Source organism: Pseudomonas sp. WP18, assembly GCF_036689585.1.
Lineage (GTDB): Bacteria > Pseudomonadota > Gammaproteobacteria > Pseudomonadales > Pseudomonadaceae > Aquipseudomonas > Aquipseudomonas chlororaphis_E.
Map to the genome: position 1 here is coordinate 3,704,532 of NZ_CP144758.1, position 56,606 is coordinate 3,761,137.

Consider the following 56,606-nt stretch of genomic DNA (forward strand, 5'->3'; position numbering starts at 1 on the left):
AACAAGGTGCAGCCCGGTGCCGAGATGGGTGCGCGGGTGATCACCAATACCGTGCTGGGAGTGCTCGGGGTGTTCGACGTGGCCACCTTGATGGGCCTTGCGCGCCAACCGGAAGATTTCGGGCAGACGCTGGGCGTCTGGGGCCTGGCGAGTGGTCCCTACCTGGTCCTTCCGCTGCTAGGCCCCTCCTCCGTGCGCGATGGAGTGGGCGTGGCGACGGAACTCTCACTGGCGTCGCCCAGCCAATTGGCGAGCGCGACTGCCGGCCAGGTCGCGATCACCGGGCTGCAGGCGGTGCAGGCACGGGCGAACCTGCTCGATACCACGGCACTGCTCGACGACGTTGCGTTGGATCGCTACAGCTTCACTCGCGACGCCTATCTGCAACGGCGCCAGAGCCTGGTCCACGACGGATCGCCACCGGTGGACTTCGAAGACTTCGAGGACGGGCCGGCGGCCGACGCCCCGCTTCGCCCTCAATGAAACCCCGCAGCGTCAGCCCCACCAGCTGATGCCCCAAGAACACCAGAGGAACAGCAGATGCCTTCCAGGATTTTCTTCACAACCCTCGCGGGCGGTGCCCTGTGGGCGCTCGCCTGCCTGCTTGCACTGGACTCGGCGTACGCTCAGACGCCACCGCAGGCGTGGGTACGCCAACTTTCGAGCGAAGTCATCAACGCCACCCAGCGCGATCGATCCTCGCCGGGTGACGCCACCGCCCTCATCGAACGGGTGAAAGCGACGCTCATTCCGGCGATCGATTTCCAACGGGTCACCCGTTCGGCCGTCGGCCCGCGCTGGCGCGATGCGACGCTTGCCCAACGGCAGCGCCTGCAAGAGGAATTCAAGACCTTGCTGATTCACTTCTATGCGGGCGGCATCCGGCAGATCAGCGATTACTCGGTGGAGGTCACCGACACCCTTCCCGTCCCCAACCAACCGTCCCAGGTCATCGTGCGGTCCCGGGCATCGGGCCGCGGGGAAACGCACCAACTCGATTACCGATTGGACAAGGTGGGGGACGACTGGAAAATAGTCGACGTGAGCCTGGATGGCATCTGGGTCACGCTCAGCTATCGCTCGCAGTTTGCCGAGCTCCTGGCCAAAGGCGGAATAGACAGCCTCATCGAGGCCCTGGCCGAACAGAATCGCAAAGGCAACCCATCGTGAACGCTCCCTCGACATGGCGGTTGCCCGCCCACGCCACTGCAACGCAGTTCAACACGCTGCTCAGCCAACTGGGCGACGCAAGCTGTATCGACGCCAGTGCCCTGGCGCGCTTCGACACGTCAACCCTGGCCCTGCTGCTGGAGGCGCGGCGACGTGCCAGGCATCGCGCCGAGCCCTTCAGGGTGACGAATGCGCCGCCGCGGCTGCTGGCCTTGGCACGGCTGCACGGCGTCGAAGCCCTACTGTTTGCCGAGCCCCCGATCTAGCTCATCGCAACGAAACGTTTCGGCACTCAACCCATACCGACTCATCTTGTTGTACAGCCCGCCCCGGGACACATTCAGTTGCCGGGCGGCGAGGCGGATGTTGCCTCGGGTTTCCTTGAGGGCCGCGACGATCGCGTTCATTTCGTGGGCATCGAGCCCCATCGCCGGCGAGCGCTCAGCCGCGCTGCCGGGCAGTGACGGCCGGCCACGCTGCTGGAGTTCCAGGGGCAGGTCATCCGCCTGGATCAACTCGCCGACCGCCAGGTTGGTGGCTCGCTCGATGATGTTTTCCAGCTCCCGCACATTGCCTGGCCAGTGATAGGCAGACAGCACATCCAGCGCCTGCGGCGAGATGCCTCGCACCGCCTTGCGCAGTGAACGGGCGCAGCGGCCGAGGAAATGCTGCGCCAGCAACGGCACATCCTCGCGACGCATGCGCAGCGGCGGCACCGTCAGGTTCAGCACATTGAGCCGGTAGTAAAGGTCTTCGCGAAACGCGCCATCGGCCACGGCCTGGCTGAGGTTGCGGTGGGTGGCGGCGATGATGCGTACGTTCACCCGCTGGGATTTCTTCGCCCCCACCCGGGTGACCTCGCCTTCCTGCAAGACCCGCAACAGGCTGACCTGGGCACCGAATGACATGTCACCGATTTCGTCGAGAAAGATCGTGCCGCCATCGGCCAACTCGAACTTGCCGGCCGAGCCGCCGCGCGCCGAACCGGTGAAGGCGCCTTCGACATGCCCGAACAACTCGCTCTGCACCAGGTCCCGCGGGATCGCCCCGCAGTTGACCGCCACGAACGGGCCGCCGCGCCGCTCGCTGGCGTTGTGGATCGCCTGGGCGAACAGTTCCTTGCCGGTGCCGCTTTCACCAAGGATCAACGTGGTCGAGTCGCTGCGACTGGCGATGCGCCCCAGGTGCAGCGCGTCCTGGATCGCCCGGGAACTGCCCTGGATGGTGTCGAAGGTGTAGCTGGCCTGGGTACCGATGAGCCGTCGCGTGATGTCCCGGATGCGCCGGTTCTCGCGCAGCGAAACGATGCGGCCGCCCTGCTCCAGCGCACACACCGACACCAGGCACGCCAGGTGGCTGCGGTCATGCAGTTCGAACGTGCAATCCAGGTCTCGCAGCCCTTCCCCGCCACGCAGCAACATTTTGTCGCTCAGCTCGCTCTGGCCCAGGCGTTGGAACGGCTGGCCCAGCAGGTCGCGTCCGACGCCAAACAGCTGTCGCGCGTAGCCGTTGATGGCCCTGATGCAGCCGCGCTCGTCCAGCACGACCAAGCCTTCGTTGAGCACTTCAAGCACCGTCTGTTGCTCCTCCAGCAACGCCTGGAGTGCCATCTGTCGCGAGACGGCTTCAGCGGCGGCCTGGACGGTGCCCAGCGTATGGAAGTGAAACCAGCCCGGCTCTGCCGTCAGGGTCAGGATGGCCAGTGTCCGGCCCTGCGGGTCACGGATCGGGGCGGCGGCACAATGCATGCGCCGTCGACGCAGGCCAGTGCCGAAGTTCTCTTCGGCCAGCACGTAGACCAGGCGGTCTTCCGCCAGCGCCAGGCCGGTGCAATTGGTGCCTTGCACCGATTCCAGCAGGCGGCTGCCCACCGGCGTGAGGTCGAGGCCGCAGAAGTACAGCGTGGTCCCTTGGGCATCGGTCAGGTTGATGTGCCCCCTGGGGTTGTAGGCCAGCAATCCGCCCATGACCTCGGCGGCCACCGCAATCATCGCCCGGTGGGCGGCCAGCGTCGCGGTCAGCACGGCCGGCTCGACGAAGCGGTACACGCCATCCTCGGGATCGAGACCGGCCTCGACGCTGCGCAGCCAGGAGTTCCAGATCACCTGCCGGACCCCGGCCGGGCGCTCGACGCGTCCCGCCAGGCATGCCAGCCAGGCCCGTTCCAACTCAGGGATCGGCCCGTCACTCAACGACGCCGGACCGAGAGAAGTGATGTAGTCGAGGTCTTGCTCGCTGACAGCGATGGGCGCCGGTAGCACAGGCTTCTCCAATGTTCATTTTTTAGACATGTCCAGTATAGGCATGTCATTAGATTTAACACTTTTTCCATCAACTCAAAAATAAATCGTTATTTATCAATTGCTTATTAACTGGCACAGGGCTTGCTATTTCTCAGCACAGTGCAACCACTGGCTCATAACAACAAGGAAGCCCGTTTCATGAACACATCCAAGATCATCCGCCTCGGCCTCATCGGTGCCGGTCGCATGGGCAGCTTTCACGGCCTGACGGCCGCCCGCCACATTCCCGGTGCCTGCCTGGCGGCCATCGCCGACCCGACGCCGGGCCAAGCCGCCCGCCTGGCTGCACAGCTGGACGTGACGCGGGTCTATACCGACCCCCAGCAGTTGCTCGACGACCCCGAGATCGACGGCGTGTTGATCGCCGCTCCGGCCCGCAGCCACGCCGAGCTGGTCATCAACGCCGCCCGTGCCGGTAAGCATGTGTTCTGCGAAAAACCCATGGCCATCACCCTTGACGAAGCCGACCGCGCCATCGCCGCCGCAGCCGATGCCCGGGTCACCCTGCAAGTGGGTTTCAACCGCCGCTTCGCCAAGAGCTTTCGCACCGCCCACCTGGACGTGGCCGCCGACCGCATCGGCACGCCACAACTGCTGCGCTCGCTGACTCGCGACCCGGCGCTGAACAACCCGGCCAACTCGCCACAGTGGGTCATCTTCCTGGAAACCTTGATCCACGACTTCGACACCTTGCGCTACCTCAATCCCGGCGCCGAAGTGGTCGAGGTCTTCGTGATGGCCGATGCCCTGATCGCCCCAGCATTCAAAAGCAAGGGGTTGCTCGACACCGCCACGGTGACCCTGCGTTTCGACAATGGCGCCATCGCCACCGCCGAGGCGAACTTCCAGGCCGTGTATGGCTACGATGTCCGGGGCGAGGTGTTCGGCAGCGCCGGCATGTTGACCATGGGTGGCGTGCACGATGGCGACCTGGTGCGCTACCTGGCCGATGGTATCCAGGCCGACACACAGCGCCTGGACACCGACCTGCTGCGCGATGCCTACGTGGCCGAGCTCAACCACTTCGTCGACTGCCTGCGCAGCGGTGCCAAACCGCTGGCCAGCGGCGAAGACGCCCGGGCCGCGCTGGCCATCGCCCGCGCGTGCATCGAGTCGTTCCAGCTAGGCCAGCCGGTGCGCGTGCAAGGAGGCCGGCCATGAGCTTTATCCCCTTCAAGCTGGCGGTCAGCGCCGAAATGGTCTTCCTCGACCGGCCCTTCATCGAACGGGTCGAACGGATTCATGCGCTGGGCTTCAGTGCTGAAATCTGGGACTGGACCCAAAAGGACATCGCCGCCCTGGTTGCCACCGGCGCCGACTTCACGTCGATGACCGGCTACATCAAGGGCAACCTGACCGATCCGCAGGGCATCCAGCAATTGCTCGACAGCGCGCGCGAATCCCTGGCCGTCGCCGCCCGATTGAACTGCCCAAGCCTGAACCTGCACGGCACGGGCCTGGGCGACCAAGGCTTGCCCGTCAAACCGGTGGCCCTCACCACCGGTCGCATGTGGCTGAGCGCTTGCAAGACCCTGGAAAAAATCGCCCGCCTGGGCGAAGACGCCGGCCGGGTCTTCCTGCTGGAAAACCTCAACACCGAGGTGGACCACCCCGGCACGCCGTTCGCACGCGCCGACGATACCCTGGCGTTGATCGAGGCCGTGGGCAGCCCTCACCTCAAGATGAACCTGGACCTCTATCATGCGCAGATCGGCGAAGGAAACCTGATCGAGCTGATCCAGCGCGCCGGCAGCGCCATCGGTGAAATCCAGGTCGCGGATGTGCCGGGGCGCAGGGAACCGGGCACGGGTGAAATCCACTACCCGGCCATTGCCAAGGCCTTGTTCGGCATCGGCTATACCGGTGTCGTCGGCCTGGAGGGCTGGGCCAGCGATGACAGTGAAGTGGCCCTTGAACGCTTCCGGCAAGCCTTCACACTGGACTGACGACGACGCGGCGCCCCTGGGCCACGGGTCCAAGCGCCGCCGACCGCCACGCCTGATCGACTCATAACAACAAAAGGAACACCCTCATGCGTCGCTGCACTTTGTTTTTTGCCACGCTGCTACTCGTCTTCAGCCAATGGGCCAACGCCAGCTATCGCATCGGCGTCAGCATCGCCCGGGTTGACGATAACTTCATGACCTATGTGCGCAGCGGCCTCGAAGACGCCGCCCGGAAAGACAATGTCCAGGTCCAGTTCGAGGACGCCCAGGGCGATGTCGTGCGCCAGCTCAATCAGGTCCAGGGCTTCATCAACCAGAAGGTCGATGCGGTCATCGTCCTGCCCGTGGACACCGCCGCCACCACCAACATGACCCGCGCCGCCGTCGAGGCGAAGGTGCCGCTGGTCTACGTCAACCGGCACCCGGACGAGCGCTCCCTGCCCAAGGGCGTGGTCACCGTGGCCTCGAACGACATCGAGGCCGGCCAGTTGCAAATGCGCTATCTGGCGGAAAAACTCAAAGGCAAAGGCACCCTCGCGATCATCATGGGCGACCTCGCGCAGAACGCCACGCACGACCGCACCGAAGGGGTCAAGCAGGTGCTCAAGGACTATCCCGCAATTACCATCGTCGAACAGCAAAGTGCCGAGTGGCAGCGGGCCAAGGGCATGGACCTGACCAGCAACTGGCTGCTGGCCGGTGCCTCTTTCGACGCCATCGTCGCCAACAACGACGAAATGGCCATCGGCGCGGCCATGGCCTTGCAACAGGCCGGCAAGGCCAAGGGCGAAATCGCCATTGTCGGCATCGACGGCCTGCCCGACGGGCTGGCGGCAATCAAGCGCGGGTTGCTCGTCGCCTCGGTGTTCCAGGACCCCAAGGCCCAGGCGAGCATCGCCCTGCAAGCGGCCATCAAGATGATCAAGGGCGAGCCGGTAGAGTCGGAAGTCTGGGTACCCTTCCAACTGATCAAGCCGGAACAGGTGGCGACGTTCGAGCAGCATTACCAGTAGTCGTTGGCGCCTGGCCTCGACGCCGCTGTCCCGACCAAGGGTCAGCGGCGTTTTTCATCAGAGACGAAACGTTGGACAATCCGCGCCAGCCCAAGGGGATCTTCGGCGAGCATCAAGTGGCCACACGGCAACGAGAACAAGGCGCCACGGGGCAACTGGCGATACAGGGCCACGCTCACCGAGGGCGGAATCAAGCGGTCATCCAGGCCAATGATCACGGCCGTCGGGCATTCGAGCCGCGATAGCTGCGAGGAGACATCCAACGTCAGGTTGAGCCGCATCTGGACGGCAACCGCCGGCCAGTGAACCCGCTGGTAAAAATCCTCGATGCACGTGGTCACCTGGGTTGCGGACATCGCCCGCAGGCCAGGGCTGGAAAAACCACGCGTCACGATCTCGGCCGCCAGCTTCATCGGGTGGTCTTCGAGCAGCCGTTGCCAATAGCCGAAGGTTCGCCGCACCTGCGGGTCACGGGCATTGTCGAACGGTGCAATCAGGCTCAGCGACAGCACCTGCGGCCCCAGCACGCTCGCCACTTCAACCGCCACCGCGGCCCCCAGCGAATACCCCACCAGGTGGACACCGCCCACGCCGCCATCGCGAATCCTCCCGGCAATTTGTCGGCCCAGGCCATCAAGGGTTTGCGCGACCGTGCTCTCGCGCTCCAGCCGCGACCAGTCAACGGCCAGGACCCGGTAAGGACCCTCCAGGTGATTGGCGAATGCCTCCCAGGTAGAGCGCGGATGGCCCGCCGTGCCATGTATCACGATCAGGCAAGCCTGCCCCTGTGCCTTCAGCTCAATGAGTTCCACCATCGGCGCACCTTTCAAGGATCGATCCCGACCGGATCTTAAGCGTTGCGCAGGCGTCTTCAGGTCATTTTTTCTAAAGCCAGGGTTCAGCTTTTGTGCGTTGTATCACCTGTGTGATCGACCTAAAAAGGTCAAAAGGAGGAACGCCATGCAGATGAACAATCCGATCTTCAACACGCAATCATTCCATGTCGACTGGAGCTACCCCACGCCTATCTGGTTTGGTGTCGAGCGGGTCGACGACCTCGTCAACGGCTGCGCCTTTCTCGGCAAACATCGGCCGCTGGTGGTCATTGACGAACGGCTGGTCGAGCACCCCTTGATCTTGCGCGCCCTGGAGCGCTGCAAGCAGTCGGGTATCGACCTGCAGCTGTTCTCGAACTTCCGCTCCGACCCCGACACCGACATGCTCGAACAAGGCGTCATCGCCTTCAACGAATATGCCCGCGACATGGTGGTCGGCATCGGCGGCGGAAGCGCCCTGGACCTGGCCAAGGCGATTGCCTTCATGGCCGTGCAGACCAAGCCGATCTGGACCTTCGAGAGCCTGCCCAATCGGTGGCAGGCCGCCAATGCCGACGTGCCGCCGATCATCAGCGTGCCGACCACCGCAGGCACCGGGGCCGAGGTGGGCCGGGCCGCCGTGTTGCTGGACAGCCAGGAAAACCGCAAGCGGCTGATATTCCACCCCAGGATGCTGTCGTCCCTGGTCATCGTCGATCCAGCCCTGACCCTGACCGTGCCGGGGCCGGTGACCGCCGCGGTGGGGATCGATGCCTTCTCCCATGCCTTCGAGGCGTACTGCGCCAACAGTTTCCACCCCATGGGAGACGGCATTGCGCTCCAGGCCATGAACCTCATCAAACAATGGCTGCCCATCGCGGTGCAGGACGGCAGTGATCTCCAGGCCCGCTGCCACCTGAGCGCCGCGGCCCTGATGGGGGCGGTGGCCTTCCACAAGGGGCTGGGTGCCGTGCACGCCATCAGCCACTCCATCGGCGGTGCGTATGGCACCCACCATGGCCTGACCAACGGCGTGCTGCTGCCCTATGTGATCGCCCACAACCGCCCGGTGATCGAAGCCAAGCTGGTGCGCCTGTGCGAGAACCTGGGCCTGGCGCAACCCGGCTACGAATCGTTTGTCGCCTGGCTCAAGGATTTTCTGGCCAGCCTGGGCATCCCCCCGCACCTGCGTGAGCTCATCCAGTCACCTTTCGATGCCGACCTCATGGCCCAACTGGCCGTCGCGGACCCGACCGCCCGGACCAACCCGCAGCCGCTGTCGGTACACGACTACAAAACCATCATCGACAACGCCTGGTCCGGACACTGAACGGGCACTTTCAAGGAGGGCATATGTACAAGGACATCGGTTTGTTCATCAACGGCCAGTGGCGCTACCCCGAGGGGGACAGGCCCAGCCTCGACATCACCAACCCCAGCACCCAGCAAAGGATCGGGCGCCTGGCCTGCGCCGACCAGGACGACCTGGACCAGGCCCTGCAAGCCGCACAGCAGGCGTTCAGGCAGTGGAAGGTCAGCAGCGCCGAAGAGCGCAGCAAGGTGCTCTATGAAGCCTACCGGATCATCTTGAGCGAAGCCGAATCGATCGCGGCATTGATCACCCTCGACCAGGGCAAGCCATTGGCCGAAGCCCTGGCGGAAGTGCGGTTCTGCGCCGAGCACGCCAAGTGGCACGCCGAAGAATGCAAGCGGCTGTACGGCAGGCTGGTTCCCGCCCGAAACCCCAAGGTCCGCCAATCGGTGGTCAAGCGGCCGGTGGGCGTGTGCTGTGCCTTCACCCCCTGGAACTTCCCTTTCAACCAGGCGATTCGCAAGATCTGCGCTGCGCTGGGAGCCGGTTGCACGTTGATCCTCAAGGGCCCGGAAGAAGCCCCCTCGGCCGTCGCGGCGCTCGCCGACATCTTTCAGCGGGCCGGGTTGCCCGACGGTTGCCTGAACCTGGTCTGGGGCAACCCCGAGCAGATTTCCAGCTACCTGATCGACTCCGACGTGATCGCCAAGGTGTCCTTCACCGGTTCCATCGCCGTGGGGAAAAAGCTCGCAGCCCAGGCCGGGGCAAACATGAAAAGGGTCAGCATGGAACTGGGCGGCCACGCCGCGGTGATCGTCTGCGCCAGCAGCGATATCGACAAGGTCAGCACCGTGCTGGTGGACGCGAAATTGCGCAACGCCGGACAGATCTGCATCTCCCCTTCACGCTTCTTCGTCCACGCGTCGGTGATCGATGACTTCATGACGGCCCTGGTGGAAAAAACCCGTCGGTTCCAGGTCGGTGACGGCATGGACCCCGACACCCGCATGGGGCCGCTGTGCAACGCTCGCCAGATCCCGCGCCTGCAAGCCCTGATCGACGACAGCCTGGCCCAGGGTGCAAGCCTGGTAATGGGCGGCACTCGGCTGGACCGCCCGGGCAATTTCTTCCAGCCCACGATCCTCGCCAACGTCCCCCTGACCGCCCGGCTGATGCGCGAAGAACCCTTCGGCCCCATCATTCCAGTGGTTGCCTTCACCGACCTGGACAGCGTCATCGAGCAGGCCAATGCGCTGCCCTATGGCCTGGCCGCGTATGGGTTCAGCGAAGACCGCAGCGAATGCGCCCGGCTCGCCGAGGAACTGGAAGCCGGCATGATCTCGATCAACCATTACGGCCTGGGCATGCCGGAAACACCGTTCGGTGGCATCAAGGACAGTGGCTACGGCAGCGAAGGCGGCAGCGAGACCTACGACAGCTACCTGTCGACGGTCCTGATCAGCGAACTGACCCGCCCCTGACTCGCGAGGCAACGGAGGCATCACCATGAACGTTACCCTCAGACCCTTCCAGGCCAGCGACTTCGACACGGTCATGTCCTGGATCGATGGCCCAGAGACCCTGTCGCTCTGGGCCGGCGCGACCTTCACTTACCCCTTGGACAAGGAGCAGTTGCAGCGCTACCTGGACAAAGCCGGCGAACGCTACCCATGGCGCAGCCTGTTCGGGGTGCTCGACCCGGATGAAAAGCTGATCGGCCACATCGAGTTCTCGGACATCTGGCCGCATTTGTCGCTGCGCTTTGCGCGCATTCTCATCGGCGACCCCGACGCCCGCGGCAAGGGGCACGGCCAGGCCATCCTGCGCCAGGCTCTGGCCCTGGCCTACGAGCGGTTCAACGTCGCCCGGGTCGACCTCGGGGTCAAGAAGGAGAACCTCCTGGCGATCAATTGCTATCGAAAAGCCGGTTTCAAGGACATCGGCCTCTGGCCCGAGGCGATCGACACGCCCATCGGCTGGATCGACGTCCACTGGATGACCCACACCCGCAAGGAGCAAACACCATGACGTCGATCACCCTGTACGGCCACCCGGAGTCCGGACACAGCTACAAGGTCAAGTTGATGCTGGACGTGGCCAAGGTGGACTACACCTACCGGCAAGTGGACATTCTCGTCGATCGGGATGCGCGCCCCGAACCCTTCAGGACGTTGAGCCTGGCGCGTTTTGGCGAGGTGCCGCTGCTGACCCTCGACGGTGCGCACTACGTGCAATCCAATGCCATCCTTATCGAGCTCGCCGATGCCCTGGGGCTGTTCGGTGGCAGCGGGCGACGGGGCACCGTCACGTGCAAGGAATGGCTGCTGTGGGAAGCGAACAAGATCGGGCTGTCGCTGCCGCATTTGCGCCTGGCCCGCAATTACTTCCCGGACGACTACCCGCCGGGCGCCGTGCAGTGGCTGGCCAGCCGCTTCCAGGAAGACGTCGGCCGGCTCGACAAGGAACTGTGCGACGGTCGTCGCTACATCCTCGATGACGAACTGTCGATCGCCGACTTCTCCCTGGCGGGCTACCTGTTCTGGAGCAACCAGGCCCAGGTCGAGCTGCCCGAGACCGTGATCGCCTGGCTGGGCCGGATCGCCAGCCTGGACGGCTGGCAAAGTCCCTACGCCTGCCTGTCGCAACAGCCGGGTTATGAAACCTTCGGCCTGGTCAAGGACGAGTTCGATCCCCGTCGCATCGCCCCTTGAGTCCGAGCCAGCCGCATCGGCGAGAAGACGGTCTTCTCGCCTTTTTTTTCGGCGCCTGGCGCCTAGTGGCCTGTACGGTTAATTCGAGTACTCAAATTCGAGTGCCAGGGCTTGCCAGGCAAGGCGCCATGACGAGTCGTAGCCCCGCTACGGCAAGGAATGGCAACGCAGCCTGGCAAGTCCTGGCGCCGAAGTTGAGTAAACGAATTAGCCACACAGGCCACTAGCTAACCGATTGATCCATTTCCTGGGCGGGCCGTTCATGCCTGGGTTGCCCAACCCCGGCGGCCGGCACACCCACCACCGTGGTCCTGGGTGGCACCGCCTTGAGCACCACGCTGTTGGCCCCGACCTTGGAGCCGGCGCCAATCTCGATATTGCCGAGGATCTTCGCCCCGGCCCCGATCATCACGCCGGTCCTGACCTTGGGGTGACGGTCGCCACTGTCCTTGCCGGTGCCCCCCAACGTGACGCCTTGCAGGATGGACACGTGGTCTTCCACGACCGCCGTCTCGCCAATGACGATGCCGGTGCCATGGTCCAGCAGCACACCCCGACCGATTCGGCACGCCGGGTTGATGTCGATCCCCAGGACCACGTTGCAACGGGCTTGCAGGTACAAGGCCTCCATCCGGCGGCCTTGCTGCAGTAACAGGTGCGCGAAACGATAGGTCTGCAACGCCGCATAGCCCTTGGCAAACAGAAACACCTCCAGCTCGTTCTGGAACGCCGGGTCGCGCTCAACCACCGCCTCCAGGTCAGCCGCCATGCAGTCCTCCAGATCCCGGCGGGGACTGAACTCAAGGAGCATGGCAAGCATCCAGCCACGCTCCCGGGCATCGTGCGGCACCAGCAGGTGCGCAATGCGCGTGGCCATGCCCGCGCCCAGGCCCGTGCACCCAAGCACCGGCTCGCCGACCAGGCAGCCAAGCCCGGGATGCTGCAACACCGCCGTCATCGCCTGCACCCGCAGGGCCTCCCACATCAATGCGCCCGCGCGGGTGTCCTGCTCCGCGGCCCCCGCAAATCCATCATCGTTCAGCAGAAACATTGCATTGACCTCCCAGGTCGTTGGTCGCACTCAAGGCTGCGAAACAGGTCCGCGCGAACGCGGCGAACCAGGCCGCGCCCGAATACAGGATCGCGTCATTGAAATCGTAGTGAGCCGAGTGCAAGGGCGGTTCGTCCGCGTGGCTGGCCGACCCGATAAAGGCGAAAACACTCGGTATGCGCTCGCTGAAAAAAGCAAAATCCTCGGCCGCCATGGTGGGCTCGGCCAGGGCGCTGACCTGCCCCGGGGCGAAAACCTGGCGGGCCGCGTCCACCGCCAACCCTACCATGAACGGATTGTTGACCAGCGCCGGGTAACTGCGACGAAAATCCACCCTGGACTGGCACCCGAACGCCGCGCCGATGCCTTCACTCAGACGCTCGATCGCCCCGGCCAGGCGGTCCACCGTGTGGCTGTCGAAGGCCCGTACGGTGCCGCGGATGGACACCTGATCGGGGATGACATTGAAGCCATTGCCCGCCTGCAATTGGGTCACCGTCAACACGGCGCTGTCGCTGGCCTTGACCTCTCCGGCCACCAGGGTCTGCAACCCGAGGCACAGCTGCGCGGCGGCGATGATCGGGTTCGTGGCGGTATGCGGTTGCGCCGCGTGACCGCCACGGCCTTCGAGGCAGATCTCGAACTTGTTGCTCGACGCCATCATGGCGCCGGGTCGTGTGGCGAAACAGTTGGCAGGCAATGAGGGCCAATTGTGCAGACCGGCCATGGCCTGGATCGAGAAGCGTTCGAGCAGCCCGTCGTCGAGCATGGCCCTGGCGCCGGCATGGCCTTCCTCGGCCGGCTGGAATACCAGGCACACCGTGCCGTTGAAATCCATGTGGCGGCTAATCAATTCGGCGCCGCCCAGCAACATCGCCATGTGCCCATCGTGGCCGCAGGCATGCATACAGCCGGCGTGCTGCGACACATGCTCGAAGCGATTGTGTTCGGTGATGGGCAAGGCATCCATGTCGGCCCGCAGCGCGATGCAAGGCCCGCCCTGGCCCTTGGTGATAAAGCCCACCACGCCGGTCCCGGCCATCCCCCGCAGGAACGGGATGCCCAGTGTCTCCAGGCGCTCACAGATCAGGTCGCTGGTGCGCACCTCCTGGTAGGCTGTCTCGGGAATGCGGTGCAAGCTGCGCCTCAGTGCGATCAGCCTGCTCTCAAGGTCTTGCCGTTGGCTTTCAGTCAGCATCATGATGTCGTCCTCCATCGCCTATGATGACCGCCGTCCCTTTGATGAAAACCGATTTGCGTTAAACCCAGGCGTGAAAAAAACTAAAGCCAGGGCGACATCCATTGTTCGATGCGCCTCGAAGTGAGCACGCCGCCAGGAGCATAATCTTTGAGCCCACATGGAGGAGATGGCGATGACACACACCCGTTTTTTTGGAAAGACCGTACTGACCTGCACGTTCATCCTGGCGATCATCGGCTGGGGGATCGGCTTCTATGGGCCGCCGATCTACATGCAGGCGGTGATGGAGCGCACGGGCTGGCCCATCGCCCAGGTGTCGATGGCCGTCACCCTGCACTTTCTCAGCGGCACCGTCGTGATCGCCAACCTGCCCAGGCTTTACGCGCGCTTCGGCATTCCCGCCATCACCCTGCTGGGCTGCATTGTCCTGGGCATCGGCGTGAATATCTGGGCCCAGGCCAACCAGCTCTGGGTGCTGTATGCCGGGGCGGTGTGCTCGGGCATCGGCTGGGTGACCTTGGGCGCCGCGGCCGTCAACACCCTGATCGCTCCGTGGTACGTCAAGGAGCGGCCCAAGGCCTTGGGCAAGGCCTATAACGGCGCCAGCATGGGCGGCGTGATCTTTTCGCCGCTGTGGGTCTTGCTGATCGAGCGATTTGGCTTCGCCACCGCGGCGCTGGTGATCAGCCTCGCTGCCGTGCTGCTGATCGGCGCCTTCGCCTTGCTGGTCTTCAACAAGAGCCCGCAAAGCCTCGGACAGCATCCCGACAATGCCGACCAGCCGGAACCGGTGACGCCCGGTTCCAGTGCCACGCCATGGACCGCCGCGCAGACCTTGAAGGCGGCCAATTTTCGTACCCTGGCCGCCGGCATGTCCCTGGGACTGTTCGCCCAGATCGGCCTGATCGCGCACCTGTACTCGATCCTGGTGGGACGCATGGGGGCCCACGACGCCTCCTTCGCCATGGGCCTGGCCACCGCCAGTGCCATGGGCGGGCGCTACATCGCCGCGCGCCTGATGACCCAGGGCATGAACCGCAGGCTGCTGGCTTGCCTGGGTTACGTCATCCAGATGCTCGGCACCCTGATGCTCCTGGGCCTGGACCTGCACCCGAGCGTGGCCTGGATGGCGGTGGTGCTGATCGGCTCGGGCATCGGCAACGCCACCTCCCTGCCGCCACTGATCGCGCAGACCGAGTTCAGTCGCGAACAAACCGCGCGGGTCATCGCGCTGATGGTCGCCATCAGCCAGGCCACCTACGCCTTCGCCCCGGCGTCCTTCGGCCTGGTGCGCGCCGCCTTCAGCCAACCGGACCAGGCGATCATCGCCGTCGTGACCGCCGCTGTCGTGGTGCAGGCGCTCGCCATCCTGTCGTTCTACCAAGGGGTCTCCGGCCGCCCTTTCAAGAAAACCGTGTTCTGACCCTTTCCCCTGACCCTTCCCCCCTGGCCAGGCAGCGCGCTGCCTGGCCTCCCGCCGCTTGGATTTAGCCCTCCTTAACCCAGCGTTGAATAAATCTGCGTTGTCAATTATTCCCCCGGCAAACACCATCGAGTGACATCTCCACTCGCAGGGTTAAGCCGATGGGTTTTGAAATTTTCAGGAAAATGGATTGGTCCGCCTTGGTGCATGAGTACGACCTGGACGGAAAACGCCTGTTGCCTTGGGACGGTTATCCCATGCCGTTCGCCGCCGGATGGTGCGTGGTCAGGCCACACACCCGCAGCGAACCCCACGTGCAAATCGACCAGGAAATCTTCATCGCCCTCAAGGGGCAGGGCCGGCTGGTCATCGGCGATACGCATTACCTGTTCGAGACCGGTGATATCGCCGCCATTCCCAAGCACACCAACCACTACGTCATCAACGACAGTGACGAAGACTTTCACTTCTACGTGATCTGGTGGGACAAGTTCATCGCCGGTGACTACATGAAGGCCGATATCGCTCACCTGGAGACCGAGAATGTCTAAATTCATCGTCACTATCACACCACCAACCCCCAACGGCGACTTGCACATCGGGCACCTGGCCGGCCCCTTCCTGAGTGCCGATATCTTCACCCGGACCCAGCGCCAGAAAGGCCACGACTGCGTGCTGGTGTCCTACTCCGACGACTACCAGTCCTACATGTTGCGCCGGGGCCGCGAGCAAGGGCGCGAGCCGGCGCAGATCGGCGAAGAGAACACCCGCAAGATCAACCTCAGCCTGAAAATGGCCGGTATCGAAGTCGATCACTGGATGAGGTCCCTGGACAACACCTGCTTTCGCGACGCCGTGCTGGAGCTTTATCACCAGGGCGTCAACGATCGCAACATCTACCAGAAAACCGTGCTGGCGCCCTTCTGCCGGGCCTGCAACGTCTGGGGCTATGAAGCCTTCGGTCGCGGCCAGTGCAGCAGCTGCGGCCAGGACTCCGACGCCAGCCAGTGCGAAGAATGTGCCTGCGCGCCGAACTACCTGTACATGAAGAACTTCCGCTGCAAGCTCTGTGGTGGCGAACACGAGTGGGTGGAAAAGGACCATGCCTACCTGAACATCGGCAAGAACGTGCACAAGCTGCGCGCCTGGCTGGGCGACAGTGCCGTGCGCCTCAACTCGCGGGCCTTCGTGGAGCGTGAACTGGCCCCCACGCCCGAGGATTGGCAAATCACCCGCCATGGCGATGCGGGCCTGGACATCGGCCAGCCGCACCTGGGCAAGGTGCACACCTGGTTCATGGGCATGGCCGGGTACATCGCGGCGACCCGGGAGCACTTCACGGTCAACCAGCAAACCCCGGAGCTGTTCGACAGTTTCTGGCGCAGCGACGACACGACGCTGGTGGGTTTCCTGGGTTATGACTGCCTCTACAGCCACGGGATCGCCTACCCGATCCTGTTGGCCGGCAGCCCGTACGCGAAGAAAAAACAGCGCCTCTACACCAACATGTTCCTCAAGCTCAACGGCCTGAACCTCTCCACCAGCCGTAACCACGCCATCTGGATCCGCGACCTGGTCAGCGACTACGACACCGATTCGGTCAGGCTGTACATGGCCCTGCTGGCGCCCGAGGAGCAAGAGAGCGACTTCGTCGAAACCCAATTCGTCGAATGGCACCAGACGTTCTACCAAAACACACTGGAGACGCTCACCGTCGCGGCCACGCAAGAGTCGCCGCACTTCTGGCTCGACGGCATGCAACGCAATGAACACAAGCTGTTGTGCGAGGTGTACAACCGCTGGTCCGCGGTCACCAGCGCCGACAGTTTCTCCAGCCGGAACCTGGCCGCGCTGGCGGTGGAGCTCTACGAGATGGCGTACGAACGCCTGCAAGCGGAGCAACCGCTGTACTACCTGGTGGCGTTGGCGTCGTGTATCTGCGCACCGATCACGCCGACCTTGTCCCGGCAGATCCAGAAGCGCTGTTCGATCAACGAGGCGTTGGTCCTGGATAACCTGATGAACGCTAACTTCCTCGATTACTCCATTTAGGACGCCTGCCATGAACAGCGACTTCGAAGTGGCCGTCATCGGTGGCGGAATCATCGGGTTGACGACCGCCGCCCTGTTGTCGGAGCGCGGCATCGACACCTTGCTGGTGGAGCGGACCCGCTGCGGCTATGCCGGCGCGACCGCCCACACCGGCGGCATTTGCCGGACGTTCGAGCCGAACCCGGCGTTGGCGCGGATGGCCCAGGTCGTCGGGCTCAAGCCCGGCGAAACCGAAGTGGAGGCCATTATGCGCCGCCACGAAACGGTCACCGGCGCGCTTTATCGCCTGCCCGCCGACGGCCCGCCACCCTCCAGCGACGCGCCGTTGCGGCGGCTCTCGGCCCACGAGGCACAAGTGCTCGTGGGGCGCCCCATCGCCGACAGCGGCGCGTATTACCACGAGGCCACCGCCGCGGTCAGCGATGTGCACTCGACCATGAACGGCCTGAGAACGGCGTTGCGCCAGCGCGGTTGCCTGATCGAGCGCTGCGATGTCCAGCGCCTGATGGAGCGCAACACCCACGTCGAAATCCACAGCCAGGAAACCCTTTACCGGGCACGCTGGGTGATCAACGCGGCCGGCGCCGGTAGCCCGGCGCTGAGCCTCATCGACGACAGCCAGGTGCGCACCCTCCCGTACTTCAAGTTCCGCGGCCCGTCGGTTCCTACCCTGCCGTGCATCGACTTCGTCGCCGGCACCTATGCGCTGCCGCTGTCCGACACGCTGCTGCAAAGCACCACGGCCATCAGGCCGAGCCTGGAGGAAATCGAAGGCGACCGCAGGCACTTGCGCCTCATGGTCGAAGACTGTCGACAGCGGCTGCGGGGTCTGCTGGGCGAGACCGATGAGTACTCGTTGCTGTCGATGGACCTGGCAACCGACCTGTACACCGCCGACGGCTTGCCCCGGCTGGGCGCGCAGTACCCAGGCTCGCGTATCTGGCTGGCGACCGGCCTCAATGGGGTGGGCTACAAGTACGCCTACCCGATCGCATCGCGCCTCTACGACCAGATCGCCCGATCACGTTAACACCCCCTCGTCGCACACCTTGAATCCACGTCCAGGGAGGGACAGCCATGCCCTTTTGCATCGGTATATCGGCCATTTTCGAGAGCACCAGGACAGTGCACGCACGCACCTTCCTCGCGGCCATCAACCACTTCATCAACACTCACGACACCACCGGATTGACGTTCATCTTCGAAGATGACGACGCCAGCCCCGAAGGCGGGCGCCGCGCGGCCCGGCGACTGATCAGCCGGGGAGCCGACGTGGTGGTCGGGCATTTTTCATCGGACGCGGCGGCCGGCGCCCTTCCCCTCTATGAAGCGGCGGGCATTGCGGTGCTGCTCCCGGCAGCGACCAAGCAGGACCTGGTTGGCACGCTCACCCACGCCTTTCGCCTGTGCCCGTCGGATAACGACCTGATGACGCTGCTGGCCAGGCAGTTGCTCACCCATGGCGCGAGCGCCAGCGTGCTGCTCACGCACGACTCGACCGCGCACGGTGAGTCCCTGGCGCGCAGCCTCACGGCCCTTCTCGAGCGCACCACCCTGCGCCTCACCACGTCGCCCGAGCGCGCCGACGCGGTGGTCTATTGCGGGCGCCTGAACAACAGCATCCGCTACGTCAACGCGCTGCCGGAGCAGCTGCGCGACCGGCCGATCTACCTCACCGACGACGCGCTCTCCAGTTGGTTCATCGAGCAGACCGATGCCCTGGACAGCCTCGGCATCGTTGGCCTGGCAACCGCCGGCGTCGGGCTGTCCGCCAGCGAAACCTATTACCAGGAAAGCCTGGCGGCCTTGCAGATCGCCAGCGCCCTGAGGCATGGCGGGCCGATGCTCGACGCCCTGCACACCACCACCTTCGCCACCGTCATGGGCGATGTGCAATTTCGTGACGGCGAGAACCGCTTTACCCGAGCCGCCCTCTGGAAAGTCCGCAATCAACGTTTCGTCCCATTCACTTTTGCTTGATCACAGGTGCCTCATGCAGGGAACTCCCGACTACTACGAAATGATCAATATCGGCTTCGGCCCCGCTGGCATTGCCCTGGCGTGCGCGCTCGAAGAAGCCCCCCATCGGCCACTGGAAACGGGTCAATGCCTGTTCCTGGAAAAACATTCCAACTGCGCCTGGCACCCGGAATTCCTGCTCGATGGCACCGACATCAATCACCACCTGTTGCGCGATCTGGTGACCCCGCGCAACCCACAGAGCCGGCACTCGTTCGCCATGTACCTGAAGGAGCACGGCCGGCTCTATCAGTTCGGCCTCCTGGGTCGCCCCGCCAGTCGCAACGAGTGGTCCGACTACGTCGCCTGGGTCGGCCAGGCGTTTGCCGCGCACGTGCATTATGAGGAAGAGGTCCGGGAGATCCGACCGGTCATGGAAGACGGCGAGATCACGCTGCTGCGGGTCATGACTTCCAAGGGCCAGTACCTGACGCGCAACCTGGTGCTCTCCAGTGGCAGCACCCCCAACATCCCCCGGCAGTTTGCCCAGCTCGACAGCGCCCGGATCATCCACACCTCGCGCTATCTCAGCAGCCTGGGGCACCTTGACCGCCAGGGCGCCTGGTCCTTTGCCGTGATCGGTTCCGGGCAGAGCGCAGGCGAATCCATCGTCGACTTGTTGAACCGTTTCCCGAACGCCCAGGTCACCTCGATCCACCGCAGCAGCGGGTTCAAGATCGCCCAACTGGGACAGTTCCCGAACCAGGCCTTCCATCCCGAGCGGGTGGCGTACTTCCACAAGCTGGGCCAGGCCGAAAAAGCGATGATCCTCGAAGAGGTCAAGTCCACCAACTACTCGGGCATCGATGTCGACGAAAGCCAGGCGTTGTACTCACTGTTCTACGAAGGCCTGGTCAGCAACAAGCCACGGCTGGCGTTGAAAATCTTCACCCAGGTCGAATCGGCTTCGCCCACCGAAGCCGGAGTCACCCTGGACCTGTGCGACCCCTACACCCAGGAACACAGCAGCCTTGACGCCGACTACGTCATCCTGGGGACAGGCTACCAGCAGGACTACATCCCTTCGCTCCTGTCCCAACTGCAACCCTGGCTGAGCCTGGGCAGCGACAACGGCGTGCGGGTGGAACAGAACTACAAGCTGACGACCACTGCGTCGTTCCAGCCCGCGATTTTCGTCAATGGCCTTTCCGAACGCTCCCACGGCATCGGCGAGGGCCAGTCCTTTTCCCTGCTGGCGATGCGCGCCGGCATCCTGACCCATTCCCTGTTCTGAACGCCCGAAGGTGTCGACATGTATAACGCTTCCTCCGATATCGTGTTTGACAACGTATTCCTGACCATCAAGGGCCTGGGTATCCGTTGCGCCTTGAAACTCGACTACTTCAACGCCGCCGGCTCGATCAAGATGAAGACGGCCCTGGGGCTGGTCTTGAGCCTGGAACAACAGGGGCTGATCAACCGCAATACCACGCTGATCGAATCGTCCTCCGGCAACCTGGGCGTGGCCTTGAGCATGATCTGCGCCGAGCGCAAGTACCGGTTCGTCTGCGTGTGCGACCCGAACATTTCCCAGTCCAACCTGAAGCTGATGATGGCCCTGGGCACGCGGATCGTTAAGGTGGACACCAAGGACTCCAACGGCGGCTACCTGGGCACCCGCATCGCCTACGTCCGGCAGACAATCGCCGCCGACCCGAACTGCCTCTGGCTCAACCAGTACTCGAACCCGGCCAATCCGCAGACCCACGCCCGCACCACCGCCAGCTCGATCTTCAACAGCTTCACCCGGGTCAATTACCTGTTCGTGGGCGCCGGAACCACCGGCACGCTGATGGGGTGCATCGACTTCTTCAAGAAGTACAGCCCCTACACCAAGATCGTCGCGGTGGACAGCCTGGGCTCCGTGACATTTGGCGGGCCGGCGGGGAAACGTCACATCCCCGGCCTGGGGTCCAGCCAGATGCCACCGCTGTTCCGCGCCGACGACCTGTACGCCATGGAGAGCATCAAGGAGGTCGACACCATCCGGATGTGCCGCTACATGGCCAGGGAAAACGGCCTGCTGTTCGGCGGCTCCACCGGCACCGTCCTGGCCGGCGTCATGGCCTGGAAGGACCGCATCCATCCCGACGCCACCGTCGTGGCCATCTCCCCGGATGCCGGCGAGCGCTACCTGGACACGATCTACAACGACGACTGGGTGCGCGCCCGCTTCCCGGACTACGACTTCAACCGCATCCGTCCCGACATCCTTGCCAGCGATAAGGAATACGCCCATGCATGACGCCACGCACTCGACCACACCCCCCTTGCATGTCGTGAAAGGCAGCACCGTTCGCGAAGTCCTCAGGCAGTTTCCCGACCTGGCCCAGGACACGGTACGGGAGACCTACCTGCAGCATCATCGCGGCGCTACCGAGAACCCGGACAGCTATTTCCTGCGGTTCAAGGACAGCCCGGCAGACCGGATCATCGCCCTGCCCGCCGCCTGCATGGACGGTGCGGACAAGGTCGCCGGGATCAAATGGATCGCGAGTTTTCCCGGCAACACACGGCACAACCTACAGCGAGCGTCGGCCACGCTGATTCTCAATGACCTCGCCACCGGCTATCCCATCGCATTGCTGGAAGCGTCGATCATCAGCGCCGTGCGCACGGCCACCTCGGCGGTCTTGGCCACCCATTGCCTGCTGGGCCAACGCAGCGAGATCCCGCGGTTATCGTTCGTCGGTGCCGGGGTCATTTCCCGCACGATCCTGGAGCAATTCCGCGTCTCGCGCTGGGCCATCGGCGAAGTGCTGATCCACGACACCGACGCCGATTCCGCCCAGGCCTTCAGGGCCCACGCCCTCGCGCTGGGGTTCAACTGCCGCGTGCTCGACACGCTTGAGCAGGCGCTGGAAAACGACGTCGTGGTACTCGCCACGAATGCCGCGCAGCCCTATATCGACGAGCGCTATGCCTTCAAGGCCGGGACCGTGCTGCTCAACATCTCCCTGCGCGACCTGGCGCCCAGCCAGATCCTCGGCGCGTTCAACGTGACCGATGACATCGAACACTGCCTCAAGGCCAACACCTCGCTGCACCTGACGGAACAACAGGTCGGCCATCGCGACTTCATCCACGGCACCCTCGCGCAACTGGTGCTCGGCGAGCGCAACCCCGACCCGTCCCGGCCGATGATCTTTTCCCCGTTTGGCCTGGGCGTGCTCGACGTGGCACTGGGCAAGAAAATCTTCGACATCGCACAGGCGCAACAGCAAAGCGTGCCGGTGACCGATTTTTTTGAATCCACCCTCCGCTGGAGTTGAAACCATGCGCATTGCAATCATCGGAATGGGTGCCACCGGCCTGCTGGCCCTGGCCAAGACCTTTTCCATGGCCAAGCGTCACCCCAACATGTCCGTGATCGTCCACGCCTTCGACGCCCAGGCTCCGGGCCAGGGGGTGCATCGCTGCGACCAGGCGGACTACCTGCGCCTCAACACGGTGGCCGGCCAGCTCTCCATGTTCGAGGACGACGACTTTACCCTGTTCCCCCGGCACACCTTCCGGCCCTCGCTCTATGAGTGGGTCGCCCACCTGCACCCGGAGGCCATCAGTGGCGAACAGGATCGCTTCGCCTTCCTGCCCCGCCGGTACCTGGGCCTGTACCTGCAGTGGTACTTCACCCGGCTGCTGGAGCACATTCCCATCAACGTGCGCCTGGAGACGTCGTGCCGCCTGATCCGCGGCGTCGAAGAAGAGCCGGACGGACGCTTCAGGCTGCTCGCATCGCCCATCGTGAGCGGTGCCTACGACACCTTGCTGCTGTGCACCGGGCACGGGGTGCTGCCGAGCGGGACCCACGCCGCCCCCTTTATCCGGCCCTACCCGCTTCCGGCGAGCCTGGAAGACATCGCCAGCGATTCGAGCGTGGCGGTCCAGGGTGTCGGGTTGACCGCCATGGACGTGGTGGCGGCGTTGACCACGGGCCGTGGCGGGGTCTTCGAGCACACCGCCGGCGGCCTGAGCTACCGACCCTCCGGCCAGGAACCGCGCATCAGCCTGTACAGCAACTCCGGCATGCCCTACCGCGCCAGGCCGGAGGTGGACGATGCGGTCATCCGCTATCAGCCGCTGCTGCTGACGCACGCGGCGATCGACCGGCTCAGAGACCAGGCCCCGGGACGAAGACTCGATTTCGAGAAAGACCTGCTCCCGTTGCTCTACCAGGAGATGACGGCCGCGTACTACTGCGCCTGCGCCGGTCAGGACGAGCGCAACGCGTATCGCTACCAGGAACGTTACCAACAGGTCTGGGAGCAGGTGCAAACGGCCCAGGCCACTGGAACCCTATCGGCCACCTTTGATCGCCTGGCCAGCGAATACGGGCCCTACACGCCCCAGGACATCCTGACCTGCACGCCACCTCCCCACCTGACGGCCGACACGTACCCGCAGTGGTTCGTCAGCCAGCTCCAGGAGGACGTGCACGCCAGTGCCTTGGGCTGCCGGCGCAGCCCGCTGAAGAAGTCACTGGAAATCTGGCGCGACCTGCGCAATCAGTTATGCCACGCCATCGATCATCGGGGCCTGACCCCGGCGTCCCACCAGGCCTTTTTCACGCGGTATTGCCCGCTGATCAATCGGCTGGTGGCCGGCCCACAAAAAGAACGGCATGCAGAATTGATTGCCTTGATACAAAGTGGGGTGGTCGAGCTGCTCCCAGGCTATGCAGCGGCCGAGCATTACAATCCCGATACACAGACATTCACTGTCACGCTGGAAAAGCCCGACTACCAGCAGTTTAAGTTCGAGCACCTGATAAAAGCCAACCTCAGTACCCAAGCCACCCAGCGTGAGCTGCACACCCTGCTCAGTGCCATAACCGAGCAACCGTCGAGCTATTCTCCGCTGGCTTATGGCGACTTTTCGTCCGCCCACCACCCGGAATTCGTGCACGCGCATTTGCGTGAGCGGATTTATATATTCGGGCCGGTCCTGGAAGGTTCCAGTTATTACAATCACTACGTACCTTCCAATGCCCCTTCACGCATTTCAGCGGCACTTGACAAGAGCCTGAGCAATGCTGTCAACCATTTCAACCACCGCTTCAGTGAAATATTTTAAATATTCAGTTTCCTCTATCGCAAAACATAGAGGTTTTTAACACGCTTGCAACAGGCCTTCCTTTGAGATTAGCGTACGGAAACTTCGCCACTCTCATCCAGGCCCACCAGACTTTGGCGCCAGATATCTAACAACCGCTACCGGGGGACCCGGCGCACCACAACAGAGCAACGACACGCCATTAGAAAGGGACTCTCAATGCTGACTTCATTCAACACTTCCTGACCCCACGGACGTTCCTTTTCGAGTCATACCTTATCGCCCCGCTAACCCCTCTTGGAAGGTGGAGGGAGAAGTCATGCCTCGACATAACGGTACTTCTGATTAGCAGCACGGAACACGCCCCGGCTAAATTAAAACAAGGACTGAACGATGAGCCGATCAATGCCATTATCATCGCTCCATATATTTGTCGAGGTTTGCAAACACAACAGTATGAAAAAAACAGCTGACATACTCTGCGTTACCCCAGGCGCTATCAGTCAACAAATAAAAAGCCTCGAAGACCGAATGTCCGTCAAGCTGTTTGAACGCTCTCACCGAGAGATTAGCCTGACCAGTGCCGGAAGAAACTTGATGGATCAACTCGCCGTGTCTTTCAACAATATCGAAGCTGTCTGGGAAGACTTCGAATCTTTCAGAACCCGTTCCGCCCGACTGTCAGTCAATACCACCCTGTCCTTTGCCAGCGCCTGGCTGATCCCGCGACTCACCCGGTTTCAACAACGTTGGCCCGACATCGAAATCAACTTGTCGACCTCCCATTACCCGGCGGATTTACGCCGCGATGGCATCGACGTGGCCATTCGTCATGGCCAGGGCGTGCATCCGGGCCATCACAGCGAAAAACTGTGGACACCCAAGACCCTGCCCATCGGCAACCCGGCGTTGCTCAAGACAGGCCGACGAATAGAACAACCGGCCGATTGCCTGCACTACCCGCTACTTCAGGACGCCAGCCGCTCGAACTGGAAGCTCTGGCTCAAGGCCCACGGCATCGAAGACAGCCGCTCGCGGCGCGGTAGCAGCTTCACCGATGAACAACTGTTGATTGACGCGGCCATCGCGGGCCAGGGGCTGGCCCTGGTCAGCGACGTCTATGCCCGGCCGGCGATCAAGGCTGGGCATGTGGTACCGGTCTTTGCGGCGTCAACCCATACCGAAATGGCTTACTACCTGATCAGCACGCTGGAACAGGCAGACGATTGGAAGATCAACATTTTCGCCAACTGGATAAAGGCCGAAGTCAGCCTGTTCCTGAAAGTCAGCGAGTCATCCGCACAATCCCGGCAACCCGATTACGCGTGTGACTGACGCGCCGACACGGGACAATCATTCCGTGGTGGTGAGCTGTCAGGACGACAGCTTCTCGAACGCAGGGACCAGGGTCAGACCAGTCGAGCACCGCCATCGACGTTGAGCACGGCACCGTTCATGAACGTGTTGCCCATCAGGAACACCACCGCCTCGCCGGCTTCCGCCGACGTGCCAATGCGCTTAAGCGGCAGCGCCTGCTCCAGGGACGCCACGTAAGCGTCACGACCTTCGCCCAATGCCTTGCTGAAAATCGGTGTGTCAATCGGACCGGGCGACAGCGTGTTGACGCGAATCGGCGCCAACTCCAGGGCCAGGCCCCGCGCCAGCGACTCCATGGCGGCCGAGGCCGCGCCGATGACGGCAGTGCCATGGGCATTAGGCCGATCGGCGAGTGCGCCCGAGATGAAGGTGATCGATCCCGCCTTGGAAAGCCTGTCACCCAGGGCACGGATAGCGTTGATGGACGCCCAGATACGCTCATCGAACGCCCGGCGCAAATGTTCGACGTCAGCGCTCATGATGCTTCCAGTGACGAACGTACCGGCGAGCAGCACCAGGTGATCCACCACTGCGATATCCGCCAGCGCCGCTTCCAGCGCCTCACGGTGGGTCACATCGGCTGCGCGCCATCCATCCAGGCCATGTGCCTGCGCCGCCTGCTCGGCACGGGCCGCATTCGAGCCGATGACCACAACCTTGGCGCCGGCAGCCTTGGCCTGTATCGCGGCGGCCAGGCCGATGCCCGATGTACCGCCGAAGATGACCACGGTGCGGCCGAGAAGATTGGATGCAAGTGCTGGGGTGAGCGTCATGGGAGTCTCCAGTGGAACGCCTGGATGGCGTTCGATGGAGGGAGCATAAGATCGTGAACGTAGATTGATAATTGGGGCGCAAGTCGCTTTACTAGTGCCATGAAGGCACATATTGGACTGGACCGGCTGACCGGCCTCATCGCATTCGCGCGCGCCGCTTCGCTGGGCAGCTACACCGCTGCGGCCCGGGCGCTCTCGGTATCCCCCTCGGCCGTGAGCAAGAGCGTGCAGCGGCTTGAGGAGCACTTCGGCTTGATGCTCTTCACCCGCACCACGCGCTCCCTGACCCTCACACCCGAAGGGCGGGACCTGTACGAGCGGGCGTTGCGAATCCTGCGAGAGGTCGAAGAGATCGACCAGGCCGCGGTCGCCTCCCGCGCCGAGCCTTCAGGTGTGCTGACAGTCACCGCCCCGCTCCCCATCGGCGTGAACATCCTGGCGCCGGCGTTGCCCAGGTTCCGTGAGCAATACCCCAACCTGGCCATCGACCTGCGGCTTGGCGACCCGTATTGCGACATCATCGAGCAAGGGATCGACGTGGCCATTCGCGTCGGCAACCCCAGCGACTCGCGCCTGGTGTCGCGGCCCCTGGGGCCCCATCGAATTGGTGCGTTTGCCTCACCCCACTACCTGGACCGCAATGGCACGCCGACCACCGTCGAGCAACTGGCGCAACACGAGTGCGTGAATTTTCGCTACCAGAGTACCGGGCAGCCTTTGCGCTGGCCCTACCAGGCCGGCGACAAAGTGCTGGAGTGGAGCCCCGACGCCGCATTCACCGTGGATGTCAGCGACGCGGTAGCAGCCATCATGGCAGCGGGAGGCGGCATCGGCATCACGCCGCACTACGTGGCCGCGCCTTATGTTCGCCGAGGTGAACTGGTTCCGATCCTGCCCCAGTTCACCGTGGAGCGCTTTTCCATCACCGCCCTGTGGCCGGAAAGCCGGCGTGGGAGCCCCAACGTAAAAGCCTTCATCGCCTTTGTGCTTGAGTTGTTCCCTGAAACGCCCGCCTGGGATGAGGCGGTGAATCAGGCGGTCGCCGCGCGGCTGGGTTGATCAGGCGGCGGTTGGCTAACTGACGTTCAGGGCATCAGCCGTAAATTGATCGCACGGCTCGCGGTCGAGCCGGATCTCACCTTCGGCGCCAACGCCCGAATGAACAGGGCGGGCTCATGTCCATCCCTCAAGTCGCAACGTGGCACGGACCAGGCGTTGCTCTTCGCTTTCGATTTCCCTGAGGTTGTCGCAGATGCTCTGGATATGCGCGACAGCGGCTTTGCGCGCCTGCTCGGGAAGCCGCCCGGTGACCGCGTTGTAGAGCCTTGCGTGCTGGCGATCGATCTGCCGTTTCTGCGGCTCGCGGTGGTAGAGGTTGTTGACCGAGGCGAACACCGTGCTGAGCAGCAGGTCCGTCAACGAACGCAAGGTCTGCACCAACACCGGATTGTGCGACGCCTCGCAGATCGCCAGGTGAAACGCGTGGTCGAGCCGGGCGTGTTCGGAGGGCTCCAGTGAACGCGCATGGGCATCGAGCAGCGCCTCGTAACTGCGGGTGATCAGGACAAAATCGGCCTCCGTGCCACGCAAGGCGGCCAGGCGGGCGGATTCGCCTTCGAGCAGGCTGCGGACCTCGAACAGGTCGTACAGCGTGCGTGGTTGTGAGCTGAACAGGTGCATCAGCGGCGACGCGACGCTGTTGCCCGACAGGTCGGCGACGAATGAGCCCTTGCCCTGCTCGGTCTCGATGATCCCGCGGGCGCGCAACAGCTTCAGGCCCTCACGCAGCGCGGTGCGCGAGACACCGAGTTTTTCTGTCAGCCGACGCTCCGATGGCAGCAACTGCCCCGTCTTGAGCACGCCGTCCACGATCAAGCGCTCGATACGCTCGCACACCACATCGGCCACTTGAAGCGCGTGACGGCTCCGGGTGTCGTCCATTCAGCCTCCCACTGGTATGACCAGCTAAGCCAGGGATCTCAAGCATGCAGCCTATTCCATTCAACCGATTGTTTTTAGATGGCTTTTCATCTTTCACAAAAAGATGGCCGGGCAAAAACTGGTTCGACCACTCTCGCAAGCCATAGACAGTAGATCGCCTCGGTCCAATCATGCAAGTCAGCTACACCCGGAATCTGACTGCCCATAACAACAACGAGTGTCGTCAGCCGACTATGAACATTCTCTACGATGAACGCGTGGACGGCGTGCTGCCCGAGGTGGATAAAGCCGCGCTGCTGCAAGCCTTGCAGGCGCGCTTGCCGGCGCTTGAGATCCTGCACCAGCGCGAGGAACTCATGCCTTACGAATGCGATGGGCTGTCGGCCTATCGCACCACGCCCCTGCTGGTGGTGCTGCCCCGTCATGTCGACGAAGTCCAAGGGGTGTTAGCGCTGTGTCACGAAAGACGGGTGCCCGTCGTCGCCCGGGGGGCCGGGACCGGTTTGTCGGGCGGCGCCCTGCCGCTGGAAAAAGGCGTGTTGCTGGTCATGGCGCGCTTCAACCATATCCTGCACGTCGACCCGGCCGCCCGCACCGCACGCGTGCAGCCCGGGGTGCGCAACCTGGCGATTTCCCAGGCCGCCGCGCCGTTTGGCCTGTACTACGCGCCGGACCCGTCCTCGCAGATCGCCTGCTCGATCGGCGGCAACGTCGCCGAAAATGCCGGTGGCGTGCATTGCCTCAAATACGGCCTGACCGTGCACAACCTGCTCAAGGTCGAGATCCTCACTGTCGAGGGCGAACGGCTGACCCTGGGCAGTGATGCGCTCGATTCGCCGGGGCTTGACCTGCTGGCGTTGTTCACCGGTTCCGAGGGCATGCTCGGGGTGATCACCGAGGTCACGGTCAAGTTGCTGCCCAAGCCCCAGACCGCGAAGGTCTTGCTGGCGGCGTTCGACTCGGTCGAAAAAGCCGGGCGCGCGGTGGCGGACATCATTGCCGCGGGCATCATCCCCGGTGGCCTGGAGATGATGGACAACCTGGCGATCCGCGCCGCCGAAGACTTCATCCATGCCGGTTACCCGGTGGAAGCCGACGCCATCCTGTTGTGCGAACTCGACGGTGTCGAAGCGGACGTCCACGAGGACTGCGACCGCGTGCGCCAGGTACTGGAACAGGCCGGCGCCACCGAAGTACGCCAGGCCCGCGACGAGGCCGAACGCGTGCGTTTCTGGGCCGGGCGCAAGAACGCGTTTCCGGCCGTGGGCCGTCTCTCGCCGGACTACTACTGCATGGACGGGACGATCCCGCGCCGGGAACTGCCCGGCGTGTTGCAGGCGATTGCCGCGCTGTCGGCCGAATACGGCCTGCGGGTGGCCAACGTGTTCCATGCCGGTGACGGCAACATGCACCCGCTGATCCTGTTCGATGCCAACCAGGCGGGCGAGCTCGATCGCGCCGAAGCCCTGGGGGGCAAGATCCTCGAGTTGTGCGTGAAGGTCGGCGGCAGCATCACCGGTGAGCACGGGGTGGGCCGCGAGAAAATCAACCAGATGTGCGCGCAGTTCAACAGCGACGAATTGACGGTGTTCCATGCCGTCAAGGCCGCCTTCGACCCCACCGGCCTGCTCAACCCTGGCAAGAACATCCCGACGCTGCACCGCTGCGCCGAGTTTGGCGCCATGCACGTGCACCTGGGGCAGTTGCCCTTCCCTGAACTGGAGCGTTTCTGATGCACAGCGCACTCGACAGGGACGCCAGCGACACGTTGCTCGAACAGGTCAACCACGCGCTGGAAAGCGCCACCGCGTTGCGGATCCAGGGCGGCAACAGCAAGGCCTTCCTGGGACGCCCGGTCACGGGTGAACCCTTGGACACCCGCCTGCACCGAGGCATCGTCAGCTATGACCCGACGGAACTGGTGGTGACCGTTCGTTGCGGCACGCCCTTGCAGGTCTTGTCCGAGGTGCTGGACGCTGCGCAGCAAATGTTGCCTTGTGAACCACCGTCGTTCGGCGACGCCACGGTCGGCGGCATGATTGCCAGCGGGCTCTCCGGACCGCGTCGCCCCTGGGCCGGCTCGGTGCGGGATTTCGTCCTCGGCACCCGGGTCATCACCGGCCAGGGCAAGCTGTTGCGCTTCGGCGGCGAAGTCATGAAGAACGTCGCCGGCTACGACCTGTCGCGCCTGATGGCGGGCAGTTTCGGCACCCTTGGGGTGATCACCGAAGTGTCGCTCAAGGTGCTGCCCAAACCTCGGCAAACCTTGAGCATCAGCCTTGAGATGGACAGCCAGCAGGCCTTGCAGCGGCTGGCGCAATGGGGCCAGCAGCCGCTGCCGATCAGCGCCGCCTGTCATGACGGAACGCGGCTGCACCTGCGCCTTGAAGGTGGCGAAGGCTCGGTCAAAGCCGCCCGCGACCGTTTGGGCGGTGAGCGGCTGGACGGTTCATTCTGGCGAAGCCTGAACGAACAGCGCCTGGACTTCTTCAATGAAGAGCATCCGCTGTGGCGCCTGTCCGTACCCCACAACACGCCGTGGCTGCCCTTGCCTGGCAAGCAATTGATCGACTGGGGCGGTGCCCAGCGCTGGCTCAAGTCCGGCGCCGAAGCCGCGTTCATCCGCCAGATCGTCGAAGGCGCCGGCGGCCACGTGACCTGCTACAGCCAGGGCCTGGTCGACAGTCCGTTCCAGCCGTTGCCAAGCGCCCTGCTGCGTTATCACCGCAACCTCAAGCAACAACTCGACCCCCGGGGCATTTTCAACCCCGCACGCCTGTACGCGGAGCTTTGAACCATGCAGACCACCTTGAGTGAAGCGGCTCGCCAACTGCCTCGCGCCGAAGAGGCCGAAAGCATCTTGCGCACGTGCGTGCACTGCGGCTTCTGCAATGCCACCTGTCCCACCTATCAGCTGCTCGGCGACGAACTGGATGGGCCGAGGGGGCGCATCTACCTGATCAAGCAAGTGCTCGAAGGCAACCCGGTCACGGCGAAGACCCAGCAACACCTGGACCGTTGCCTGTCGTGCCGCAACTGCGAAACCACCTGCCCCTCCGGGGTCGACTACCACAACCTGCTGGACATCGGCCGCGCCGTGGTCGACGCGGCGGTGGCACGGCCGCTCGGCCAACGCCTGTTGCGCGAGGGCTTGCGGGCGGCCGTACCCAACCCCGGTGTGTTCAAGGGGCTGGTGGGCGGCGGCCGGGTGTTTCGTCCATGGCTGCCCGACACCTTGCGCGCCAAGGTGCCTCGCCACGTGCCTGCCGCCAAGCCACGACCGGTCAGCCGCCATGCCCGGCAGGTGCTCATGCTCGAAGGCTGTGTGCAACCGAGCCTGTCACCCAATACCAACGCGGCGGCGGCGCGGGTCCTGGATCGCCTGGGGATCAGTGTGACGGCCGTGGGCGAAGCCGGTTGTTGCGGTGCCGTGGATTATCACCTCGACGCCCAGGCCGCGGGCCTGGATCGTGCCCGGCGCAACATCGACGCGTGGTGGCCGAGCATCGAGAACGGTGCCGAAGCCATCGTGCAAACCGCCAGCGGTTGCGGCGCATTCATCAAGGACTACGGGCATTTGCTCGGCCACGACCCGGTCTACGCCGAAAAGGCGAAGGCTGTCAGCGCCCTGGCCAAGGACCTGGTTGAAGTGCTGCGCGAAGAACCACTGCAAACCCTGCGCGTGCACAGCGACCAGCGCCTGGCATTCCACTGCCCGTGCACCTTGCAGCACGCGCAAAAGCTGGGCGGCGCCGTCGAGGCAGTGCTGACGAAGCTCGGCTTCGAGCTCACAGAGGTCCCCGACAGCCACTTGTGTTGCGGCTCGGCGGGGACCTATTCGATTACCCAACCCGAACTGTCGCGACAACTGCGCGACAACAAACTCAATGCCCTGGAAAGCGGGCGCCCCGACGTGATCGTCACCGCCAACATCGGCTGCCAGTCCCATCTCGACGGTGCCGGCCGAACCCCGGTCCGACACTGGATCGAGTGGGTCGAAGCCGCGTTGCCTTAACCCACCCTGGAGCCGCCCATGAAAAGCAAAGCCATACTCGGCCAGAACGAAGTCAGCCGGATCCTCTCGGCCGCCCGCGATGAAGCCAACCGCAATCAGTGGGCCGTCGCCATCGTGATCGTCGATGACGGCGGTCAGCCGCTGGCCCTGGAACGCCTCGATGGCTGTGCGCCCATAGGCGCCTACATCGCCACTGAAAAGGCCCGCACCTCGGCCCTCGGCCGGCGCGAATCCAAAGGTTATGAAGAGATGGTCAACGGTGGACGCCAGGCCTTTTTGTCCGCACCGTTGCTGACGTCACTGGAGGGCGGCGTCCCGATCATTGTCGACGGCCACGTGATCGGCGCCGTCGGCGTGTCCGGGGTCAAGGCCGAACAGGACGCCCAGGTCGCCAAGGCCGGCGCGCAGTGCCTGGGTTGAAGGGCACGCGACCCGCCTCGAGGGACCATTACCGGGCGTCCACCGGAGCGATCAACCCGCAGTGACGGTCATTCCCCCGTCAACCATGACCACCGAACCCACCATGAAACTCGCGCGGCCGGATGCGAGAAACGCGACGACTTCGGCGATTTCCTCGGGCTGCGCGGCACGCCCGATGGGGGCGGCTTCGCCGTGCCGGGCCAGGAAACCCGGACCGTCGTCGACCACTTCATCAAGGATGTGGGTGACCACGTCACCGACGCCAATGGCATTGACGCGAATGCCATGCTCGATCACTTCCAGCGCCAGTGTGCGGGTCAGTTGGGCCAACGCCCCTTTTGACGCGGTGTAGGCGGCAATGGTGGGAAAGGCAAAATAGGCGGCATAGGACGCGATGTTGACGATGGCCCCGGCGCGGTTGGGCATCATCGCCTTGACCGCTTCGCGGCAATGCAGGAACGCCGCAGTGGCGTTGACGGCCTGGATGCGCTCCCAATCGTCGCGGGTCATGTCGATGACCAATTTGTTGATGATGATGCCGGCGTTGTTGACCAGTATGTCCAGCCGCCCGAACTGCTCGACGGCCAGGCCGACCGCGCGCTCCGCGGCGCCGTCTTCGGTGATGTCGGCCACCAGGGGCACCAGCCCGGGACGGGCGAGGTCTTCGACGGCGGGGTTGCGGTCCTCGGCCACGACCTTGGCACCACGCCCATGCAGCAACAATGCAATCGCCTTGCCGATGCCGCTGGCGGCGCCGGTGACCAGCGCGACTTTGCCTTCGACTTCGTGGGGTAGACCGTGCTTGATATCCGTCATGATGTTCTCCTGCGTTGCGAGCCGGTGAGGTATTCGCCGGCTCGGCGCCCGTGGGGCGCTGTCGTGATCGACGGTTTCACTGTCTCGCAACCGGGCGCGCCGGGCTTTCGCAGGCTTGCCTGCGCTGTCGGGGTTTTGCGCTGGCGTGAATGCCTGGCTCGGCGTCTTCTGCGTTACCCTGTCGACGCCCGCCCTCTCTGAGGGTTTGTCGATGGAGCCTGCCGTGCACCCGCCTGAACATGATGACCTGGCCGCCCGTGATACGCCGCGCATCCCGGCCGAATCGATGCCGCAGCACCTGCCGGGCCCCCCGCAGGCGTTGCCTTCGCACCCGCAACTGCAGGACGTGGTAGTGCAGTTGTTCAGCCATCACAGCGTTGTCGAGCCGATACGGGTGCCGGCCGTGGTAGAGCCGCTGCTGGTGCTGGTCCTGGTCGGCCGGGCCAAGGTCGAGGAACGCGCCCTCGACGGGGCGTGGGAAGCCGCCGAGGTCGAGGCTGGCGACTTCTTCCTCACCCACACCCACGAACCCTACGAGATGCGCTGGCAAACCATCGACTGTGACGCCTTCGAGGTGATGCACCTGTACCTCGGTCTGCCACTGATCGACCAGGCTGCCCGTGACCTGCTGGGCGAGCATTGCGCACCAGTGAGCTTTGCCGACCTCTCCGGAGCACGGGACGAACGCGTGAGCTTCATCCTCGATCAGTTGCGCGTCGAACTCATCGAGGAACGCCAACCCAGCCCGCTGTTCGTGCACGGTCTGGCCCAGGCCCTGGCCGTGCACCTGATCCGTCGCTACAGCGCCGCGCACAGCGGCCAGCGACGCCACAATGGGTTGCAGGCCTACAAGTTGCGCCGCGTCCTCACGGCGATGAACGCGTGCCTGGCCGATGACTTCCACCTTGCACACCTGGCCCGGATCGCCGACTTGAGCGAGTACCACTTCAGCCGGGTGTTCAAGCGGGCCACGGGGTTGTCGCCTTCGCAGTATTTCATCCGGCTGCGGATGAGTCGTGCCCGCCATCTGCTGCTCGAGACCGATCGCAGCATCATCGACATCGGGCTGGAGGTGGGTTATTCCAGCGCCAGCCATTTCTCCCAGGTGTTCCGTCGAGAAGTGGGCATCACGCCCAGCGCCTACCGCCAGGCGTGATCGGTATATGGGACGCATGCCGGTCTCTGCATGGGCCGATTGTTCTTCGCTGTTGAATACACATGGCAATCGCACAGGGTTTATCGCCTGGGCCCAAACCGTAAAGATGCTTGCCAGCCCCTGTCACCCGCCGCCGCGCGAAGGACCTGCCATGCACCTTGCAAACCCAACGCTACGCGCCGCCCTGGCCGCCCTCAACGCCCGGGCCCTGCGCTTGGAACCGTACCTGTACGCCATGCTGCGAACTGTCTTCGCGCTCGTGCTGTTCACCCACGGACTGCCCAAGGCCCTGGGCACGGCCCACGGCTCGATGGCCGACCCGATGGCCGCATCGATCAACCTGATCCAGAACGTGATGGGATTGCCGTTCGCCACACAGTTGGCGGTTCTGGTCATGCTGCTGGAAACAGTGGGCGCCGTCATGCTGGCGATCGGTCTGGCCACCCGCGGGGTCGCGCTGCTGATCGCCGTTCAGATGCTTGCCATCAGTTACGCGCTCGGGCCGACCTGGCCCTGGATAGACCGGGGCATTGAGTTTCCCGTGTTGATGGGATGCCTTGCACTCTACCTCGTGGCGCGCGGCGGCGGAGCGTACTCAGCGGATGCCCACCTGCTGCGGGTTACAATCGGGCCTTCTTGGTCAAGGAAGATTCCTTGACCCACCCCATCACCACACCCGACGCCGTTCTATCCCATGACCCTATCGAGGCTCCGGGATATGCGGCGACGAAGTAGCGCCAGATGCGCGCGCCCCTACTTCGCGGTAATCACCGACAGCTTGGTGATCCCCGCCCGTTCGATCGAAGCCATCGCCCGTGCTACTTCACCGTAGTTCACCCCGTTGTCCGCCTGCAATTGCACGCGCACCTCGGGGTTCTTCGCCTTGGCCGCCTGCAGGTTGGTTTCGAGCAGATCCGCCTGGATTTCATCCTTGTCGATGAACACCTTGCCTTTGTCATCGATGCTCACCACCAGCGGGTCTTTCTGCTCCACCGGCGCCACCGACTCGGTCTTGGGCAGGTTGATCGGGATCGCGTTGGTCAGCAGCGGCGCGGTGACGATGAACACCACCAGCAGCACCAGCATGACGTCCACCAAGGGTGTGACGTTGATCTCGCTGAGCACTTCATCGCTGTCTTGTGTGGAGAAGGCCATGTCAGGAGGCCTCCTTGACAGCTTGGCCGGCGACGGTCGCCCCGGACTTGTTCAGCACCGGGTGCAGCAGCACTCGGAACGCGTGTTTTTGCGCCAGGCTGTAGAAGTCGTGGGCGAAATCATCGAGGTCGGCGGCGGCCAGCTTCAGGCGACGCAGCAAGTAGTTGTAGACCAGCACCGCCGGCACCGCGACGGCGATCCCCACACCCGTGGCAACCAGCGCCGCGCCGATCGGGCCGGCGACGGTTTCAAGGCTTGCCGAGCCCGCTGCGCTGATGCCTTTCAAGGCCGACATGATCCCCCAGACGGTGCCGAACAGGCCGATGAAGGGCGAGGTGCTGCCGACACTGGCGAGAATCGCCAGCCCGGATTCCAGCGAGCGCCGCTCTCGCACGATCTGCTGGCGCAGGGCCCTTTCGAGCCGGTCCTGATGGTTGATCGACTGACTGAGGTCGGCATTGGCCGGGTCATTGACCTGGATCGCCGCATAACCGGCCAACGCGACACGGGCGGCGGCACCGGGCTGGCTGTGGGCAAGCTCGGCGGCGGAGTCCAGGCTCGACGCTGCCCAGAAACGCTTGTGGAAGGTTCGATCCTGCCTCTTGAGACGGGTGAACTGCACGCCCTTGAACAGGGCGAGCCCCCAGGTCACGACGGAAAAAAGGATCAACAGCCAGATGACGGCGTGTTCGGTGGATTCGAAGGGGGATGCAATCAGGTTCATGCTCGGGTTCTCCAACAAGACAATGGATCGGTTTTAGCGATGCGCCTTTTGCCAGGTGGCCCGCGGTGTACGTGGTTAACTCGGGTTACTTGATCTTGAAATCGATGGGCACGCTGACCCAGCCGTCCTGGGGCACATCGCCCTGCTTGGCCGGAACAAAACTCCAGCCCTTGACCGCCGCCAACGCGGCAGCATCGAGCGGCTCGCGACCGCTGCTCTTCTGGATCTGGATTTCGCCGGGCTTGCCGTTGGCCAGCACATGCACGCGCAACAGCACCGTGCCTTCCCAGCCGCGACGCATCGCCAGCGAGGGATACTGCGGCGCCGGATTCTTCAGGTAACCGGCGCTGGCGGATGCCGGGGTCACCGGGGTCGGTGCCGGGGGAGCCGGCGGCGCGGGGGCGGCGACCGTGGGTGCTGGCGCAACGGGTGGCGGTGTGGGCGCCACGGGCTTGGCCACCGGTTTGGGCAGCGGCTTGACCACCGGTTTAGGCTTGGGCAAAGGTTTGGGCGGCGGTGGCTTCACAGCCAACTCATCCTCCACCGGCGGCGGAGGCTCGACCACTGGCGGTGGCAACGGCGCGGGCGGTGGCGGCACCACCACCGGGGGGGCCGGCTGCGAGAACTCGATCGTCATCGGTGGAATCTGCGGGGGCACCACGGGCAGCACGGTCGAGGGCGCCTGCCTGACCCAGATAATCACCGCGCCATGCAGGACCAGCGCAAACACGCCCAGCAAGACCCCTTCGCGACGACTCAAGACTCGCTTGGGCGTGCTGTGCAGGCGCGACAACCCCAAGGGTTCGCGCAAGACCCGGCCAAGCTCGAGCAACTCGCCGCGGGGTGCCGGGCGCCTGAACACCTCCAGGGCACTTGCAGCACTCTGTACGTTGCCCATTCATTGACTCCTGTGAAGATTCAAATCGAACACGTGCCTGGCCCCGGACTAACGCGCCGGCTCCGACTGCGACACGGTCAAAGGCTTGAGGGAAAACACCTGGTCATCCGTCAGCGCCTGGACATCGACACGGTGAGGGAAGATGTTTTTTTCCACGAACAGGTCATCGACTTGCTGCAAGGCCTGGACATCCTGGGGTTCGAGCGGCAACAGCGCTTCATCCCCCCAACTGCGCAGGCGTCGCGAAACCTCCAGGGGAATGTCGTTGACCTTGGCAAAGACTTGGGCGTACTCGTCGGGATGTTCCCGGGCCCAGTCGAAGGCCTTGGCGAAACGCTGTAATACGTCACTCAGCGCCTTGCGCTTGCGGGGGTCGGCCAGGACCTCGTCGGAGGCGGTGATGAAGGTCAGGCCGGTGTTGATGCCCTCGCCGCTGATCAGCACCCGGGCGCCCTGCTGCTCGGCAAACGCCTGGTAGATGCCGAAGGTGGCCCAGGCTTCGATCTGGCCAGCGTTGAAGGCGGACAAGGCATCGGTCGGCAGGACAAACCCGACCTTGACGTCCTTCTCATCGACACCTGCATTGGCCAGCGCGCGAATCAGCAGGTATTGGGCAATGCTGCCACGGGCAGACGACACCACGACGTTCCGGCCTTTCAGATCGGCAACGGTGCGAATATCCGAATCAGCTGGAACCAGGATGGCGATGCCCCTCGACTGACTGCGCCGGACCGCGACGATCCGCAGTGGCGTGCCTCCGGTCGCGGCGGCGAGCACCGGTGTATCACCGGCCGGAGCCAGATCGACGGCACCGGCGCGCAGGGCTTCGAACAAGGGCGCGGCGCCCTGGAAGTTTGCCCACTGCACTTTATAGTCGATGCCCTCCAGGGCATTCGCCGCCTCGACCACGGTGCGCAAGCCCTTGGCTTGATCGCCCAGCATCAGGGTCACGCCGGACAGGTCCGTCGGTGCGGCGGATATGGATCGGGTCTCGACGGCGTCACCGCAACCGCCGAGCAGTAACGCAACGCCAGACAGCAACGCCATCGCCGATCGGCGGGCACGAATCGCCATGACAGAACACTCCGGGATCAATGAATGGAACGCTGCATCAACCATGGGCAAACCGCCGGACCGTACCCTGGCTCAGAGGACGCTCCGCCACGGCCACGGTGTCCACTTCGACACCCAGCAAGCCCAGCAGGCGCGCACGAATGTCCTGGAACCCGGCCTGGCCGGTGTCGCGTGCCCGCGGCAGGTCGATCGACAGTTGCTCGGCGATCTTGCCGTTGGCCAAGACGATGACCCGGTCGGCCAGCAGGATGGCTTCGTCCACATCGTGGGTTACCAGCAACACCGCCGGCTTGTGCTTGCGCCACAACTCGATGATCAGCCGATGCATGCGAATCCGGGTCAGGGCGTCGAGGGCCGCGAACGGTTCGTCCAACAACAGCAACTGGGGTTCGCGGACCAACCCGCGTGCCAGTGCCACCCTTTGCGCTTCACCGCCGGAGAGCGTCGCCGGATAGGCCTCCAGGCGATGGGCCAGGCCGACTTCCGTCAAGGCCTGCACCGCACGCGCCTTCGAATCCGGGGCGTGCAGACCGAGAATCACGTTCTTCCAGGCGCGCTTCCACGGCATCAGTCGCGGCTCCTGGAACACCGCGGCCCGCGCCTTCGGTACCCGCAGTTGGCCGCTGTCGATGCTGTCGAGCCCAGCCAGGCTGCGCAGCAAGGTGGTCTTGCCGGAACCGCTGGCGCCGAGCAGCGCGACGAACTCCCCCGGAGCGATGTCCAGGTCCAGGCCGTCGATGACCCGCTGCTGGCCGAACTGGCGCACCACATTGCGCAATTGCACCGGCACTTGCGGCTGCGTTTTTTCTACCGTGATGGTCGTCATGTCAGTTCCTCACAAAAGATGGGCGCCAGGCCAAAGCGAAGCGTTCGAGGGTGCGGATCAGCCCATCGATCAGCAGACCCAGCACGCTGTAGATCAGCAGGCAGATGACGATCACGTCGGTGCGCATGAAGTCCCGCGCATCACTGGCCAGAAAACCGATGCCGGCGGTGGTGTTGATCTGCTCGACAAACACCAGGGCCAGCCAGGAGATACCCAGGGAGTAGCGCAGGCCGACGAAAAACGAGGGCAAGGAACCCGGCAGGATCACGTGCCAGATCAGCTCGCGACGATTCAGGCCCAGGGTATTGGCGGCCTCGATCAACTTGGGGTCGATGTTGCGGATGCCGGCAAACAGGTTCAGGTACACCGGAAACGTCGTGCCGATGACGATCAGGGCGATCTTGGTGAACTCGCCGATGCCGAACCAGAGAATGAACAGCGGCACCATGGCCAGCGAAGGAATGGTGCGCAGCATCTGCATCGGCGAATCGAGGACCACTTCGCCGCGCTTGGACAGGCCGCTGATCAGCGCCGCGACCACGCCGATCGACACACCGATGCTCAGCCCCATGAGGGCCCGTTGCAGCGAGACCCACAAGTGCCTGCCCAACTCGCCCGAGGCGATCATGCTCCACAGCGTGCCGCCGATCTGCGAGGGGGCGGCGATGATTCGCGGTGGAATCAGGCCCCAGCGCGACGCCAGCTCCCAAAGCAGCAGCAACACAATCGGGCTGACCAACCGCAACAACGCTTCGGGTGTACGCCAGCGGCGCAAGCCCACCGGCAGCCACCCCGCGACACCCTTCCCTGACGGGTGCAACCCCTTGACGGAAAACGCGCTGGCGCCCTGTGTCTCTAATGTCTTGTCGCCCATAGGCTTCCCTCCTCCATCGACATGGTCAATCGCGCCATGCATCCACTTTGGATTCATGCTATTCGCATAAAAAATGTCAGTGAAATTCTTTTTGGGAATAACCTAATATGATTAGAAATCAGCCACTCAAGCCGTTAGATAAATATTTTGCATAATAAAAACCCACAGGCCGCGCCGTTCGCGGCGCACGGACATCCACCCACAAAATGCATAGAACTGATACACAAGCTAAATATTGATCAATATTTTTTATAATTAACATAGAACAAATCGGCATTTCACAGCACTTCCCGGCTGCGACTACCTTTTTGTCACGGACCGACCCCTTGCCCGGTGGAGGCTTCAAACACCCCATTCATTGAAAGGACCCCCACCATGAGTATTGAATTCATCGGCTTCATCGGCGGCCACCACGCCTCGGAAATCCACCCGCGCAGCGGCCCCGTGCTGCAGCCCGCGTATGTGGAGAAAGTGGCCCGCGCCCACGAGGAGGCCGGTTTCGACCGGGCTCTTATCGCGTTCCACTCCAACAGCCCGGACAGCACGCTGATCGCGTCCCATGCCGCCAGCGTGACGACGCGACTGAAGTTCCTCATCGCCCATCGCCCAGGGTTCGCCGCGCCCACCTTGGCAGCGCGCCAGTTCACTACCCTGGATGTGTTCAACGGCGGACGCACCGCCGTGCACATCATTACCGGCGGCGATGATCGCGAATTGCGTGCTGACGGCAGCCATATCGGCAAGGACGAGCGTTATGCGCGCACCGACGAGTACCTTGATGTGCTGCGCCAGGAATGGACCCGCGAGACGCCCTTCGATTACCAAGGCACGTACTACCAGGTCGAGGGCGCGCATTCCGACGTGAAGTCGCCACAGCAGCCGCATATCCCGTTGTACTTCGGCGGCTCATCGGCGGCCGCCATTGCCGTGGCCGGCAAGCACGCGGATGTCTATGCGCTGTGGGGCGAAACCTACGAACAGGTGCGCGAGGTGGTGAACCAAGTGCGCGCCGAAGCGGCCCGGCATGGTCGCAGCATTCGTTTCAGCCTGTCGTTGCGGCCAATTCTGGCGGACACCGAGGACCAGGCCTGGGCACGCGCCGAACGCATTCTGCAAGAGGCAGGCGCACTGGCCGAGCGCAATGGGTTCGTGCGTCGCGAGCCACCCAATGAAGGCTCGCGACGCCTGCTGGCAGCGGCAGCCCAGGGCTCGCGCCTGGACAAGCGGCTGTGGACCGGCATCGCCGGCCTGCTCGGCGCGCAAGGCAATTCGACCGCCCTGGTGGGCACCGCCGAACAGGTGGCCGAAGCCCTGCTCGATTACTACGACCTGGGCATCACCACCTTCCTGATTCGCGGCTTCGACCCGCTCGAGGACGCCATCGATTATGGCAAGCGCCTGATCCCGCTGACCCGCCAATTGATCGCCGATCGCGAACGCCAGGCGGCTGAAAAGGTCGCTTGAAACACGCGCCCCCCGAAAAGCCACGGGCAGGCTGCTGAGCAGCCTGCCCGTGCGATCACTCAATCCTTATAGTCGACGTCGGTCCTTTCCAACTGCCGGATGAGCGCGTTCCAGTGCCGCGCGACACCCGGCCCGTCACCGCGCTTGAATGCTTCGGCCTGTGCCTCGACCTTGGCCACCACCTCGGCCGGAGGAAAGATCAGCTCGGCATTGCCCGCCGCCTGGGCCGCGATCTGGATGTTGCAGGCACGCTCCAGGCTTTGCAGCTGCTGGAAGGCATGCTCGACGCTGACACCCGCGGTCAATAGCCCGTGGTTGCGCAGGATCAGCACACTCTTGTCGCCCAGGTCCGCCACCAGTCGCTCGCGCTCGTCCAGGTCCAGCGCAATGCCCTCGTAACCGTGGTAAGCCACGCGCCCGGAAAAAGCGATCGAATGCTGCGAGATCGGCAACAGGCCATCGCGCTGGGCGGAAACGGCAATGCCGTCGCGGGTGTGGGTGTGCAGCACCGCTTGAAGGTCGGGACGGGCGCCATGAATCGCACTGTGGATCACGTACCCGGCGTAGTTGATGCCCAGGCCCGTCGGGTCGTCGACCAGGGTTCCGTCAATGTCGACCTTGACCAGATTGGAAGCGGTGATTTCGTCGAACAGCAACCCGAAGGCGTTGATCAGGAAATGCTCGTCAGGCCCCGGCACCCGCGCGGAAAAATGCGTGTAGATGTGGTCGGTCCACTTGAACAGGGCCGCCAGCCGGTAGGCGGCGGCCAGTTTGACACGCACTTCCCACTCTTCGGGACTGACGCGTTGGCGAACATGTTTCGAGACGCTGGATAGCGGGCTGACGCTGCTCATGGCAAGACTTCCTGGATGGCCTTAAGGATCTCCAGCAAGCCTAGGGGAAGGCCAAAAATAATAAAAAGCACATTTTAATCTAAGCTAATTATCATTTTTTTTTATTATATACAGCCTCCCCGCCAGCGTTACGCAGCGCTCTTGATCTTCTGCAACGATCCGGCGACCAGCTTGCCGAAGGCTTCCACCGGCCCTTGCAGGTTGCCGAGAAAATGCGGATAGATCAGCCACAGGTCCATCACCGGTTTGAAGTCCTTGAGTGGCATGGCCGCCAGTTGATCGAGATGGACACTGCGTTCCAACAGCGGGCGCGGCACCAGGCCAAGGCCCAGGCCATCGGCGACCAGGCCCAGTTGCAACTCGGTACCGAAGGTTTCCAGGTTGACCCGCAGGGCCAGCCCTTGGTCGGACAACGTGCGTTGCAGCCCGGCGCGGAAACCGCAGCCGTCCGGGTTGAGAATCCAGCCGTTCTGGTAGACGTCCGCCAGCTTGCTGGGGCGCTTGGGCAATTGCGCCTTCGCGCACACCACCACCAACTCCATCTTGCCGATCGACTCGCCAATGATGTTGTCGGGAAAAATTTTGCCGGCGGGAAACAACGCCGCCGCGGCGTCCAGCTCGCCGCGTTCGATCTTGCCGACCAACTGGCTGCCCCAACCCGTCGCCACCTGCGCACGCAGTTCCGGATACGCGACGCGCAGATGCTTGAGCGCATCGAGCAGCACCACGTCGCCGATCGTTTGCGGAACGCCCAGGCGCAACAAACCGGTAGGCGGCGCATCGGTGGCGACCAGCTCGCGCAAGGCATCCATCTCCCGCAGGATCAGGCGACACTGCTCGTAGACTCGCGTGCCGATCAGGGTCGGCTTGAGCGGCTTGGTGTTGCGGTCGAACAACTCCACCCCCAGGGCCTGCTCGAAGTTCTGCACGCGCCGTGTGATCGCCGGTTGCGTGAGTTGCAACGTCTCGGCGGCATGGCTGATGGACTGACAGCGAATCACTTCGACGAAGGCGTCGATATCATCAATTTTCATTTGGCCCGCACATGGAACACAGTCGATAAAATGTTTGAAAAGCATAACCCATGGCGAAAAAGCATAGTGCCATTGCCCGTGACTGGATAGCCCAACGCAATGATCGATAACATCTAACTCTATTCACAAGGGTTCTAAATTCCTTTCAGCTATAACCTAATCATAAAAAAATAGCATATTAAGAAAAATCATTATGCTTAAATCATGGCAGATCCTTTTATAACGACGATGGAATCGCCATGACCCAGGCCCGACACCCGGAAAGACTCAGAGCATTCGTAGGCGCCTTGGCCGAGCTGATCGACGGCAACCCTCGCGAAGGCGACCTGCTGCATCGCGGCGGCAAGTTGCTCGCTCAATTGGTCAGCCATGACGACTGGCTGCCCGACACCTTTGCCCAACCAGACCCCGAGCGCTACCAGCAATACCTGCTGCATGCCGATTCCCGGCAGCGGTTCAGCGTGGTCAGTTTTGTCTGGGGGCCGGGACAACGCACGCCGATTCATGATCACCGGGTCTGGGGCCTGATCGGCCTGCTGCGCGGCGCCGAAGACTCTCAAGGCTTCGCTCGCCACCCTGATGGCAGCCTGGTGCCCGAGGGCTCGCCGATACGGCTTGTGCCGGGCCAGGTCGAGGCCGTCTCGCCCAAGGTCGGCGACATCCACCAGGTCAGCAATGCCTTCGCTGACCAGGTCTCCATCAGCATTCACGTCTATGGCGCCAACATCGGTGCCGTACGCCGCGCGGTGTACCAGCCCGACGGTAGCGAAAAGCTGTTCATCTCCGGGTATTCCAACACCCTGCTCCCCAACATCTGGGACCTGTCCAAAGAGAGCCAAGCCTTATGAGCACTGTACGTACCCGCTCCTACTCGGAGATCCGCCAGGCGTTGCTGAACCGCGAAGAGCTGGCCATCGTCGACGTGCGTGAAGAGGCGCCGTTCGCCCAGGGCCATCCACTGTTTGCCGCCAACATCGCGTTGTCCAGGCTGGAGCTGGAGGTGTTTGCGCGCATCCCGAGGCGCGACACCCCGGTGACGGTCTATGACTGTGGCGAAGGCCTGGCGGGCCTGGCGGCGCAGCGCCTGCAAGCGCTGGGCTACGTCGATGTCGCGGTGCTCGAAGGTGGCCTGGACGGTTGGCGCGACGCGGGTGGCGAGTTGTTCATCGACGTCAACGTGCCGAGCAAGGCCTTTGGCGAGCTGGTGGAAAGCCAGCGCCATACCCCCTCGATCGCCGCGCCAGAGCTCCAGGCACTGCTCGACAGCGAGGCCGACGTCGTGGTGCTCGACGCCCGCCGTTTCGACGAATACCAGACCATGAGCATTCCTGGCGGCATCAGCGTACCTGGGGCGGAACTGGTGTTGCGGGCGCGGGCACTGGCGCCGGACCCGGCGACCCGCATCGTGGTCAATTGCGCCGGCCGTACTCGCAGCATCATCGGCACCCAGTCGTTGATCAACGCCGGCCTCGCCAACCCGGTGTCGGCCTTGCGCAACGGTACGATTGGCTGGACCCTGGCCGGCCAGGTGCTGGAGCACGGCCAGTCACGCCGGTTCGCCCCTACCCAGGAAAAACATCGCGACATCGCCGCCCGCGATGCCCGCCGCGTTGCCGATCAGGCACGGGTCGGTCGCGCCACCCTCGCGGACCTGCACCGCTGGCAAGCGGACGCGACACGCAGCACCTACCTGTTCGATGTACGCACCCCGGAAGAATTCGAAGCCGGCCACCTGCCCGGGGCCCGGTCCACGCCCGGCGGGCAACTGGTCCAGGAGACCGATCATTTCGCCAGCGTACGCGGTGCTCGCCTGATCCTGGTCGACGATGACGGTGTGCGGGCCAACATGTCGGCGTCCTGGCTCGCGCAATTGGGGTGGGAGGTGCACGTGCTGGATGATCTGCACCCCGGCCACTTCAGCGAACAGGGCCCCTGGAAAGCCCCTGTGCCTGTCCCGCCGCAAGCCGAAGAGATCAGCCCTGACACCCTCGAACAGTGGCTGGCCGAAGGTGACACCGTGGTACTGGACTTCACCAGCAGCGCCAACTACATCAAGCGGCATATCCCGGGGGCATGGTGGGTGCTGCGCAGTCAACTGAGCGAAGCCCTGGCCCAGGTGCCGTCGGCCCAGCGCTATGTCCTGACCTGCGGCAGCGGCCAGTTGGCCCGATGGGCAATCCCGGACGTCGAACGCCTGACCGGCCAGGCCGTGTTCCTGCTGCGTGACGGCACGGCCGGCTGGATCGCCGCCCAGCGGCCGCTGGCGCATGGCGAGACCCGGTTGGTGTCTGCGCCCATCGATCGCTATCGCCGCCCCTACGAAGGCACCGATAACCCGCATGAGGCCATGCAAGCCTATCTCGATTGGGAGTTCGGCCTCGTGGACCAGCTGGCCCGCGACGGCACCCACGGTTTCTATGTGATCTGAACCCAAAAGGGGGCGAGTGATCGCCCTGACCCGGACCAGCCGACCCCTTCTCCAGGCGGAGGCGCTGAATGCAACGCTTAGCCTGGAGTTCCACCCATGCGCCTGTCCCTACCCTTACTGTTAATTGCCCTCGTGTTCGGCACTGCTCACGCAGACGACCTGCAACCACTGCGGGTGGCCAATCAGAAATCCACCCTCAAAGCCCTGCTGGAAGTGTCCGGTGAACTCAAGGACGTGCCCTACGCCATCCAGTTTTCCGAATTCCCCGCCGCCGCACCACTGGGCGAGGCCTTGAACGCCGGCGCCGTGGACATCGGCGCCCTGGGCGATGCCCCCTACGTGTTTGCCTTGGGCGCGGGGGCCTCACTGAAGGTCGTCAGCATCATTCATGCGCAAGGGCGCAATACCACGGCCATTCTCGTCCCCAAGAACACCCCCATCCGGGAGGTTTCGGACCTCAAGGGCAAACGCATCGTCACCACCCGTGGCTCGATCGGGCACTACCTGGCCATCAAGGCCCTGCGCAACGTCGGCCTCAGCACCCGAGATGTGGAATTCGTCTTCCTGTTGCCCAGCGAATCCAGGCTGGTGCTGGATAACGGCACCGCGGACGCCTGGTCTACCTGGGACCCCTTCACCACCGTGGTCACGGCCCAAAGCCAGGCCAGGGTCCTGGTCAGCGGCAGCCACCTGCTGAGTAATCACCTCTACCTGGCCGCCACCCAACAAGCCATCGCCGACAAGCGCCCGCAACTGGATGACTTTGTCGCCCGGATCGACCGGGCCTTCCGCTGGAGCAACGAACACCCTGCCGAATATGCCGCCGCCCAGGCCAGGATCACCGGCCTGCCATTGGCGGTGCACCTGGAGGTGGCCAAGGCGACCCAGATGCAGCCGGTATTGATCGACGACGCGGTGGTCAGCGGCTTGCAGACGACCGCCGACATCTACCGGGAAGAAGGGTTGCTGACCCGCCGCATCGACGTTTCCCAAGGCTTCGACAAGCGCTTCAACACCCAGCGTGCCCCACTGACCCAGGTTTCGCGTTAAAAGGAGCAGAACCATGAGCAAGCAACGCCAACTCAAATTCGGTGCAATAGTCCACGGCGTCGGCCATGGCTGGGGCGAATGGCGCCATCCGCAGGCGCAACCCGATGCCAGCACCAGCTTCGGTTTCTACAAGCAGCAGACGCAACTGGCCGAAGGCGCCAAGTTCGATTTCGTGTTCATCGCCGACAGCCTGCACATCCATGAAAAATCCAGCCCGCACTACCTCAACCGCTTCGAGCCGCTGACTATCCTCTCGGCCCTGGCGGCCGTGACGTCGAACATCGGCCTGGTGGCCACCGTGACGGTCAGCTACACCGAGCCCTACCAGGTGGCGCGCCAATTCGCCTCACTGGACCACATCAGTGCCGGGCGTGCCGGTTGGAACGTGGTGACGTCGTGGCTCAGCGGCACCGCCAACAACTTCGGCAAGGCCGAGCACCCGCCCCACGCGGTGCGCTACCGGATCGCCAAAGAGCACGTGGCAGTGGTCCAGGGCCTGTGGGACTCCTGGGAGGACGATGCCTTTGTCTACGACAAGCAACGGGGCGAGTTCTTTGCCCCCGGCAAGCTGCACGCGCTGGAGCACAAAGGTGAATTTTTTTCGGTCAAGGGCCCACTCAATATTGCCCGCTCCCGCCAAGGCCAGCCGGTGATCTTCCAGGCCGGTACGTCCGAGGACGGGCGTAACTTCGCCGCCGAGAACGCCGACGCGATTTTCGTCAGCGCCGAAAGCTTTGAAGAAGCCCAGGCCTATTACCGGGACCTGAAGCGTCGCGCCAGCGGATTCGGTCGCGACCCCGAGCAGCTGTCGATCCTGCCTGGCATTCGTCCGATCGTGGGGCGCGATGAGGCGCAGGTGCAAGAGCGCTATCGACAAGCGGTGGCGCTGGTGAGTATCGAGGACGCCATCGTCGCGCTCGGCCGGCCCTTCAACGACCATGATTTCAGCCAGTACCCACTGGACGCTCCGTTCCCTGAGCTGGGCGACCTGGGCGCCAACAGCCAGAAAGGCGGCTCCGAGCGGATCAAGCAACTGGCCCGGGACGAAGGCCTGACGCTGCGCCAGGTCGCCCTGCGCTTTTCCCAGCCACGCCGGGACTTCGTCGGCACCCCCGAACAGGTCGCCGACGCCATTGAACACTGGTTCGACAACGGCGCAGCCGACGGCTTCATCATCAACGCCCTGCTGCCGGACGGCCTGCAGACGTTCACCGAATGGGTCGTGCCGGTCCTGCAGCAACGCGGGGTGTTCCGCCGCGAATACAGCGGCCACACCCTGCGCGATAACCTGGGCCTGGCGGTGCCGGCGAACCGGTACACCCATGACGTCCTTGAGCCGGCAACGGGCAGTGAGGCCGTCGCATGAGCAAACCTCCGGTCATGAAACAACACTTCGCGCCAGGGCAGCTCGATCGACGCGGCTTCCTGATGGCCGGCGCCGTCACCCTTGGCGCCCTGGGCCTGTCGACACTGGGTTTCGCCCCGCGCGCGTTCGCCCAGGGCAAGTCCCTGTCCGAGCTGACCCTCGGGGTGGCCACCTACCGTGGCCAGGACTCCTATTTCTTCGAGGATGCCGGCACCGCCGACACGCCCTACAAGGTCGAATACGCCGAGTTCGCCGGCGGCAACCTGATCGTCGAGGCGCTGGCGTCCGGCAGCCTGGACGTGGGTGGGATGAGTGAAATCCCACCGATCTTTTCCATCCAGAGCCATCGCCAGCCGCGCCTGATCGCGGTGCTGCAAGGTGACGTGAACAACCAGGTGTTCCTGGTTCCCAAGGAATCGTCGGTCGAGTCCATCGGGCAATTGCGCGGCAAGCGGGTCGGCTACGTGCGCTCTACCACCTCCCATTACTTTCTGATCAAGGCCCTGAAGGAACAGGGCCTGACCATGAACGACATCACCGCCGTAGCGCTCACGCCCCAGGACGGTTTCAGCGCATTCCAGAGCGGCCAACTCGATGCGTGGGTGATCTACGGCGTGTTCATCCAGTTGGCCAAGTTCCGCAGCGGTGCCCGGGTCCTCAAGACCGCCCTGGGCTACTTGTCCGGCAACTACCTGATTGCCGCGCGCCCCAAGGCGCTGGAAGACCCGCTGCGCCGGCAGGCGATCCAGGATTACATCCAGCGTGAGGCGCGCACCCTGGAATGGATCAACGACAACCCCGAGCCCTGGGCAACCAAGTCGGCGCGATTGCTGGGTGTCGACAAGGCGGTGTTTCTCGACATGCACAACCAACGCAGCCAGCCGTCGAAGATCATCGCCGTGAGTGAACAAGCCATTGCCTCGCAGCAGGAAGTCGCCGACCTGTTCTTCGACGCCGGCGTGCTCAGCGAAAGGCTCGACGTCAGCCCCCTGTGGGAACGCAATTTCCCCTTGCTCGCGCTGTGAGCCTGTTGCAGCGGCCTGCTCCTGCGCGGCAGCGGGTCGCCAGAACCGGGCATCCGGCTTCCATCTTTTTCGATCGAGTGAACTGACCATGAGCCTTTCTTCCTTACGCCCACCCCAGTTGCAAGCAGTCGTGGCCGCCGACTTCGACGCCGTGCTCGAAAGCATCGGTGCACAATTGGCGGCCACGGCCCACCGCCTTGACGAGAGCGGTGCCTTCCCCCGGGACAATTTCAAGTTGCTGCACGAGCATGGCCTGCTGGCCCTGACGGTGCCCAAGGCGCTGGGCGGTAGCGGCGCGAGCCTGGTGCAGGCCCGCAAAGTCATCAGCGCGGTCGCCAAGGGCGAACCTTCCACGGCGTTGATCCTGGTGATGCAGTACCTGCAGCATTCACGCCTGCAAGACAATCGAAGCTGGCCCGAGGCGTTGCGCCTGCGAGTGGCCCGCGACGCCGTGAACGACGGCGCGCTGATCAATGCCTTGCGGGTCGAACCCGACCTGGGTACGCCGGCCCGTGGCGGGCTGCCCGCGACGATCGCCCGGCGCACCTCCGAAGGTTGGCGGATCAGCGGGCGCAAGATCTACTCCACCGGCAGCCATGGTCTGACCTGGTTCAGCGTCTGGGCACGCAGCACCGATGAAGACCCGCTGGTGGGTGCCTGGCTGGTGCACAAGGACACGCCAGGGATCAGCATCATCGAGGATTGGGACCACCTGGGCATGCGCGCCACCTGCAGCCACGAAGTGCTGTTCGACAACGTCCTGGTGCCCCTGGATCACGCCGTCAGCGTCAGCCCCTGGAGCGCGCCACAGCCCGAACTCGACAGCGATGGTTTCCTGTGGATGTCGGTCTTGCTCTCGGCGGTTTACGACGGTGTCGCCCAAGCCGCGCGCGACTGGCTGGTGGGATGGCTGGAGCAACGCAAGCCGTCCAACCTCGGCGCCGCGCTGTCGACCCTGCCGCGCTTCCAGGAAACCGTCGGCCAGATCGACACCCTACTGTTCGCCAACCGCAGCCTGCTGGATGCCGCCGCCGAAGGACGCACGCCGGCCCAGCACGCCGCACAATTGAAATACCTGGTGACCAGCAACGCCATTGCCGCGGTCGAACTGGCCATCGAAGCGTCCGGCAACCCCGGTCTGTCGCGGCATAACCCGCTGCAACGGCACTACCGCGACGTGCTGTGCAGCCGCATCCACACCCCGCAAAACGATGCCGTTCTGCAAGGCGTCGGCAAAGCGGTGTTCGCCCAACGCCAGAAAAAGGACACCCCATGAGCCCGCTCGTGATCGCCAGCCAACTGGACACGGAGTTCAACGACGTGATCCGCCAGCGCCTCGCACAGACGCACCCCGGGGCCAGGGTCCTGGACGTACCGGCCGGCGTGCCCAGCGACCTTCCCGCCGACGTCGGGGTACTGCTGGCCCGCCCGATCAACGTGCGCGGCTATCAGGCACCGGACACACCACCACCGGGCTGGCCCTACGGCTTGAACTGGGTGCACGTGGTGTCCTCGGGCATCGACTTCTATCCCCAGTGGTTGTTCGACGGCCCGCCCGTGAGCACCTCCCGGGGCAGCGCCGCCGAGAACATCGCCGAATTTGCCCTGGCCGCGATCTTCGCCGCCGCCAAGCACTTGCCGGACATCTGGGTGCACGACTCGCACTGGAACTTCACCGCGCTGACACCGCTCAAGGGCAGCACCCTGGGGATTCTCGGCTTCGGTGCGATTGGCCGCAGCCTGGCGACCAAGGCCCGTGCGCTGGGCATCAACGTGCTGGCGCTGCGCCAGAGCACGGCACCGTTCGAAGTCAAGGGCGTCGAAGCCGCGGAAGGGATCCATGACTTGTTCGCCCGCGCCGATCACCTGGTACTGGCCGCGCCCCTGACCGACGCGACGCGGCATATCGTCAACCCCGCGGTGCTTGCCAGCGCCAAGCCGGGCCTGCACCTGATCAATGTCGCGCGTGGCGGCTTGCTAGACCACGCTGCCCTGCTTGAGGCCCTGGACAGCGGCGCCATCGGCCTGGCCTCGCTGGACGTCACCGAACCGGAACCCCTGCCGGACGGCCATCCTTTCTACACTCATCCACGGGTGCGACTGTCGCCGCACACTTCGGCGATTTCCAGCAACAGCCGCCACGAGATTGCCGACAGTTTCCTCGCCAACCTCGAACGCTTCCTGTCGGGGGCGACACTGCAGAACCTGGCGAACGTACAGCGCGGGTACTAGCTGCACCTTTCTCCGTCATCGCGGGCAAGCCATGCTCCCATAAGGGCCACATGACACATGTGGGAGCACGGCTGGCCCGCGATTGCGTTTCGAGGGAGCCATATAATCATCAGAATTACGCATTTAATTTATTAACTTAATGTCTATTTTTTATAATTAACTTATAACAAATCGGACTTTTACAGCGATCCATTATACAAATACTGTTACAACCATCACCGACCCCTGACCAGGTGGAGGCTCGCGGAACTGTACGTTTTTCCGGCCGACACCACCCCACGGTCAATGCCACACCCAACCTGAAATCGGCCAACGCTCTCCTCGCCCTGCCTCCCGGAGCCAGGCCCGTGGCGACGCTTTGCCCGGAATAAATGCCAACGCCCACGCTGCACCAGACACCAGGGGTCCACCATGCACGATACCTTCACCTCAAACCGCCTGACGCTGGCCGTTTCGCTGGCCTTGCTCGGGTTGTCGGCCCACGCCGAAGAAGACACCCGGGACGGTGCGCTGGCGGTGGTCACCATCACCGCCGAACACCGCAGCGAGGATTTGCAGAAAGCGCCCCTGGCGATCTCCGCGTTCGACGAAGCCGCCCTTGAAGACAAGCAGATCAAGAGCATTCGCGATCTTTCCGGACAAGTACCGAACCTGACCCTCAGCCGCCAGTCGATCTCTTACAGCGCGCAGACCTATGGGATTCGTGGCATCGGCGAAACCGACCCGATACAGGAAGCGGCCGTGGCGGTCTACGCCGACGACCTGTACATCCCCAGGGCGATTTCCTCGATGCTCGACTTCAACGATGTCGAACGCGTCGAGGTCTTGCGCGGCCCGCAAGGCACGCTTTATGGACGCAACAGCAGTGCCGGGGCGATCCGCGTGATTACCCGCGATCCGTCCCAGGAAACCCGCGGTTTCTTCGAACTCGGCGCCGGCAACTACAACGCGCAGAACGGCCGCCTGCTGATCAGCGGCCCGCTGGTGGACAACGCCCTGTTCGGCAGCTTCTCGGCCATTCGCCTGACCCGCGACGGCACCGTTTCCAACCCCACCCGCGGCGAAGACGTGAACAACGTCGACATCCAGGCCTACCGAGGCAAGCTTCGCTTCAACCCCATCGATTCGCCGTGGGACGTGCAACTGACGCTGGCCGGTACGTTCGACCGCGGCGATACCACCAGCTACACCCCCTTCGACGCCGACGGCCGCTTCGACAAGTTCAAGAGCTACAGCGGCCTCAACCCGAAGAACCGCCTCGACCAGGGCAGTTCGGTATTGCGGGCGATCTACAGCATCAACGATCACTTGAATTTCAAGTCGGTCACCGCCTACTCCGCCTTCAACCAACCGGTGGACTATGACAACTCCGGCCAGGCGGCCCTGATCCAGCACAGCCTGATCACCTACAAACAGGACTACGCCACCCAGGAGTTCCAGCTCAACGGCGATTACGACGACTTCACCTTCAGCACGGGCCTGTACCTGTACCGGGAAAAATTCGACGCCGAGCGCGACAGCCTGACTTATTCCATCGCGCGTAACCGGGTGATCGGCCAGGGCCAATACAGCACCACCAACACCGAAAGTTATGCGCTGTATGGCCAGGGCAGCTACAAAATCACGCCGCAACTGTCTCTGATCGCCGGGCTGCGGTTCACCCGCGAACACAAGAACTTCGACTACACCAACTACGTCGTCACCCCGGACCGGCAGATCACCGGCACCAACTTCAGCGCCGACTCGAGTAAATCCTGGCAATCCACCAGCCCGAAACTCGGCTTCGAGTACGCTTGGACACCCCATCTCAATCAGTACGCCTACGTCGCCAAAGGCTTCAAGGCCGGTGGCTACGACAACCGCGCGCCGACCCAGGCCGCCGCTGAACAGGCGTTCTCACCGGAAGACGTGACCACTTGGGAAACCGGCCTCAAGGGCGACTTCTTCGACCGGCGCCTGCGCGCCAACCTCGCGCTGTTCTACAACGACTACAAAGACCTGCAAACCAACGCCTACGACCCGGCTCTGGGCGTCAGCCTGCGGACCAACGTCGGTCAGGCCCACACCTACGGCGTCGAACTGGAAACCCTGAGCGCGCTGACGCCCGACCTGCAACTGACATTCAACCTCGGCTACCTGCAAAGCCAGTACGACGACTTCGAGAACGCCAGCGGCGCCGGGATCGATGCCAACGGCCAGCAGTTGGTGTACTCACCGCGCTGGAACACCAGCGTCGGCTTCAACTACACCATTCCCGCCGGCCTGCCCGGCACCTGGCTGGCCGGCACCGATGCCCAGTTCCAGACCAAGTCCTATGCCAACGCGCTGAACGACGACGTGCAGGAAATTCCCCAGCAGACCTTCTGGAATGCCAATACCCGCTACATCTCGGGCGACGGCCATTGGACCACCACGCTGTCGGTGAAAAACCTGCTCGACCGGGCCTACCCCCAAGCGGTCGGCTATGTGCCCGCAAGCGGCGCCCGGTACTACTCCATCAACGATCCGCGAACCCTCTTGCTGTCTGTGCGCTACGACCTCTGACCCCGATGCGAATCCCCCAGGCGTGGCCGCGAACAGCGACGACGCCCAACTCATCACGTCAACATTCCAAGGAGCGACATCATGGCTTTCACCCGCAGGCAAATGATTTCCCGCATTGCCGCCATCAGTGGCTATAGCGCCGCAGTTGGCGCCCTCGACGCACTGGGCCTTAAACCTCAGGCCGTCGCGGCGGGCTTTGGCCCGTTGCAATTGGGCAGCAGCGGCAAAGGCAAGCAGGTAGTGGTGGTTGGCGCCGGCATCTCCGGCCTGGTCAGCGCCTATGAGTTGCGCAAGGCCGGCTTCGCCGTGACGATCCTCGAAGCCCGCGAGCGAGTGGGCGGACGCAACTGGACCCTGCGTCGCGGCAGTCGGGTCGAGTTCGACGACGGTATCAGCCAGACCGTGGACTTCGATGACGGGCAGTTCTTCAACGCAGGCCCGGCGCGCATCCCCAGCCATCACCAGACGATCCTCGGCTACTGCCGCGAACTGGGCGTGGAATTGCAAGTGCTGGTCAACAGCAGCCGCAACGCACTGGCCTTGCCGGACGCCCGCCAGCCGGCCTTCCAGCTGCGCCAAGCCGTCAACGATACGCGGGGACAACTGTCCGAGCTGTTGGCGCGCACCGTCAGTCGCAAGGCCCTGGACCAGGACCTGAGCACCGAAGACCGCCAGGCGCTGCTGAATTTTCTCAAGGTCTATGGCGACCTCAATGCCGATTTCAAATACACAGGATCGGTGCGCTCGGGCTACACCCGCATCCCCGGCGCCGGCGATCAAACCGGCGTCACCCGCACACCCCTCGCGTTGCAGACGCTGCTCAACCCCAAGCTCTGGGGCGCACTGGTGTTCGATGAGATTCCCGAATTTTCTTCCACCATGTTCCAACCGGTCGGTGGCATGGACCGGATTCCCCAGGCGTTCCATGAGCGACTCAAGGACGTGGTGCGTTTTCATGCCGAAGTCAGCGACATCCAGACGTCGGAGCAAGGCAGTCGCATCACCTACCGCGACCGGCAGACGGGCAAGTCCCAGACCCTGAATGCCGACTACGCCATCGTCACCGTGCCCCTGCCGCTGCTGGCCAAGCTGCCGAGCAATTTCACCACGCCCTTCAAGCAAGCGATCCTCAGCGCGCAAAGCGACCAGGCGAACAAGGTCGCGTGGCAGTCGCCGCGCTTCTGGGAAACCGACTTCAACATCTTTGGCGGGCTTTCTTACCTGGATCATGAAGTCAAAGGCCTGTGGTACCCCAGCGATCGCCTGAACAGCGCCCAAGGCATCCTGGTGGCCGCCTACAACACCAGTGAAGCGGCACAGTCCTTCAGCAGCAAATCCCTCGCCGAGCAGTTCGCCTCCTCAAGGCAGGCCGTCGAACTGCTGCACCCCGGCCACAGCGCCAAGTTGCAAAAACCGGTCGCCATCAACTGGTCGAAGGTGCCCTTCAGCAAAGGCCCGTGGATCGTCAACGACGAAGTGGGCGAGCAGGCCTACCGGATCCTCAACGAACCCCAGGGCCGCACCTACCTGGCCAGCGATGCCCTCGCCCACGGCGGCGTCGGCATCTGGCAGAACACCGCCGCCGACTCGGCGCGCCGCATCGTGTCGCTGATCGGCCGCCACGCCGAGCGCCTGCAAGCCGGCCTTGCCGCTTGATGATTTTTCGATAAAGGACCTTGCGATGAAAACCACCCCGTTACTTACAGGACTTCTCATGACCGCCACCGCCTTCGCCAGCCAGGCCGACGACATCAAGCGCATCGCCCTGCCCAACTCCAACTTCCCGATTTCCCTGGCGGTGTCGGTGCCGGCACAAACCGACCTGCTGTTTGTCAGCGGCCTGCTCGCCGACCTGCACGATCCGAGCGCGCCCAAGAATTCCTTCGCCGCCTATGGCGACACAGCGACCCAGACCACATCGATCCTCAACAAACTCAAGGGCGTGCTGCAAGCCCAGGGCCTGGACCTGGCGGACGTGGTGCAACTGCGGGTGTTCCTGGTGGGCGATCCGGCCAAGGGCGGCCAACTGGATTTCGCCGGATTGCAGCAAGGCTATACGCCGTTCTTCGGCAGCGCCGAACAACCGAACAAGCCGGCACGCACCGCCGTGCAAGTCGTCGCGCTGCCGTTGCCCGGCGGCCTGGTGGAAATCGAAGCCGTCGCCGCTCGCAAGAAGTGACACGGACCTCAGCCGACAATCAGGAGCTCACCCTCATGCCCAACCGCCAAAGACACCTCGCCGCGCCCGCTTATCGCCCGTTGCTGCTGCCGCTGTCATTTGCCTGTGGCCTTGCCTCTTTCAGCCTCGAGGCCGCCGAAAGCAGCGCGTCCACCCTCGATACCGTGGTGGTCACCGGCAACAGGGGCACCGTCGAACGCACCGTGACCAGCAGCCCGACGCCCATCGATGTGGTAACCGGCGCGCAACTGCAAGCGGTGGGCAAGTCGAGCCTGCTGGAGGCGCTGAGCAAGTTCATTCCCTCCTTCAACCT

54 protein-coding genes (2 of these 54 cut by a window edge) are annotated in these 56,606 nt (G+C 63.7%); 39 read left to right on the forward strand and 15 right to left on the reverse strand.

Annotation, left to right across the window (positions count from 1 at the left end; genetic code table 11):
• The 3 genes in view from V5F23_RS16265 to V5F23_RS16275 are tightly spaced (at most 57 nt apart) and all read left to right on the forward strand, a layout consistent with a single transcriptional unit that may run on beyond the window.
• A protein-coding gene (locus V5F23_RS16265) for a VacJ family lipoprotein (RefSeq protein WP_047738926.1) crosses the window boundary here: on the forward strand, positions 1-483 show its 3' portion. 273 nt of this gene lie to the left of the window's left edge; only the last 483 of its 756 coding nucleotides appear in the window; the start codon falls outside the window, past its left edge; it ends in the stop codon at positions 481-483.
• Between the two features lie 57 nt (positions 484-540).
• Complete coding sequence (locus V5F23_RS16270) at positions 541-1,170, forward strand: ABC transporter substrate-binding protein (protein WP_338495607.1); 630 nt, start codon at positions 541-543, stop codon at positions 1,168-1,170.
• Entirely contained in the window at positions 1,167-1,436 is a 270-nt protein-coding gene (locus tag V5F23_RS16275) for an STAS domain-containing protein (RefSeq protein WP_053007409.1), read from the forward strand. The genes V5F23_RS16270 and V5F23_RS16275 overlap by 4 nt, the downstream gene beginning before the upstream one ends.
• Here the strand turns inward: V5F23_RS16275 and V5F23_RS16280 are convergent.
• Complete coding sequence (locus tag V5F23_RS16280) at positions 1,410-3,431, reverse strand: sigma-54-dependent Fis family transcriptional regulator (protein WP_047738928.1); 2,022 nt, start codon at positions 3,429-3,431, stop codon at positions 1,410-1,412. The two genes, V5F23_RS16275 and V5F23_RS16280, sit on opposite strands and share 27 nt — an antisense overlap.
• Positions 3,432-3,611: 180 nt before the next feature.
• Between V5F23_RS16280 and V5F23_RS16285 the strand changes: the two genes are divergently transcribed.
• From V5F23_RS16285 to V5F23_RS16295, 3 genes are all read left to right on the forward strand, one after another.
• Positions 3,612-4,634 (forward strand): Gfo/Idh/MocA family oxidoreductase, encoded by a 1,023-nt coding sequence (locus V5F23_RS16285; RefSeq protein WP_123578920.1) that lies wholly within the window; start codon positions 3,612-3,614, stop codon positions 4,632-4,634.
• Positions 4,631-5,419, forward strand: a complete 789-nt coding sequence (locus tag V5F23_RS16290; protein WP_123578919.1) for a TIM barrel protein — start codon at positions 4,631-4,633, stop codon at positions 5,417-5,419. Before V5F23_RS16285 ends, V5F23_RS16290 begins: the two co-directional genes overlap by 4 nt.
• Before the next feature lie 86 nt (positions 5,420-5,505).
• Positions 5,506-6,432 carry a sugar ABC transporter substrate-binding protein gene (locus V5F23_RS16295; RefSeq protein WP_047738931.1) on the forward strand — a complete coding sequence of 309 codons (927 nt, stop codon included), beginning with the start codon at positions 5,506-5,508 and terminating at the stop codon, positions 6,430-6,432.
• A 41-nt stretch (positions 6,433-6,473) separates the two neighbouring features.
• Here the strand turns inward: V5F23_RS16295 and V5F23_RS16300 are convergent, their stop codons facing one another.
• Positions 6,474-7,247 carry an alpha/beta hydrolase gene (locus V5F23_RS16300; protein WP_338495612.1) on the reverse strand — a complete coding sequence of 258 codons (774 nt, stop codon included), beginning with the start codon at positions 7,245-7,247 and terminating at the stop codon, positions 6,474-6,476.
• A gap of 145 nt (positions 7,248-7,392) precedes the next feature.
• Between V5F23_RS16300 and V5F23_RS16305 the strand changes: the two genes are divergently transcribed.
• Genes V5F23_RS16305 through V5F23_RS16320 form a run of 4 tightly spaced genes read left to right on the forward strand, consistent with a single transcriptional unit; the run spans position 7,393 to position 11,270 of the window.
• A complete protein-coding gene (locus tag V5F23_RS16305) occupies positions 7,393-8,577 on the forward strand; it encodes an iron-containing alcohol dehydrogenase (protein WP_052497378.1) in 1,185 nt (394 codons plus the stop codon).
• 23 nt (positions 8,578-8,600) lie between these two features.
• Positions 8,601-10,040, forward strand: coding sequence for an NAD-dependent succinate-semialdehyde dehydrogenase (locus tag V5F23_RS16310; protein WP_338495614.1), 1,440 nt, complete (start codon positions 8,601-8,603; stop codon positions 10,038-10,040).
• Positions 10,041-10,065: 25 nt separating this feature from the next.
• The gene (locus V5F23_RS16315; RefSeq protein ID WP_042730347.1) at positions 10,066-10,587 is read left to right on the forward strand and encodes a GNAT family protein; all 522 of its coding nucleotides are present in this window, start codon (positions 10,066-10,068) and stop codon (positions 10,585-10,587) included.
• Positions 10,584-11,270: a glutathione S-transferase family protein gene (locus V5F23_RS16320; protein ID WP_338495616.1), complete on the forward strand. Its 687-nt coding sequence runs from the start codon at positions 10,584-10,586 to the stop codon at positions 11,268-11,270. Before V5F23_RS16315 ends, V5F23_RS16320 begins: the two co-directional genes overlap by 4 nt.
• A 223-nt stretch (positions 11,271-11,493) precedes the next feature.
• Here the strand turns inward: V5F23_RS16320 and cysE are convergent, their stop codons facing one another.
• A complete protein-coding gene (gene cysE, locus V5F23_RS16325) occupies positions 11,494-12,321 on the reverse strand; it encodes a serine O-acetyltransferase (protein ID WP_338495618.1) in 828 nt (275 codons plus the stop codon).
• Complete coding sequence (locus tag V5F23_RS16330) at positions 12,302-13,522, reverse strand: amidohydrolase (RefSeq protein WP_047738935.1); 1,221 nt, start codon at positions 13,520-13,522, stop codon at positions 12,302-12,304. The genes cysE and V5F23_RS16330 overlap by 20 nt, the downstream gene beginning before the upstream one ends.
• Before the next feature lie 172 nt (positions 13,523-13,694).
• On the opposite strand from V5F23_RS16330, the gene V5F23_RS16335 reads away from it, so the two are divergent.
• The 10 genes from V5F23_RS16335 (at position 13,695) to V5F23_RS16380 (ending at position 25,403) form a co-directional block, all read left to right on the forward strand.
• Positions 13,695-14,945: an MFS transporter gene (locus V5F23_RS16335; protein ID WP_123578991.1), complete on the forward strand. Its 1,251-nt coding sequence runs from the start codon at positions 13,695-13,697 to the stop codon at positions 14,943-14,945.
• A gap of 161 nt (positions 14,946-15,106) precedes the next feature.
• Entirely contained in the window at positions 15,107-15,496 is a 390-nt protein-coding gene (locus tag V5F23_RS16340) for a cupin domain-containing protein (protein ID WP_042728691.1), read from the forward strand.
• Positions 15,489-16,997, forward strand: a complete 1,509-nt coding sequence (locus V5F23_RS16345) for a methionine--tRNA ligase (RefSeq protein WP_047738937.1) — start codon at positions 15,489-15,491, stop codon at positions 16,995-16,997. The genes V5F23_RS16340 and V5F23_RS16345 overlap by 8 nt, the downstream gene beginning before the upstream one ends.
• Before the next feature lie 10 nt (positions 16,998-17,007).
• Entirely contained in the window at positions 17,008-18,027 is a 1,020-nt protein-coding gene (locus V5F23_RS16350; RefSeq protein ID WP_338495620.1) for an FAD-dependent oxidoreductase, read from the forward strand.
• Between the two features lie 47 nt (positions 18,028-18,074).
• Entirely contained in the window at positions 18,075-18,977 is a 903-nt protein-coding gene (locus V5F23_RS16355) for an ABC transporter substrate-binding protein (RefSeq protein WP_338495622.1), read from the forward strand.
• 13 nt (positions 18,978-18,990) lie between these two features.
• Positions 18,991-20,250 (forward strand): SidA/IucD/PvdA family monooxygenase, encoded by a 1,260-nt coding sequence (locus V5F23_RS16360; protein ID WP_338495623.1) that lies wholly within the window; start codon positions 18,991-18,993, stop codon positions 20,248-20,250.
• Positions 20,251-20,268: 18 nt separating this feature from the next.
• A complete protein-coding gene (gene sbnA / locus V5F23_RS16365) occupies positions 20,269-21,261 on the forward strand; it encodes a 2,3-diaminopropionate biosynthesis protein SbnA (protein ID WP_338495625.1) in 993 nt (330 codons plus the stop codon).
• Positions 21,254-22,288: a 2,3-diaminopropionate biosynthesis protein SbnB gene (gene sbnB, locus V5F23_RS16370; protein WP_338495627.1), complete on the forward strand. Its 1,035-nt coding sequence runs from the start codon at positions 21,254-21,256 to the stop codon at positions 22,286-22,288. The genes sbnA and sbnB overlap by 8 nt, the downstream gene beginning before the upstream one ends.
• A gap of 4 nt (positions 22,289-22,292) precedes the next feature.
• Positions 22,293-24,089 carry an FAD/NAD(P)-binding protein gene (locus V5F23_RS16375; protein WP_042728686.1) on the forward strand — a complete coding sequence of 599 codons (1,797 nt, stop codon included), beginning with the start codon at positions 22,293-22,295 and terminating at the stop codon, positions 24,087-24,089.
• A gap of 576 nt (positions 24,090-24,665) precedes the next feature.
• Positions 24,666-25,403, forward strand: coding sequence for a LysR substrate-binding domain-containing protein (locus V5F23_RS16380; protein ID WP_234407904.1), 738 nt, complete (start codon positions 24,666-24,668; stop codon positions 25,401-25,403).
• A gap of 74 nt (positions 25,404-25,477) precedes the next feature.
• Here V5F23_RS16380 and V5F23_RS16385 read toward each other — a convergent pair whose 3' ends face one another.
• Positions 25,478-26,218, reverse strand: coding sequence for an SDR family oxidoreductase (locus tag V5F23_RS16385; RefSeq protein WP_047738940.1), 741 nt, complete (start codon positions 26,216-26,218; stop codon positions 25,478-25,480).
• Between the two features lie 99 nt (positions 26,219-26,317).
• Between V5F23_RS16385 and V5F23_RS16390 the strand changes: the two genes are divergently transcribed.
• Positions 26,318-27,277: a LysR family transcriptional regulator gene (locus tag V5F23_RS16390; protein ID WP_047738941.1), complete on the forward strand. Its 960-nt coding sequence runs from the start codon at positions 26,318-26,320 to the stop codon at positions 27,275-27,277.
• 114 nt (positions 27,278-27,391) lie between these two features.
• Here V5F23_RS16390 and glcC read toward each other — a convergent pair whose 3' ends face one another.
• Positions 27,392-28,159, reverse strand: coding sequence for a transcriptional regulator GlcC (gene glcC, locus V5F23_RS16395; protein WP_047738942.1), 768 nt, complete (start codon positions 28,157-28,159; stop codon positions 27,392-27,394).
• Positions 28,160-28,392: 233 nt separating this feature from the next.
• Between glcC and glcD the strand changes: the two genes are divergently transcribed.
• Genes glcD through V5F23_RS16415 form a run of 4 tightly spaced genes read left to right on the forward strand, consistent with a single transcriptional unit; the run spans position 28,393 to position 32,594 of the window.
• Positions 28,393-29,892, forward strand: coding sequence for a glycolate oxidase subunit GlcD (glcD, locus tag V5F23_RS16400; RefSeq protein WP_042728681.1), 1,500 nt, complete (start codon positions 28,393-28,395; stop codon positions 29,890-29,892).
• Entirely contained in the window at positions 29,892-30,953 is a 1,062-nt protein-coding gene (gene glcE / locus V5F23_RS16405) for a glycolate oxidase subunit GlcE (protein WP_338495631.1), read from the forward strand. Before glcD ends, glcE begins: the two co-directional genes overlap by 1 nt.
• 3 nt (positions 30,954-30,956) lie before the next feature.
• The gene (glcF, locus tag V5F23_RS16410) at positions 30,957-32,174 is read left to right on the forward strand and encodes a glycolate oxidase subunit GlcF (RefSeq protein WP_338495633.1); all 1,218 of its coding nucleotides are present in this window, start codon (positions 30,957-30,959) and stop codon (positions 32,172-32,174) included.
• A gap of 18 nt (positions 32,175-32,192) precedes the next feature.
• A complete protein-coding gene (locus V5F23_RS16415) occupies positions 32,193-32,594 on the forward strand; it encodes a heme-binding protein (protein WP_338495635.1) in 402 nt (133 codons plus the stop codon).
• A 51-nt stretch (positions 32,595-32,645) separates the two neighbouring features.
• Here the strand turns inward: V5F23_RS16415 and V5F23_RS16420 are convergent, their stop codons facing one another.
• Complete coding sequence (locus V5F23_RS16420; RefSeq protein ID WP_042728677.1) at positions 32,646-33,410, reverse strand: SDR family oxidoreductase; 765 nt, start codon at positions 33,408-33,410, stop codon at positions 32,646-32,648.
• A gap of 211 nt (positions 33,411-33,621) precedes the next feature.
• Between V5F23_RS16420 and V5F23_RS16425 the strand changes: the two genes are divergently transcribed.
• Together V5F23_RS16425 and V5F23_RS16430 are read left to right on the forward strand one after the other, a co-directional pair.
• Positions 33,622-34,566, forward strand: a complete 945-nt coding sequence (locus tag V5F23_RS16425) for a helix-turn-helix domain-containing protein (protein WP_123578906.1) — start codon at positions 33,622-33,624, stop codon at positions 34,564-34,566.
• 151 nt (positions 34,567-34,717) lie between these two features.
• Positions 34,718-35,224, forward strand: a complete 507-nt coding sequence (locus tag V5F23_RS16430) for a DoxX family protein (protein ID WP_047738948.1) — start codon at positions 34,718-34,720, stop codon at positions 35,222-35,224.
• A gap of 95 nt (positions 35,225-35,319) precedes the next feature.
• On the opposite strand, the gene V5F23_RS16435 is transcribed toward V5F23_RS16430, so the two are convergent.
• From V5F23_RS16435 to V5F23_RS16460, 6 genes are all read right to left on the reverse strand, one after another.
• The gene (locus V5F23_RS16435; RefSeq protein ID WP_042728674.1) at positions 35,320-35,721 is read right to left on the reverse strand and encodes a biopolymer transporter ExbD; all 402 of its coding nucleotides are present in this window, start codon (positions 35,719-35,721) and stop codon (positions 35,320-35,322) included.
• 1 nt (position 35,722) lies between these two features.
• Positions 35,723-36,445, reverse strand: a complete 723-nt coding sequence (locus tag V5F23_RS16440) for a MotA/TolQ/ExbB proton channel family protein (RefSeq protein ID WP_338473618.1) — start codon at positions 36,443-36,445, stop codon at positions 35,723-35,725.
• Positions 36,446-36,530: 85 nt separating this feature from the next.
• Positions 36,531-37,343, reverse strand: a complete 813-nt coding sequence (locus V5F23_RS16445) for an energy transducer TonB (protein WP_053143773.1) — start codon at positions 37,341-37,343, stop codon at positions 36,531-36,533.
• 48 nt (positions 37,344-37,391) lie between these two features.
• A complete protein-coding gene (locus V5F23_RS16450) occupies positions 37,392-38,417 on the reverse strand; it encodes an ABC transporter substrate-binding protein (protein WP_042728671.1) in 1,026 nt (341 codons plus the stop codon).
• Positions 38,418-38,454: 37 nt separating this feature from the next.
• A complete protein-coding gene (locus tag V5F23_RS16455; protein ID WP_042728670.1) occupies positions 38,455-39,243 on the reverse strand; it encodes an ABC transporter ATP-binding protein in 789 nt (262 codons plus the stop codon).
• 1 nt (position 39,244) lies between these two features.
• On the reverse strand, positions 39,245-40,117 hold the full coding sequence (locus V5F23_RS16460) for an ABC transporter permease (protein WP_047738952.1): 873 nt from the start codon (positions 40,115-40,117) through the stop codon (positions 39,245-39,247).
• Between the two features lie 375 nt (positions 40,118-40,492).
• Between V5F23_RS16460 and V5F23_RS16465 the strand changes: the two genes are divergently transcribed.
• The gene (locus tag V5F23_RS16465; protein WP_123578900.1) at positions 40,493-41,581 is read left to right on the forward strand and encodes an LLM class flavin-dependent oxidoreductase; all 1,089 of its coding nucleotides are present in this window, start codon (positions 40,493-40,495) and stop codon (positions 41,579-41,581) included.
• A 59-nt stretch (positions 41,582-41,640) separates the two neighbouring features.
• On the opposite strand, the gene V5F23_RS16470 is transcribed toward V5F23_RS16465, so the two are convergent.
• Both V5F23_RS16470 and V5F23_RS16475 read right to left on the reverse strand, forming a co-directional pair.
• Positions 41,641-42,435: a class II aldolase/adducin family protein gene (locus V5F23_RS16470; protein WP_047738954.1), complete on the reverse strand. Its 795-nt coding sequence runs from the start codon at positions 42,433-42,435 to the stop codon at positions 41,641-41,643.
• Positions 42,436-42,563: 128 nt separating this feature from the next.
• Positions 42,564-43,469: a LysR family transcriptional regulator gene (locus tag V5F23_RS16475; protein ID WP_042728666.1), complete on the reverse strand. Its 906-nt coding sequence runs from the start codon at positions 43,467-43,469 to the stop codon at positions 42,564-42,566.
• 239 nt (positions 43,470-43,708) lie between these two features.
• Between V5F23_RS16475 and V5F23_RS16480 the strand changes: the two genes are divergently transcribed.
• From V5F23_RS16480 to V5F23_RS16530, 11 genes are all read left to right on the forward strand, one after another.
• Positions 43,709-44,317 (forward strand): cysteine dioxygenase, encoded by a 609-nt coding sequence (locus V5F23_RS16480; RefSeq protein ID WP_123578898.1) that lies wholly within the window; start codon positions 43,709-43,711, stop codon positions 44,315-44,317.
• A complete protein-coding gene (locus V5F23_RS16485) occupies positions 44,314-45,897 on the forward strand; it encodes a rhodanese homology domain-containing protein (RefSeq protein WP_338495638.1) in 1,584 nt (527 codons plus the stop codon). Before V5F23_RS16480 ends, V5F23_RS16485 begins: the two co-directional genes overlap by 4 nt.
• 96 nt (positions 45,898-45,993) lie before the next feature.
• Positions 45,994-46,947, forward strand: a complete 954-nt coding sequence (locus tag V5F23_RS16490) for an ABC transporter substrate-binding protein (protein WP_212802705.1) — start codon at positions 45,994-45,996, stop codon at positions 46,945-46,947.
• A 13-nt stretch (positions 46,948-46,960) separates the two neighbouring features.
• Complete coding sequence (locus V5F23_RS16495) at positions 46,961-48,313, forward strand: LLM class flavin-dependent oxidoreductase (RefSeq protein ID WP_338495640.1); 1,353 nt, start codon at positions 46,961-46,963, stop codon at positions 48,311-48,313.
• Positions 48,310-49,338: an ABC transporter substrate-binding protein gene (locus tag V5F23_RS16500; protein ID WP_152622895.1), complete on the forward strand. Its 1,029-nt coding sequence runs from the start codon at positions 48,310-48,312 to the stop codon at positions 49,336-49,338. The genes V5F23_RS16495 and V5F23_RS16500 overlap by 4 nt, the downstream gene beginning before the upstream one ends.
• Positions 49,339-49,426: 88 nt before the next feature.
• Positions 49,427-50,614 carry an acyl-CoA dehydrogenase family protein gene (locus V5F23_RS16505; protein ID WP_053143790.1) on the forward strand — a complete coding sequence of 396 codons (1,188 nt, stop codon included), beginning with the start codon at positions 49,427-49,429 and terminating at the stop codon, positions 50,612-50,614.
• Positions 50,611-51,570 carry a D-isomer specific 2-hydroxyacid dehydrogenase family protein gene (locus tag V5F23_RS16510; protein WP_123578894.1) on the forward strand — a complete coding sequence of 320 codons (960 nt, stop codon included), beginning with the start codon at positions 50,611-50,613 and terminating at the stop codon, positions 51,568-51,570. Before V5F23_RS16505 ends, V5F23_RS16510 begins: the two co-directional genes overlap by 4 nt.
• A gap of 411 nt (positions 51,571-51,981) precedes the next feature.
• Positions 51,982-54,114, forward strand: a complete 2,133-nt coding sequence (locus tag V5F23_RS16515; protein WP_338495644.1) for a TonB-dependent receptor — start codon at positions 51,982-51,984, stop codon at positions 54,112-54,114.
• An 81-nt stretch (positions 54,115-54,195) separates the two neighbouring features.
• On the forward strand, positions 54,196-55,770 hold the full coding sequence (locus V5F23_RS16520) for an FAD-dependent oxidoreductase (RefSeq protein WP_338495646.1): 1,575 nt from the start codon (positions 54,196-54,198) through the stop codon (positions 55,768-55,770).
• Positions 55,771-55,795: 25 nt separating this feature from the next.
• Positions 55,796-56,293, forward strand: a complete 498-nt coding sequence (locus V5F23_RS16525; RefSeq protein WP_042728421.1) for a RidA family protein — start codon at positions 55,796-55,798, stop codon at positions 56,291-56,293.
• A gap of 35 nt (positions 56,294-56,328) precedes the next feature.
• Positions 56,329-56,606 carry the beginning of a TonB-dependent receptor gene (locus tag V5F23_RS16530; protein ID WP_212802708.1) on the forward strand. It continues 2,212 nt past the right edge of the window, so the window shows 278 of its 2,490 coding nt (coding positions 1-278); it begins with the start codon at positions 56,329-56,331; its stop codon lies off the right edge, out of view.

Bases quoted from the DNA above. Each gene is read 5' to 3' on its own strand.
- V5F23_RS16270 (WP_338495607.1), top strand. From the start codon at position 541: ATGCCTTCCAGGATTTTCTTCACAACCCTCGCGGGCGGTGCCCTGTGG.
- V5F23_RS16285 (WP_123578920.1), top strand. From the start codon at position 3,612: ATGAACACATCCAAGATCATCCGCCTCGGCCTCATCGGTGCCGGTCGC.
- V5F23_RS16290 (WP_123578919.1), top strand. From the start codon at position 4,631: ATGAGCTTTATCCCCTTCAAGCTGGCGGTCAGCGCCGAAATGGTCTTC.
- V5F23_RS16295 (WP_047738931.1), top strand. From the start codon at position 5,506: ATGCGTCGCTGCACTTTGTTTTTTGCCACGCTGCTACTCGTCTTCAGC.
- V5F23_RS16300 (WP_338495612.1), bottom strand. From the start codon at position 7,247: ATGGTGGAACTCATTGAGCTGAAGGCACAGGGGCAGGCTTGCCTGATC.
- V5F23_RS16305 (WP_052497378.1), top strand. From the start codon at position 7,393: ATGCAGATGAACAATCCGATCTTCAACACGCAATCATTCCATGTCGAC.
- V5F23_RS16310 (WP_338495614.1), top strand. From the start codon at position 8,601: ATGTACAAGGACATCGGTTTGTTCATCAACGGCCAGTGGCGCTACCCC.
- V5F23_RS16315 (WP_042730347.1), top strand. From the start codon at position 10,066: ATGAACGTTACCCTCAGACCCTTCCAGGCCAGCGACTTCGACACGGTC.
- V5F23_RS16320 (WP_338495616.1), top strand. From the start codon at position 10,584: ATGACGTCGATCACCCTGTACGGCCACCCGGAGTCCGGACACAGCTAC.
- cysE (WP_338495618.1), bottom strand. From the start codon at position 12,321: ATGTTTCTGCTGAACGATGATGGATTTGCGGGGGCCGCGGAGCAGGAC.
- V5F23_RS16330 (WP_047738935.1), bottom strand. From the start codon at position 13,522: ATGATGCTGACTGAAAGCCAACGGCAAGACCTTGAGAGCAGGCTGATC.
- V5F23_RS16335 (WP_123578991.1), top strand. From the start codon at position 13,695: ATGACACACACCCGTTTTTTTGGAAAGACCGTACTGACCTGCACGTTC.
- V5F23_RS16340 (WP_042728691.1), top strand. From the start codon at position 15,107: ATGGGTTTTGAAATTTTCAGGAAAATGGATTGGTCCGCCTTGGTGCAT.
- V5F23_RS16345 (WP_047738937.1), top strand. From the start codon at position 15,489: ATGTCTAAATTCATCGTCACTATCACACCACCAACCCCCAACGGCGAC.
- V5F23_RS16350 (WP_338495620.1), top strand. From the start codon at position 17,008: ATGAACAGCGACTTCGAAGTGGCCGTCATCGGTGGCGGAATCATCGGG.
- V5F23_RS16355 (WP_338495622.1), top strand. From the start codon at position 18,075: ATGCCCTTTTGCATCGGTATATCGGCCATTTTCGAGAGCACCAGGACA.
- V5F23_RS16360 (WP_338495623.1), top strand. From the start codon at position 18,991: ATGCAGGGAACTCCCGACTACTACGAAATGATCAATATCGGCTTCGGC.
- sbnA (WP_338495625.1), top strand. From the start codon at position 20,269: ATGTATAACGCTTCCTCCGATATCGTGTTTGACAACGTATTCCTGACC.
- sbnB (WP_338495627.1), top strand. From the start codon at position 21,254: ATGCATGACGCCACGCACTCGACCACACCCCCCTTGCATGTCGTGAAA.
- V5F23_RS16375 (WP_042728686.1), top strand. From the start codon at position 22,293: ATGCGCATTGCAATCATCGGAATGGGTGCCACCGGCCTGCTGGCCCTG.
- V5F23_RS16380 (WP_234407904.1), top strand. From the start codon at position 24,666: ATGGATCAACTCGCCGTGTCTTTCAACAATATCGAAGCTGTCTGGGAA.
- V5F23_RS16385 (WP_047738940.1), bottom strand. From the start codon at position 26,218: ATGACGCTCACCCCAGCACTTGCATCCAATCTTCTCGGCCGCACCGTG.
- V5F23_RS16390 (WP_047738941.1), top strand. From the start codon at position 26,318: ATGAAGGCACATATTGGACTGGACCGGCTGACCGGCCTCATCGCATTC.
- glcC (WP_047738942.1), bottom strand. From the start codon at position 28,159: ATGGACGACACCCGGAGCCGTCACGCGCTTCAAGTGGCCGATGTGGTG.
- glcD (WP_042728681.1), top strand. From the start codon at position 28,393: ATGAACATTCTCTACGATGAACGCGTGGACGGCGTGCTGCCCGAGGTG.
- glcE (WP_338495631.1), top strand. From the start codon at position 29,892: ATGCACAGCGCACTCGACAGGGACGCCAGCGACACGTTGCTCGAACAG.
- glcF (WP_338495633.1), top strand. From the start codon at position 30,957: ATGCAGACCACCTTGAGTGAAGCGGCTCGCCAACTGCCTCGCGCCGAA.
- V5F23_RS16415 (WP_338495635.1), top strand. From the start codon at position 32,193: ATGAAAAGCAAAGCCATACTCGGCCAGAACGAAGTCAGCCGGATCCTC.
- V5F23_RS16420 (WP_042728677.1), bottom strand. From the start codon at position 33,410: ATGACGGATATCAAGCACGGTCTACCCCACGAAGTCGAAGGCAAAGTC.
- V5F23_RS16425 (WP_123578906.1), top strand. From the start codon at position 33,622: ATGGAGCCTGCCGTGCACCCGCCTGAACATGATGACCTGGCCGCCCGT.
- V5F23_RS16430 (WP_047738948.1), top strand. From the start codon at position 34,718: ATGCACCTTGCAAACCCAACGCTACGCGCCGCCCTGGCCGCCCTCAAC.
- V5F23_RS16435 (WP_042728674.1), bottom strand. From the start codon at position 35,721: ATGGCCTTCTCCACACAAGACAGCGATGAAGTGCTCAGCGAGATCAAC.
- V5F23_RS16440 (WP_338473618.1), bottom strand. From the start codon at position 36,445: ATGAACCTGATTGCATCCCCCTTCGAATCCACCGAACACGCCGTCATC.
- V5F23_RS16445 (WP_053143773.1), bottom strand. From the start codon at position 37,343: ATGGGCAACGTACAGAGTGCTGCAAGTGCCCTGGAGGTGTTCAGGCGC.
- V5F23_RS16450 (WP_042728671.1), bottom strand. From the start codon at position 38,417: ATGGCGATTCGTGCCCGCCGATCGGCGATGGCGTTGCTGTCTGGCGTT.
- V5F23_RS16455 (WP_042728670.1), bottom strand. From the start codon at position 39,243: ATGACGACCATCACGGTAGAAAAAACGCAGCCGCAAGTGCCGGTGCAA.
- V5F23_RS16460 (WP_047738952.1), bottom strand. From the start codon at position 40,117: ATGGGCGACAAGACATTAGAGACACAGGGCGCCAGCGCGTTTTCCGTC.
- V5F23_RS16465 (WP_123578900.1), top strand. From the start codon at position 40,493: ATGAGTATTGAATTCATCGGCTTCATCGGCGGCCACCACGCCTCGGAA.
- V5F23_RS16470 (WP_047738954.1), bottom strand. From the start codon at position 42,435: ATGAGCAGCGTCAGCCCGCTATCCAGCGTCTCGAAACATGTTCGCCAA.
- V5F23_RS16475 (WP_042728666.1), bottom strand. From the start codon at position 43,469: ATGAAAATTGATGATATCGACGCCTTCGTCGAAGTGATTCGCTGTCAG.
- V5F23_RS16480 (WP_123578898.1), top strand. From the start codon at position 43,709: ATGACCCAGGCCCGACACCCGGAAAGACTCAGAGCATTCGTAGGCGCC.
- V5F23_RS16485 (WP_338495638.1), top strand. From the start codon at position 44,314: ATGAGCACTGTACGTACCCGCTCCTACTCGGAGATCCGCCAGGCGTTG.
- V5F23_RS16490 (WP_212802705.1), top strand. From the start codon at position 45,994: ATGCGCCTGTCCCTACCCTTACTGTTAATTGCCCTCGTGTTCGGCACT.
- V5F23_RS16495 (WP_338495640.1), top strand. From the start codon at position 46,961: ATGAGCAAGCAACGCCAACTCAAATTCGGTGCAATAGTCCACGGCGTC.
- V5F23_RS16500 (WP_152622895.1), top strand. From the start codon at position 48,310: ATGAGCAAACCTCCGGTCATGAAACAACACTTCGCGCCAGGGCAGCTC.
- V5F23_RS16505 (WP_053143790.1), top strand. From the start codon at position 49,427: ATGAGCCTTTCTTCCTTACGCCCACCCCAGTTGCAAGCAGTCGTGGCC.
- V5F23_RS16510 (WP_123578894.1), top strand. From the start codon at position 50,611: ATGAGCCCGCTCGTGATCGCCAGCCAACTGGACACGGAGTTCAACGAC.
- V5F23_RS16515 (WP_338495644.1), top strand. From the start codon at position 51,982: ATGCACGATACCTTCACCTCAAACCGCCTGACGCTGGCCGTTTCGCTG.
- V5F23_RS16520 (WP_338495646.1), top strand. From the start codon at position 54,196: ATGGCTTTCACCCGCAGGCAAATGATTTCCCGCATTGCCGCCATCAGT.
- V5F23_RS16525 (WP_042728421.1), top strand. From the start codon at position 55,796: ATGAAAACCACCCCGTTACTTACAGGACTTCTCATGACCGCCACCGCC.